Below are 56511 nucleotides of genomic sequence, written 5' to 3' on the forward strand. Positions count from 1 at the left end.
AATCTGGCGTTGATTTTTGGCACGCTGTTGAGTTCTCAAGGAACGGACGCTTCCTTCGTACTCACCCTCTCGGGCTTTCCTCCGGGCTTTCCCTTCGGTCTTTCGTTTTTCCAGCTTAGCAGATCCGATTTCCGTTTCTGCCACCCGACTGGAGCGGGGTGCTGGGGGCGGAATTCACTTTCGCGTTTCCCGTTCCCGGCGGGGTCAAACATTACCAGGCTTTCTCGGTCCCGCTGACCACGTCCTCCGCGAGCATGCAGAGGTGTAGACCACTGGGGTTAGGATCTGGCTTGATAGGTGCTGCCGACCCGCGACCCGAAGGCGCGTTGGGGTCAGGCAGGAGTACGACAGTACATCCCACCGTCAGTCGAGGCAAATCGTCGTGGGTGCTCCCTAGCTCCGCCCAACTGGTACGTCTCGGGCGGAACTGGGACTTCTCATGACTTACGCTTCAGAACAGTACGCCGTCCAGGACAGGTAGTGACGGCGCCACACAATCTCCGCCCCTGGGAGGCTTCCCATGACAACCGTGACGTCGCCGCTTGTTGGACGCGCCATCGGTCTCGCCGCAGTTCCCGACCCGGTCTTCTCCGGTGCGATGGTCGGTCCCGGTACCGCCATCGATCCCGTACGTGAGCCCTCGGAGGCCGTGTCCCCCATCGACGGGGTCGTCGTCTCCATGCACCCGCACGCCTTCGTCGTCGTCGACGACGAAGGACACGGTGTGCTGACCCACCTGGGCATCGACACCGTTCAGCTCAACGGCGAGGGCTTCGAGCTCCTCGTGAACAAGGGCGACACCGTGCAGCGCGGCCAGGCCGTCGTGCGGTGGAACCCCGCCGAGGTCGAGGCCGCCGGCAAGTCCCCCATCTGTCCCATCGTGGCCCTGGAGGCCACCGCGGACTCGCTCTCCGATGTCGTCGAGGACGGCGACGTGAAGGCCGGCGACGTTCTCTTCGGCTGGAACTAGCCGGTTCGTCCTGGTGACGACCGCGAGTTCGACATTCAACGCGGCGGCCGGGGCCGTCGCTCAATCGGAGACGGGTGAGATGGAGACAACGCTGCGAGGCGTCGGCGTCAGCCACGGTGTGGCGATCGGCGAGGTCCGGCACATGGGCACGGCGGTCCTGGAGCCGCCGGCCAAGCAGATTCCGGCCGAGGAGGCGGAGCGCGAACAGGGGCGCGCCCGTCAGGCCGTGGAAGCTGTGGCCGCGGACCTCAATGCCCGGGGCAACCTGGCCGGTGGCGAGGCCCAGGCGGTGCTGGAGGCCCAGGCGATGATCGCCCAGGACCCGGAGCTCATCGCCGACGTGGACCGCCGGATCGCGGTCGGCAGCACGGCCGAGCGAGGTATCTACGACGCGTTCTCGCACTACCGGGAGCTGCTGGCGGGTGCCGGTGAGTACATGGCAGGTCGGGTCGCCGACCTGGACGACGTGCGGAACCGGATCGTCGCACGGCTGCTGGGCGTGCCGATGCCGGGTGTGCCGGACAGCGACGAGCCGTACGTGCTGATCGCGCGGGACCTGGCTCCCGCCGACACGGCGCTGCTCGACCCGACGCTGGTGCTGGGGTTCGTGACGGAGGAGGGCGGGCCGACCAGCCACAGCGCGATTCTGGCGCGGGCGCTCGGTGTGCCGGCCATCGTGGCGATGCCCGGTGCGGGCGAGCTGGCCGAGGGCACGGTCATCGCGGTCGACGGTTCCACGGGTGAGCTGTTCGTGGACCCGAGCGAGGAGAAGAAGACCGAGCTGACGGAGGCCGCCGCGGCGCGGAAGGCCGCGCTGGCGACGTCCAGCGGGCCCGGTGCGACGTCGGACGGTCACAAGGTGCCGCTGCTGGCCAACGTCGGCGGTCCGGCGGACGTGCCGGCGGCGGTGGAGGCCGGTGCCGAGGGTGTCGGTCTGTTCCGCACGGAGTTCCTCTTCCTGGACGACAGCAAGAAGGCGCCGTCCGAGGAGAAGCAGATCGAGGCCTACCGCAAGGTGCTCGAGGCGTTCCCCGAGGGCCGTGTGGTCGTGCGGGTGCTCGACGCGGGTGCGGACAAGCCGCTGGACTTCCTGACGCCGGCGGACGAGCCGAACCCCGCGCTGGGTGTGCGGGGTCTGCGGTCGCTGCTCGACCATCCGGAGGTGCTGCGGACGCAGCTGACCGCGCTGGCGAAGGCGGTCGAGGGGCTGCCGGTGTACCTCGAGGTCATGGCGCCGATGGTGGCGGACCGTACGGACGCGAAGGCGTTCGCGGACGCGTGCCGTGAGGCGGGGCTGCGGGCGAAGTTCGGTGCGATGGTCGAGATTCCCTCGGCCGCGCTGCGGGCGCGTTCGATCCTGCAGGAGGTCGAGTTCCTGTCGCTGGGCACCAACGACCTGGCGCAGTACACCTTCGCCGCCGACCGTCAGGTGGGTGCGGTGTCCCGGCTCCAGGACCCGTGGCAGCCGGCGCTGCTCGACCTGGTGGCGCTGTCCGCCGAGGCGGCCAAGGCCGAGGGCAAGAGCTGTGGTGTCTGTGGCGAGGCTGCCTCGGATCCGCTGCTCGCCTGTGTGCTGACGGGTCTGGGGGTCACCTCCCTGTCCATGGGCGCGGCGTCGATCCCGTACGTGCGGGCGACGCTGGCGAAGTACACGCTGGCTCAGTGCGAGCGGGCCGCGGCCGCGGCGCGCGCGGCGGACACGGCGCACGACGCGCGGATCGCCGCGCAGGCGGTGCTGTCCGGGGAGTGATCCCGGCCGTACGGCGTTGATCGAAGGGGCTTTCCGTCACATGGGTGGCGGGGAGCCCCTTCGGCGTGTCGGGGGTCAGTGGTGGAGGGGGTGGCCGTCGTCGGGGTCGGGGGTGAGGGGGAAGCCGGCGCGGTAGTCGACGCCGGGTTCCGGGGAGAGGGGTTCGCCGGTGCGGGCGTCGGTGCAGTAGGCGGCGAAGACCTCGGCTTCGGTGAGCGGGGTGAGGGTGCCGTCGGTGAGGCGCCAGCCGTGGAGGCGGTCCCGGGTCCCGGGGGTGCTGGTGCGGAGGACGAGTCCCGCGGGCGCGGCGAGGGCGATGCCGGCGGCGAGGACGGCGGTGAACTCGGTGCCGGTGGAGTCCTCGGGCGGGGTGGTGCCGTCGGTGTGGAGGACGGCGAGGAGTTGGTCGTCGCCTGCGGGCACGCTGCAGACGAGGTGGTGGGTGCCGGGTCCGGCGGCTTCCAGGAGTCGTGCGAGGAGGCGGCCGGCCCGCTCGAAGGCGGCTCGGCCGATGTCCTCGCCGCAGGTGGCGCAGGGGCCGGTGGTGGCGAGGGCGGTGGTGGCGTACTGCCAGGTGGCGTGGCGGACGGCGGTGTCGACGAGTTCGGGGAGGAGGGTGGTGAGGGGTTGCCCTGTATAGGTGACGCGGGCGCCGGTCGCGGCGAGGTGGGCGGTGAAGCGGCTGCGGCTGGTGGGGTGGTCGGGGTCGAGGGCTGTCTCGGTGCACCAGGCCGCGTACTCCTCCGGGTCGAAGAGGGTGACGGTGGTGTGGCCGCCCTGGCCGGCGAGGGTCTTGAGGAGGGCCTCGATCTGCCGGAGGTAGGTGGTGTGGTCGTCGAAGGCGAAGGTGCGGTACCGGCGCATCGCCGTGAAGTCGTGCTCGTCGGCGAGGAGGCCGACGGTGCTGGGGACCTCGCGGCGCAGGGCGCGGCGGAGCTGTGCGGTGGTGGTGCCGGTCCGGGTCATGTCTCCCCCTGGTGACGGTTCGATCAGTGCTCACTCACCGTAACCTTCGACACTGACAGTGACGTTCTGGCGAGACGTCGGCCGACCAGGCGGTGCTGTGCGGCGCAGGTGGCGACGAGGGCGGCGCCGAGGAAGGGCCAGGCGAGGGGGCCCGCGGAGACGAGGCCGGTGACGACGAGCGGGCCGGCGAAACGCTGGGTGGACTGGGCGAGGCCGTGGACTCCGAGGTAGGCGCCTTGGGCGTCGTCCGGTGCGAGGGCGATGGAGATCTCCCAGGACGCGATGGTGTGGATCATCTCGGCGAAGGTGAGGACGACGGCCGCGGTGACGAGGGCCGTGACGGCGAGGGCGGGGCCGCCGAGCGGGGAGACGGCGATGGCGAGGGTGCCGACGGCGAAGAGGGCCGCGAGGGGGGTGAAGAGGCGGCGGGCCGCGTCGGTGGTGCCGCCGAAGCGGGAGAGCGGGACCTGGAAGGCCACGACGAGGGCGCTGTTGAGGACCATCAAGAGGGGTGCGAGGCCGACGGGGGCGTCGGTGGCGTGGACGATCCAGAGCGGGAGGGCGACCTGGAGGATCGAGTCGTGGAGGAAGAAGACGGACTCCCCCGCGGTGAAGGCGAGGAAGCCGCGGTCGCGCCAGGGGTTGGACGGCTTGGCCACGGGGGGTGCGTCGGTGGAGGCGGCGACGACGCGGGAGGGGGCCGGGGAGGGCGGCTCGGCGCAGCGGAGGGTGAGTACGGCCATCACGAGGTAGGAGGCGGCGTCCGCGACGAGCAGGAGGTGGAAGGCGGTGGTGGAGCCGACGGCGAGGGCGGCCGCGGCGCCGAGGCCGCCGAGGGTCCAGCCGATGTTGGAGGTGGTGCGGTTGATGGCCTGGTAGCGGACGCGGTCGGGGCCGGCGATCCGGGCGGCGTACAGCTTGGTGAGGACGTTGGCGGCGCGGTCGGGTACGGCTCCGACGGCGGAGAGCAGGACGAGGAGCAGGTAGTCGTCGGTGGTGAGGAGGGAGAGGAGGGCCGCGGCGCGCAGCAGCTGGGTGCAGATGATGACGCGGACGAGGGGGAAGCGGTCGGCGAGTCGGCCGCCGAGGGGTGCGCCGGCGATGCCGGCCGCGCCGGAGAGGGCGACGAGGAGGCCGACCTGGGCGAGGCCGAGGCCGGTGACGTAGGTGAAGTAGAGGGCCATGGCCGTGGACCAGAGTCCGGTGCCGCACTTGTCGATGAAGCCGATGACGAGCATGCGGCGTCCGTCGCGGCCGCCGGGGATGCGGTCCCTGAAGGGTGTGCGGGGCGGGTGGGTGGCTCGGCTCATGGGTCCCCCTTGCGCGTTCTTTTGTATTGATACATAATTGATTACGTGGCAGCACAATATGCGATCGAGGGCATGACAGCCAAGGGGATCGCCGCGTCCGTCGAACGGGGCGTGGCGGAAGGGGGGCTCGCTCCGGGGGACGCCCTGCCTCCCGTGCGGCGGCTCGCCGACAGCCTGGGGGTGAGTCCGGGGACGGTGGCGACGGCGTACAAGGAGCTGCGCCAACGGGGGCTGATCGTCACGCGCGGCCGGGGCGGGACGGTGGTGGCGGAGGTGCCCTCCGTGGCGTCCCGGCGGCCGCCGCGCGTGCCGCACGGGCTCGTGGACCTGGCCGGCGGCCACCCGGATCCCGCCTTCCTGCCGGTACTGCGGCCGCCGTCGGCCGTCACCCCCGTCTACGGGTCCCATCGCGCGGCGCCGCGCCTGCCCGCACTGGAAGCCCTGACCAGGGAATGGTTCGCGCGCGATGGAGTGCCCGCGGAGCACGTGACGTTCGCGCACGGCGCGCTCGACTGCATCGCGCGGCTCCTGTCCACGGAGCTGCGGCCAGGTGACGCGGTGGCCGTGGAGGATCCGGGCTTCCACCACCTGCTCGACCTGGTGCCCGCCCTCGGGCTGCGGATCGTGCCGGTGGCGGTGGACGAAGAGGGACTCGTACCGGACGCGCTGCGCACGGCGCTGCGGGCCGGGGTGCGGGCGGTGGTGTGCAGTCCGCGGGGCCAGTGCCCGACCGGAGCGTTCTTCACCCGGGCGCGGCGGGACGAACTGGTGGCGGTGCTGCGGGAGTTCCCCGAGGTCCTCGTCGTCGAGGACGACCACAACGCGGAGGTCGGCGGGGCCGCGGCGTACACACTCGCGGCGGCGGGGCTCGACCGGTGGGCGCAGGTGCGGACCGTTTCGAAGCATCTCGGGATCGACCTGCGGTGGGCCGGGGTCGCGTGCGACGCGGTCACGACCGCGCGGCACGACGGGCGGATGCTGATGACCTCCGGCTGGGTCAGCCACGTGCTCCAGGAGACCGTGGCCGACCTGTTCACCGACCCGGCGGTGCGTGAGCTCGTGGCGGCGGGCGAGGCGGCGTACGCGGAGCGGCGGACGGCGCTGATCGACGCCCTCGGCGCGTACGGGATCCGTGCCGTCGGGGCCAGCGGGCTGAACGTGTGGGTGCCCGTGCGGGACGAGTCGGCGGTGGTGAACGGGCTGCGTACACAGGGCTGGTGGGTGGCGGCCGGCGCGCGGTTCCGGATCTCGGCGCCGCCCGCCGTACGAATCACGACGGCGACGCTCGCACCGGCGGACGCGGTGCGGCTCGCGGCGGACTTCGGCGAGGTGCTCGGGGACGCGCAGGCGACGTACGGCGGTTGACTCACGGACGCTCCGGGGAGGCATCGGCCTTCCCTGGAGCGTCCGTCTTCGTCGGGGCTCGGCCCGGGTCAGCCGGGTCAGTGGGTCCGGTAGGCGCCGGCGCTGTTCAGGCAGCGGGGCGTCCGGGTCCGGTGGGCGGACGTCCACGGGATCGGTCGTGCGGGCGTTTCCGTGGTCGGGGCCATGTCGGGGCGGGGTGTGGCCCAGGTCACGGGAACCTGGGTGAACCGGCGGTCAGTGCCAGATGTGGAATCACCTATGAGAGATCGTTTCCGTGCCGGGGACCCCTCGGCGCTGGGAGAGGCGTACGACGAGCACGCACGCGTGTTGTACCACTACGCCTACCGGGTGTGCGGGGACCGGACGGCGGCGGAGGACGTCGTGTCCGCCGCGTTCCTGGAGGCTTGGCGTTGCCGGGGCAGGGTGCACGCCGACGGCGGAAGTCTGCGTCCTTGGCTGCTCGGCATCGCCACCAACATCATGCGCGGGGCCGCGCGGGAGGCACGGCGGCGGGACGCGGCACTGGCCAGACTTCCCGAGCGGGGCGTTCTGCCGGACTTCGCCGACGACGTGCTCGCGCGGATGGCCGACGGGGAGCAGGTGCGGGCCGCGCGAGCCGCGCTCGGCAGGCTCCGGCGGCGGGAGCGCGAGGTCTTCACCCTCGTGGTGTGGGCCGGCCTGGACTACGCCGCGGCCGGCGAGGCGCTCGGGGTTCCCGTCGGGACCGTGCGGTCCCGGCTCTCCCGGGCCCGTGAGCGGCTCCGGAAGCTCGCCGAAGCGGAACTGCGGGCGGCGGGAGCGGTCCGCGGCCGTCGTGGTGCGCTCGTCCGGAAAGCCGGCGGTCGTGGTGCGCTCGTCCGGAAGGCCGGCCGTCGCCGGCGCGACGGCCCGGACGGGTTCCGGGGCTCGTGACGCCGAGCCGGGCGGCGGATGCGGGGCCGCGTCTTCCTCCCTTGAATCCTTCGTCCCGTCCGGTGCCGGTGCCGGACGCTCGACCGTCCGATCGGCGTGCGCGCCTCGACCGAACACGGAGAACCAGGCATGACCGCCTCCATCTCACGCCCGCCGCAGGCCGATGCGGACGAACTGCTGCGCTCCGAGCTGGCGGAGCTGCTGCCCGCGCCGCCGGTGCCCGAGCTGACGGAGGACCGGGATCGGCACCTCAGGTACGCCGTGTTGCGGACCGCGCTGGAGGACGCGGAGGAGCGCCCGGTGCGGGTGACGCGTCCGCGGCAGGGGGTGCGGATCGGGTGGATCGCGGCGCCGGTGATCGCGTGTGCGGTCGTCGCGGGTGTCGTCGTGGCCGCGCCGCAGGAGACGCCGTCCGGGTCCCCGGGGCGGGCGGCCGTCGGTCGGTCTGCCTCCCCCGACGCGGTGCGGGTGCTGTCCGGGGCCGCGCTGGCCGCGGCGGCCGCTCCCGCGCCGGACGCGGGGGCCGGTGGTTACGTCTACGTCCGGAGCCTCGTCGCGTACGCGGGACGGGGTGCGGACGGCGGTCCCGGGGTGCTGCCGCCCGCGCACCGGCGTGAGGTGTGGCTTCCGGTCGACGGCGGGAGGCCGGGGATGCTCCGCGAGCCCGGTGTCGCCGACACGTGGCTGGGTGCCGAGCTGCCCGTGTACGAGATCGACCACCGCGGGGCCGCCCCCCGGAAGACCACCGTCGCGACGGCGCCGCCGTCAGTGACGAACCCGACGCACGCGTACGTGGCGGCGCTGCCCACGGATCCGGACGTGCTGCTGCGTCTGGTGGAGGACGGCACGCGCGCGGGTGGCGGCGACGCCGATCAGCGGGCGTTCACGGCGATCGGGACGCTGCTCGCCGAGACGTGGGCTCCGCCGAAGGTCACCGCGGCGCTGTACGAGGCGGCGGCGCGGATCCCCGGGGTGACCGTTCTGCCGTCGGCGACGGACGCGGCCGGTCGCGAGGGCGTCGCCGTGGCCCGTACCGCCCACGGCGAGCAGACCCAGTGGATCTTCGACCGGACGACGTCGGCGTTCCTCGGGGAGCGGACCGTGCTGACGGAGACCACGTCGGCGGGGCGTGCGGGGACGGTCCTCGGCGTCTCGGCGGTGCTGGTCAAGGCGGCCGCCGCGGCACCGGGAGAGGTGCCCGAGGGCTGACCCGGGAGGACCGGCCGTAGCGGTGGGGCCCGTCGATCCGGTCGGATCGACGGGCCCCAGGCCGTGGCGGGAGGTGTCAGCCCCGGCGGTTGGCCGCCAGGGACTCGTAGAAGTGGAGGAGTCCGAGGTCGTCGACGGAGCCGGCGTTGACGGCCTTGGCCAGGGGGGTGCCCTGGAGGAGGCGCTTGACGGGGACCTCGATGCGCTTGCCCGTGAGGGTGTGGGGGACGCCGGGGACCTCGATGATCTCGTCGGGGACGTGGCGCGGGGAGAGTTCGGTGCGGATCGTCCGCTTGATGCGGTCGATCAGCTCGTCGTCGAGGGTGGCGCCGTCCACGAGGTGCACGAAGAGCGGCATCCAGTAGCCGCCGTCCGGCTCCTCGAGGCCGATGACGAGGGACTCGCGGATCTCCGGGAGGCGCTCGACGGCCTCATAGATATCGGCGCTGCCCATGCGGACGCCCTGCCGGTTGAGGGTGGAGTCGGAGCGGCCGTGGATGACGACCGACCCGTGGTCGGTGATCGTGATCCAGTCGCCGTGGCGCCAGACGCCCGGGAACATCTCGAAGTAACTGTCGCGGTAGCGGCTGCCGTCGGGGTCGTTCCAGAAGTGGATCGGCATCGACGGCATGGGGTTGGTGACGACCAGTTCGCCGACCTCGCCGATGACGGGCTTGCCGGAGGGGTCCCAGGACTGCAGGTCGGTGCCGAGGCCGGCGGCCTGGAGTTCGCCGATGTGGACCGGGAGGGTGGGGACGGCGCCGGCGAAGCAGGAGCAGACGTCCGTGCCTCCGCTGACGGAGGCGATCCAGAGGTTGTCGCGGACCTCGTCGTGGAGCCAGCGGAAGCCGTCGGGGGGCAGCGGCGAGCCGGTGGTGGCGACGCACTTCACGGCCGAGAGGTCGAAGTCGCGGCCCGGGTGGACGTCCGCCTTGGCGCAGGCCATCACGTACGCGGCGGACGTGCCGTAGAGGGTGGCGCGGGTGCGCTCGGCGACGCGCCACTGGGCGGCGGTGTCGGGGTAGCCCGGGCTTCCGTCGTACAGGACGACGGTCGTCCCGGTGAGGAGGCCGGAGACGAGGAAGTTCCACATCATCCAGCCGGTGGAGGTGTACCAGAAGAACACGTCCTCGGGGCCGAGGTCGCAGTGCAGGCCCAGCTGCTTGACGTGCTCGACGAGGATGCCGCCCTGGGACTGGACGATCGCCTTCGGCAGGCCGGTCGTGCCGGAGGAGTACAGGACCCACAGCGGGTGCGCGAACGGCACCTGCTCGTAGACCGGCTCGACGTCGCCGGAGACGAGGTCGTCCCAGGCGAGGGTGCCCTCGGGGGCCGGAGTGCCCAGGAGCGGGATGTGGACGACGGCCCTGAGGCTGGGGAGCTCGGCCCTCAGCTCGGCGACGGTGTCGCGACGGTCGTGTTCCTTGCCGCCGTAACGGTAGCCGTCGACGGTGAAGAGGACGACCGGCTCGACCTGCTGGAAACGGTCGAGGACGCTGCGGGCGCCGAAGTCGGGGGCGCAGGAGGTCCACACGGCGCCGACGGCGGCGGTGGCGAGCAGGGCCACGACGGACTGCGGGACGTTGGGCAGGTAGCCGCTGACGCGGTCGCCGGGGCGTACGCCCAGGGCGCGCAGTTCGGCGGCGAGGGAGCCGACCTGGCGGCGGAGCTCGGCCCAGGTGGTCGGCGTGGGGTCGTGTGTCTCGTCCACGTGGAGCAGGGCCGTGTCGTGGGGGCGCTCGTCCGCGGCGCGCAGGGCGTGCTCGGCGTAGTTGAGGGTGGCTCCGGGGAACCAGTCGGCGCCGGGCATCGACCGGTCGCCGAGGACCCGCTCGTAGGGGGTGTCGAAGCGGATGTCGAACCATTCGACGACCGCCTGCCAGAACGCCTCGAGCTCCTCGACGGACCAGCGGTGGAGCGCCGGGTAACCGCCCTCGGCGGGTGCGCCGTGGTGTTCGGCCGCCCAGGACTGGAAGCGGGTGACGGCAGCCGAGGCGATGCGTTCGTCGTCCGGCTGCCAGAGCGGATCGGTCTGGGCTGATGTCATGGGGTGGCTCCCTGGCTGTACGCGGGGTCGGCGTGTGTCGGGCGCACGTGCTGGGGTGTGCGCGTGACGCGGCTGACAGGACGATGCCATGTGATCGTCTTTCGCACCAGGGCTGCCCGCCCATGGTCGGCCAGTTGAATATGTGCTCCCACCATGGGTGAACGGAAGTTGAACGGAGCTCGTATCGCCCCAGGTGGGTGGCAGGGTGATCGTCATGGACGGTCGTGGACTGGTGCGTTCGATCAAGGTGTTCGGTTCGGCGCAGGGATGGCGGACGGTACGGGCGGCGTGGCGGCGGCACCGCGCGGACGCGTGCGGGCTGCCGGCGCGGGGGGCGGAGCGGGCCCGGGTTCCGGGGCTCGCGGTGGAGGCGGAGCCGGGGCCGGGCGGGGGAACCGTCCGGTTCGCCCGGTCCTCGCTGCGGATCTGCGTGTCGGCGGGCGGCACGGTGTTCTGGGGATGGGACGGGGCCGGGCCGCTGCCCTCGTACGCCGTCGCGGCCGAGGCTCCCGAGCCGGACCCGCGGGCCTCGCTGGAGCCTGACACGGGTGGCGGGTGGCGGATCGTGTCGGAGCGGGTGACGGTCGCGGTGTCCCGGCACGGGGCGGTGGAGATCCGTACGCCCGGCGGGGTAATGCTGCGCCGGGACCTGCCGCCGCGCTGGTGGGAGCCGGTGGCCGGTGGGGAGGACGGCGGGAGTGCTTCCGGTGGGGCGGTGCCCGGCGGGCCGGGTTCCGCCGGGGCGGGGCGTCCGGGTGCGGATTCCGACGGGGCGGCTTCCGGCGGGGCGGCTTCCGGCGGGGCGGCTTCCGGCGGGGCGGCTTCCGGCGGGGCGGCTTCCGGCGGGGCTGCTTCCGGCGGGGCTGCTTCCGGCGGCGGCCGTGCGGGAGTGGGCCGCGCGGAGGCGCGCTGGGTGCAGCGCAGTGAGGTGCCGGCGGACGCGCGGTTCTTCGGTCTGGGCGGGCGGTCGGCGGGGCCGCGGCTGCGGGACGGCTCGTACCGGCTGTGGAACACGGACCCCCAGGGGCGTTTCGCGCCGGGGGACGATCCGCTGTACATCACCATGCCGGTGCAGTTCGTGGTCTCGGACGCGGGCACGCACCTGGCGTTCCACGACAACTCCTGGGAGGGCCGGGTCACCCTGGCGGAGGGCGAGGAGGGCGCGGGCTCGGGCCATGACCGGCCGGGCAGCGTCGAGGTGCGCATGGCCGGCGGGCCGCTGCGCTGCTGGGTGGTGGTCGGGACCCCCGCGCGCGTGCTGCACGGCTGGGCGGCGCTGACGGGCGCGCCCGCGCTGCCGCCGTCCTGGGCGCTCGGACCGCAGCACGCGCGCTGGGGGTTCGGCAGCGCGCGGGAGGTGCGGCGGGTGGTCGCCGGGTACCGGGAGCGGGGGCTTCCGCTGTCCGCCGTGCACCTGGACATCGACCACTACGACGGCCACCGCGTGTTCACCGTCGACCGGGAGCGGTTCCCCGATCTGCCGGGGCTCGCGGCGGAACTGCGGGAGCAGGGCGTACGGCTGGTGTCGATCGTGGACCCCGCGGTACGGGCCGAGCCGGGGAACGCGCTCTACGACGAGGGGCGGGCGGCCGGGGCGTTCGTCCGGGACGGGCGGGGCCGGGAGGTCCACGGGGAGGTGTGGCCGGGCGCGTGCGCCTATCCGGACTTCACCGATCCCGCGGTGCGGGAGTGGTGGGGCGGGTTGTACGAGGAGAGGCTGCGGCAGGGTTTCTCCGGGGTGTGGCACGACATGAACGAGCCCGTGTCCTTCGTCCCCTTCGGCGACCCCACACTGCCCCGTTCGGCGCGGCACGCGCTGGACGGGCGGGGCGGTGACCACCGGGAGGGGCACAACCTGTACGGGCTGACGATGGCGCGCGCCGGGTACGAGGGGCTGCGCCGGCTGCGGCCCGACGAGCGGCCGTTCCTCTTCTCGCGTTCCGGCTGGGCGGGCATGCAGCGGTACGGGGGCACCTGGTCCGGCGACGTGTCGACCGGGTGGCCCGGGCTGCGGGCGTCGCTGTCCCTGGTGCTGGGGCTCGGGTTGTGCGGGGTGCCGTACTCGGGGCCCGACGTGGGGGGCTTCGACGGGAGCCCGTCGCCGGAGCTGTTCCTGCGCTGGTACCAGCTGGGGGCGTGGCTGCCGCTGTTCCGCACGCACGCGGCGATCGACGCGGGACGGCGCGAGCCGTGGGAGTTCGGCCCGGAGGTCCTGGAGCACGCGCGCGTGGCGCTGGCCGAACGGGAGCGGCTGCGCCCGTACTTCGAGACGCTGTCCCGGCTCGCGCGGATGACGGGCGCGCCGTACGTACGGCCGCTGTGGTGGGGGACGCCGGAGGACCGGCTGCTGCGCGACTGCGAGGACGCGTTCCTGCTCGGCGACGCGCTGCTGGTGGCGCCGGTCCTGACCCCGGGCGCCGACCGGCGGGCGGTGCGGCTGCCGCGCGGGCGCTGGTACGACACCGCGACGGGGCAGGCGTACGAGGGGCCGGGGCAGGTCCTGCTGGACGCGCCGCTCTCCCGCGTGCCGGTGCTGGCCCGGGCGGGGGCGGTGCTCGCGGTCCGCGGCGACGACGGCGGGCTCGCCCTGGAGGTGTGGGCGCCCGCCGCGGGGCGGACCGGCGGCGGGCTCGTCGTGCGGGACACGGGGGACGGCTGGGAGCCGGCCGAGATCGAGCGGTACCAGTCGCGGCTCGTGGACGGCCGGGTGGTCGTGGAGCGGGTGACGGACGACGGGTTGGAGGAGACGAAGCTGCCGGTGCGCGTCAGGGGTGGCGAGGGGGCTTGGCCGCCGGCCGGAGGTGCGGCCGGGCGGGACTTTCCGGACGGGGGCCCTGGGTCCGGGCTTCAGTCGTAGGCGCCGGCGAACCACTTCCGTACCGCCTCCGTGTGGAGGGGGAAGGCGAGCTCCTCGGGTGTGTGGAGCACGTGGTGGCCGCTGGTCTCGTCGGTGGGGGTGGAGGGCGGCAGCGTGGCGGCGGGGCGGGGCGGGAAGAGGCCGAAGAGGAGGAGGTGGCCGGCCGGGGAGCTGAGGGCGTCGGCCAGGCGGACGTCGTCCGCGGAGGCCACGATGCCGGTCTCCTCGCGCAGTTCGCGGGCGACGGCGGCGCGCCAGTCCTCGGCGTGGTCGATGAAGCCGCCGGGGAGGGCGGTCCCGCCGCGCTGGGGCTCGATGGTGCGGGTGATGACGACGAGGCCGGTACCGGCTCGGTCGGTGACCGGGAGGAGGGCGACGGCGACGGGCAGCGGGTTGCGGTAGGCGGTGTGGCCGCAGGCCGGGCAGGTGCGGGGCCAGCCGGCGCCGGCGGGGTGGGCCGCGCCGCAGGAGGAGCAGTGGGAGTCCTTCACGGGGCGACCGTACGTGATCGCCCTTTCCCGGCGCTGCCGGAACTGGTAGACGGTGCACATGACAGGACTCGCTTCCGCATTCCGTACCCTCGCCGTCACGGCCGCGGCCGGCCTGCTCGCCGTCGCGGGCGCCGTCGCGGCCCCCGCTCCCCCGGCGTCCGCCGCGCCGGAGCCGAAGGCCCCACGGGAGTTCGTCGCGCTCGGCGCGGTGGACCGGACGATCATCCAGGAGATGCGCTACACGACGGCGCACAACTTCGTCGGCGAGCCGGTCGACGGCTACCGGCAGCCGTTGTGCATCCTGACCCGGCAGGCGGCCGAGGCGCTGCACCGCGCGCAGGTGCGGCTGCTGGCCCGGGGCTACTCGCTGAAGGTGTACGACTGCTACCGGCCGCAGCGCGCCGTGGACCACTTCGTGCGCTGGGCGAAGGACCTGTCGGACGAGCGGATGAAGGGGGAGTTCTATCCGCTGGTCGACAAGTCCCGGCTGTTCGCGGACGGTTACATCGCGGAGAAGTCGGGGCACAGCCGCGGTTCGACGGTGGACCTGACGATCGTGCGGCTGCCGGCGTCGCCCACGCGCGCGTACGTCCCCGGTGAGCGGCTGGTGGAGTGCTACGCGCCGCGGGAGGAGCGGTTTCCGGACAACTCCGTGGACATGGGGACCGGGTACGACTGCTTCGACACCCGGTCGCACACCGACGACCCGCGGATCCAGGGGGTGCAGCGGGCCAACCGGCAGCTCCTCAAGGGGGTGCTGGCCGAGCAGGGCTTCGTGAACCTGCCCGAGGAGTGGTGGCACTTCACGTTCAAGCCGGAGCCGTTCCCGTCGACGTTCTTCGACTTCCCGGTCGCGCGGCGGTCGGTGGCCGGGCACTGAGTCTTCCCCGCCGGGGCCGCCCGTGCCACACTCCTGACGATTCGTCAGATCCGTGGGTGTGAGCGGTGGCACGGGAGGCCTCGATGGCACGGACGCGCAGACCGGTGGTGGACGGCTGGTTCACCGACGACACCGTGCCGGAGGCGGAGTTCCGCCTGCTCGGCACCCGCTGCTCGGCCTGCGCGTCGGTCTTCTTCCCGCGTGAGGACGGCTGGTGCCGCAACCCGGGATGCCCTGGCGGTGGCGAGCTCGCCGAGGTGCCGCTCTCCCCGCGCGGCCGGGTCTGGTCGTACACCGACGGCCGCTACCGCCCGCCCGCGCCGTACGTCTCCGATCCGGAGGCGCCCTGGGAGCCGTACACCCTGGTCGCGGTCGAGCTGGCGGCGGAGGCGATGGTGGTGCTCGGGCAGGCAGCGCCCGGCGTGTCGACGGCCGATCTGGCCGTCGGCGCGGAGGTCGAGGTGGTGCCCGGGGTCCTGAACGAGGACGAGCGGCACGTGTGGACCACTTGGAACTGGCGGCCCGTGGCACCGGAGCGGCGGGAGGAGCGGTCGTGAACGACATCGCCGTGCTCGGGGCCGGGATGCACCCGTGGGGCAAGTGGGGGCGGAGCTTCGTCTCGTACGGAACGGCCGCCGCCCGCGCCGCGCTCGCGGACGCCGGGCTCGACTGGCGTGACGTCGGATCGGTGGTCGGCGCCGACACCGTGCGGTGCGGATACCCGGGTTACGTGGCCGGGGCGACCTTCGCCCAGGCCCTCGGGTGGCAGGGGGCGCGGGTCACCAGCGTGTACGCCGCCTGCGCCTCGGGCGCCCAGGCCATCGGGACGGCGCGGGCACAGATCCTGGCCGGACTGGCCGACGTGGTCCTGGTCGTCGGCGCGGACTCGACGCCCAAGGGCTTCTTCGCCCCCGCCGGCGGCGACCGCCCGGACGACCCGGACTGGCTGCGGTTCCGGATCCTCGGGGCCACCAACCCCGCGTACTTCGCGCTCTACGCGCGCCGCCGCATGGACCTGTACGGCGACACGGCCGAGGACTTCGCCCAGGTGAAGGTGAAGAACGCGGCGGCGGGCGCGCTCAACCCGCTCGCGCGGTACCGGAAGACGGTGACCGTCGAGGAGGTCGCGGCCTCCGCCGTCGTCGCCGACCCGCTCCGGCTCCTCGACATCTGCGCCACCTCGGACGGCGGCGCCGCGCTCGTGCTGTCCAGCATGGAGTTCGCGCGCCGTCACGGTCACCCCGACCCGGTACGGGTCCGCGCGGTGTCCACGGTCTCTCCCACGTACCCCAAGGCGGTGCTCGACCTCCCCGACATCGCGACCGACTCGGCGGTGGCCGTCTCCCCCGCCGCGCACACCTTCCGCGCGTCGATCGCCCGGGCCGCGTACGAGGAGGCGGCGATCGGGCCGGAGGACCTGTCCCTCGCCGAGGTGTACGACCTGTCCACCGCCCTGGAACTGGAGTGGTACGAGGACATCGGGCTCTGCGCGGCCGGCGAGGGCGCCAAGCTGCTCCGGGAGGGCGCCACCGCCCTCGGCGGGCGACTGCCCGTCAACACCAGCGGTGGCCTGGCCTCGTTCGGGGAGGCCGTGCCCGCCCAGGCGATCGCCCAGGTCTGCGAACTGACCTGGCAGCTGAGGGGCACGGCGGGCGACCGCCAGGTGCCCGGGGCGCGGGTCGGCATCACCGCGAACCAGGGCCTGTTCGGGCACGGTTCGGCAGTGGTGGCGGTGCGCTGAGATCCGGGGAGCGGCCTGTTGCGGCCGGTGGCCGCCGGTTCCGGCCGGTTGCCGCCGGTTCCGGCCGGTTGCCGCCGGTTCCGGCCGGTTGCCGCCGTGCCCCGGGGGCGGGGATCGGCGGGGCGGCCTCACCGGAGGAGGCCCCGGCGCGGGGCCTCCCGTCAGGTCGTCGCCGCGGCGTGGCTCCGGTCGGCCAGGACGAGGGCGTGCTCGACGACGGCCACGAGGACGTTCTTCACGGACTCGCGGTCACGCGCGTCGCACATCAGCAGTTCGACCTCGGGATCCAGGTCGAGTGCCCCGCGCACGCTCTCGGCGGGGAACCGCTGCGCTCCCTCGAAGCAGTTGACGGCCACCGTGAACGGGATGCCGCGCCGCTCGAAGTAGTCGATGGCCGCGAAGCTGTCCTCGAGGCGGCGGGTGTCCGCCAGCACCACCGCGCCGAGCGCGCCCTGGGCGAGCTCGTCCCACAGGAACCAGAAGCGGTCCTGGCCCGGCGTGCCGAAGAGGTACAGGACGAGGTCCTCGCGGAGGGTGATCCGGCCGAAGTCCATGGCGACCGTGGTGGTCGTCTTGGTCTCGACGCCGTGCAGGTCGTCGACGGGACGCCCCGCCTCGCTGAGGATCTCCTCGGTCCGCAACGGCCTGATCTCGCTGACCGCGCCGACCAGCGTCGTCTTGCCGACCCCGAAGCCACCCGCGACCAGGATCTTCAGGGTCACCGGCTCGACGAAGGACTTCTTGCGGCTAGAGCGCCCGAAGGCCATTGATCACCTCGCGAAGAATGCTCACGTCCGGCAGCTCGGCCGGCGGAACGGGGCGGGTCACATGGACGAGTTCGTCCTCGACGAGGTCGCCGACGAGCACCCGGACCACCCCGACGGGGAGGTCGAGACCCGCGGCGAGCTCGGCGATCGACTGGGGCTGCTCGGAGCAGCGTTCGACGATCTCCACGTGTTCCGGGGAGAGCGTCTGGTCCCGGCCGGGGTCGTCCGCGGCGGGCTCGGGTGCGACCACCGCGATCAGGTCGAGCCGGTGGCGGGTGGCGGCGCTCGTCCGGCCGCGGGTCATCGCGTACGGACGGACCACGGGGCCGGCGTCGTCGTCGAACCAGTGGTGGTGGCCGGGGGTACGGCCCGGCGTGGCTGCGTCACTCATGCCGTCCCACTCACCCTCCCGAGGGCAGACCGGTCCGGGGAGCCGTCGCGAGGTGGGCCCCGACCCGCTTCACCATCAGCGTCATCTCGTAGGCGACCTGGCCGACGTCGGAGTCGGCGTCCGCGAGGACCGCCAGGCAGCTGCCGTCGCCGGCGGCCGTGACGAAGAGGAAGGCGTCCTCCAGCTCGACGACCGTCTGGCGGACCTTGCCCGCCTCGAAGTGGCGGCCGACGCCCTTGGCGAGGCTGTGGAAGCCGGAGGCCACGGCGGCCAGGTGCTCGCCGTCCTCCCGGGTCAGATCCTGGGAGGCACCGGTGGGGAGACCGTCGCTGGAGAGCACCAGGGCCTTCCGGATCGACCCGACGCGCTGCACGAGCTCGTCGAGGAGCCAGTTGAGCTCGCCGTTTCCGTGTCCGTTTCCGGAGGTGGTGCTGGGTGCTGCGGCGTTCGGTGCGGTCATCGACCGTCCCCCTCGGGTGTCGTTCCTTGTGCTGTCGGGTCGTCCTGGCGTCGTCCGCGCTGCCAGCCCCGCTGCATGGCGGCCATGCGCGCGCGCACCTCCTCGGCATCGCGCTCGAAGGACTCGGGTCCCTCGTCACCGGCGGCCGTACGGGATGCGGCTCGTCGTCCCGTACCGCGGCCGGCCGGACGCTCGCCCTCGCGCAGCTGGGGCGCGAGGCTCGCCTGGCGTACGCGGCGGGGCAGGCCACCGAACGGATCGGGGCTCTCCGGGGGCACCGGACCATCCGGGGACGCGGGGCGCTCCGGCGGGAGGGAGCCCTCCGGCGGCACGGGGACGAGGGTGGGGCCGGTGGCGCGCGCGGGACCGGCCGGGGCGGCGCCGTGGGCGTGCTGCCCGGGAACGCCGGGCCGCTCGGTCGTCCGGCCCGTATCGGGGTGAGCCCGGCCGGGAAGCGGGTGCGCGCGGTCGGAGCCGTCGGCGCGGTCCGTTTCGTCGACGCGGCGGCCGTGGTCCACGACGAGGGTCGGGGTGCGGCGGCGCGGCAGGGGGACGGGGCCGAGGACGCCGCCGTCGGCGGGCGCGTCCTCCTCACCGCGGCGGGTGGTCTGGTCGGGGGCCTGCTGGTGCTGCTCGCCCGCCGGCGCGAGGCCGCCGCGGCGCCGGTCACGGGGCCGGAAGAGTCCGCCGCGCTCGCTCTCGGTGTCGAGGATGTCCGCGGCCCCCCCGAGGAGCGCGTCGAGGTCCTCGCTGCCGAGCGGCGCCTCCAGCTCGACGGGGCCGTTCAGCGGGCCGGGCGTCTCGGCCGCGTCGGGGACCCTGGCGAGGGCCGGCCGGCGCAGGGGCAGCGTGCCGCTGTCGGGGGACGCGGCCTCGGGCCGGTCCTTGCGTTCGAGGGCCTTGCGGTCCAGGCGGAACCCGGCGCCCTGCGTCTCCGGGGCGTCGGTGAGCAGCGCGGCCGGAATGAAGACGACCGCGGTGGTGCCGCCGTACGGGGAGGTCTGGAGCGAGACGCGGACGTTCTGGCGCTGGGCGAGCCGGCTCACCACGAAGAGGCCGAGGCGGTCGGTGTCGGAGAGCTCGAACTCGGGGGTCTCGGCGAGCCGCAGGTTGGCGTCGAGGAGCGCGTCCGGGTTCATGCCGAGGCCGCGGTCGTGGATCTCCAGGGTGAAGCCGTTCGCCACCCGTTCGCCGAGCACCTGCACGGCGGTGTGCGGGGGCGAGAACACCGTGGCGTTCTCCAGGAGTTCGGCGATGAGGTGGGTGAGGTCCGCGACGGCGGGGCCGCCCACGCCGAGGCGGGGCAGCCGGCGCACCTCGATCCGCTCGTAGTCCTCGACCTCGGCGACGGCGGCACGGACCACGTCCATGAGCTGGACGGGCTTGCGCCACTGACGGGAGGGGGCGGCGCCGGAGAGGATGACGAGGCCCTCGGCGTGCCGGCGCATGCGGGTGGTGAGGTGGTCGAGCCGGAAGAGGTCGGCCAGCTCGTCGGTGTCCTCGGTGCGGCGCTCCATCGTGTCGAGGAGGGTGAGCTGGCGGTGCAGCAGGACCTGGTTGCGGCGGGCGAGGTTGACGAAGACCTCGGAGACGCCGCGGCGCATGTCGGCCTGCTTGACGGCGGCCTCGACGGCGGCGCGCTGGAGGGTGTTGAGGGCCTGGCCGACCTGGCCGACCTCGTCGTCCCCGTACCGCAGGTGGGGCACCTCGGTGCCGACGTCGACCTGTTCGCCCGCGGCGAGGCGGCGCATCACGCTGGGCAGGCGTACGCCGGAGACCTCCTGGGCCTCCTTCTGGAGGCGTCGCAGGTCGCGGATGAGTTCGCGGCCGATGCGGACGGAGATGACGATCGAGGCGAGCAGGGCGAGGAAGCCGAGGACGCCGGCGACGCCGACCTTGAGGAGGACGCTGTAGGCGGCGGGCTGGACGCGGTCCTGGTAGCGGTCGCCCGCCGCGGTGTTCTCGCGGGCGAGGTCGTCGAGGACGGGACTGGCCTCGTCCTGCCAGTAGGCGGCGGTGACGGCGCGCGGGCTGTCGGTGGGGCCCTCGGTGATGATCGCGTTCTCGGCGGTGCGCAGCAGCTGGGTGTCGGGGCTGCGCCAGTACTTCTCGAAGCGCTCGCGCTCGGCGGCGGGCAGGAGTTCGAGGTTGACCTCGTAGAACTGCTTCCGGTTGGCGACGAGGTCGGATATCGCGCGGATCTCCTGCGCGGTGACGCGGTCGGCGACGAGCGCGGACAGCACGAGGGCGTCCTCGCGGGAGAGCAGTTCGCGGGCGCGGGTCACACCGACGAGGGCACGGCCCTGCTTGTCCATCTCGACGTTCTCGAGGGCGTGCAGGGTGATCAGGAAGCTGTAGCAGGGGTCGACGAGCCGGTTGTAGAAGTCGAGGGCCTGCATGCGGCCGATGTCGCGCTTCTCGACGGAGCGGCGCAGCGAGGCGAGGCCGTCGAGTGCTTCCAGGAGGGAGTTGAGGCGCTGGGCGGTGACGGGCCGCATCTCGTCGCGTACGCCGGGGTCGGCGGCGTTGGCGCGGATGCGGGCGATCTGACGGTCGGTGGCCCGGCGGGTCTCGCGGAGGGAGTCGAGGGCGTCGGAGCCGCGGGGGTCGGCGAGGTAGATCAGCGACTGGCGGCGTTCGAGCTGGATGACCCGTGCGGTGTCCTCGAGGGGGTAGCCGACCTTCTCGACGATGTAGCCGACGTCGAGGAGTTGGTCGGCCTCGCGGCCGGTGAGGACCGTGGCGAAACCCCACAGGCCGGTCAGGGAGATGAGCGGTACGAGGAGCAACGCCACGATCTTCCGGCGGATGGACTTCCCGCGAAAGCGCATGGCCTCCCCCTGCTCGGCCCCCGTGCGCCACGGAGGTCCTTCACGTTCGTGACGTCCGGCGTCAACACGCGGCGTCAACCTTCGGTTTCAAACAAACGGCGGCGCGAGCCTACTACTGCATCACGGCCATCTCGAAGGCGCGTCCACGCGATTTTCAGCCTGTCGAGTGAGTGTTGATCATGACTTGTCCTGGTATTCGGGGAGTTGAGATCGACCACTGTGGCGTAGGACACCTGATGGCGTGCCATTTCCCCCACGGGCACGGATGGCTGGAACTGTTCGTTCCGGCCTGACTCCGGTGGCGTTCACCCAGGGGTGGGCGAAACCTTTTCCCTGTGACGTGCGTCAATAGGTACGGGGAGGGTTCTGTCCGCGTAAAGGCGCTCACAACGGGCAGCCAACCCTGAGGTCTTTCAGCGGTGGGGAGTGACGGAACAATGGAACACGAGGCGCGGTCCGCGCGTCAGTTGTGGGTGGAGGACACGAAGGGCCGGCAGCGGATGCCCGATCCGGTCCGGAACGCCGCCGTACGGGCCGTGATGATCACCTCGGTGACGCTCGTCCAGGCGGTGGTGGCGTTCTACTGCACGATCGCCGGAGCCTGGCTGGCCTTTCCGATGACCATCAGCACGGTGGCGTCCACGGTCGTGGCCACGTGGAGTGTCCTCGACGTCTGGATCACCCGTCAGGTGTGGCGCCAGCGCAACGGCGTGGTGTCGGAGCCGAGCAGCACGGCACGCCGGCCGCTCCGCGAGCGGCGCGGAGAGAACCGGCCGGATGCGGCCCCGCTCTCCGAGGCGGCCTGACCGTACGGACGACGACGGAGCGGCCCGGTCCCCTGAGGGGGCCGGGCCGCTCCGTCGTTTCACGTCGGTCGTCTCACGTCAGGACGGGGCCGGCAGCCGGGCCGCTCCGTCGTTTCACCTCAGGACGGGGTCGGCGGCGGGGTCGGGTCGTCGGACTGGTGGCGGCGGAACATACGGGTGGCCGTGATCTCGCCGTGAATGGTCTCGCCCTCCGAGCCGGGCTGCGGCAGACCCGGACGCAGGTGCTCCTCCACGCTGATGTACTTGAGGCCGGCCCGGAGGTCGGCGTCGTTGCGCAGTCGGATCACCAGCGGGAACTCGGCCAGCGCCGTCGTGTCGAACAGGCCCGTCGTGTAGAGGAGCTGGACGCCGAGCGCGTCCGACACGGCCCGCTGGAGTTCGAGCAGGTACGTGGCGTTGGCACGACCGATCGGGTTGTCCAGGAACAGCGTGCCCGCGTGCCGGTGCTTGTCGCGGCCCCGGTCGTTGGAGCGGAGCGCCGCCATCGTGCAGTACAGGGCGATGGCCGCGGTGAGCAGCTGGCCGCCGGAGAAGACGTCGCCCATCTGTCCGACGGGCACCCGCTCGGCGCGCAGCACCGCGTCCGGCTTGAGGATCTCGACGGAGACGCCCTTGGGTTCGAGGGCCGCCTGCACGCCCCTGAGCAGCAGGGACATGCCGTCGCGGCGCAGGTCCGAGTTCTTCTTGACGGCGGCGCGGGTGGCCTCGTCGACGACCTCGCCGAGCCGCTCGGCGAGGGTGGCCTGGTCGGGCTCCTCGAAGCGGATCCGCAGGAACTCCTGGCCGGACCACTCGCCGAGGCCCTCGGGGAGCCGGGAGAGCCGCTGGGCGGAGCGGAGGGTGGCGAGCGAGGACTCCACGAGGCCGCGGAGCCGGTCCACGATCGAGTCGCGGTTGCGCTCCAGCTGCTCCAGCTCGTCGGTGAGGACCCGGAGTCGCGGCGCGAACGCCTCGGCCCACTTGGCGGCGTGCTCGGGCAGCGCGGACGCCGGCAGTTCGCGGATCTGCTGGCGGGCCGGGGTGCGGACCTGCTCGTAGCGGGTGGAGTTGGCGTGCCGGACGAGGATGTCGCTCGCCTCGCGCACGGCCGCGTCGGCGGCCGACAGCTCGGCGGTGAGGCCGCGCAGCGAACGGCGCGCCTCGGCCGCCACCGTACGGGCCTCCTCCAGGCTGCCGCGGTACGGCTCGGGCGCGTCCTGCTCCTCGTCCGCGTGGTCGCGGAGCAGGTCCCGCAGGAGGGCGGCGGTCTCGTCGAAGCCGCCCGCGGCGTCCTCGGCGGCCCGGTGGTCGCGGAGGAGTCCGCTGTGGGCGGCGCGTGCCGCCTCCAGGGCGTCGGTGCGGGAGGCGAGTTCGGTGGTCGCGGTACGGAGCAGGGCCTGCGCGCGTTCGGCGTCGGCGGGGACCAGCTCCTCGGGCAGCTCGGTGTGCGCCTCGCCGTCCTCCGGGGCCAGGCGCTCGGCCTCGCCGCGGAGCCGGCCGAGCTTCTCGCTCGCCTCCGACGCGCGCGTCTCCAGCATCTGGACCAGGGACTCGGCACGCGCGGCCGCGGCCTGCCGGGACGGTCCGTCGGCGCCGTCGGTCGACTCCAGGAGCTGTTCGGCGCGGGTGCGGACCTTGTTGGTGAGCCGGTCGAGCTCGGCGAGGGCGGCGGACTCGTCGCTCTCGGCGCGGGCCTGCTCGGCGCGCAGGTCGGCGCCGACGCCGACCTTCTCGTACAGCTGGGACGCGGCCCGGTAGGCCTCGCGCAGGGTGGGGAGCGCGGTGCGGGGCGCGGCCGGCTCCTCCTCGGGGAGGGTGTCGGGGGCGCCCGCGATCTCGGCCCGCTCGGCGCGCAGGGCGCGGGCCGTGCGGTGGGCGTCGTCGGCGGCGCGCTGGGTCGCGCGACGGTCCTCGTCGGCGGCCCGGGCGCGCTCCAGGCACGTCTGGGCGCGGGCCTCGGACTCGGCCGCGTCGTCGGCGAGTTCACGGAGCTTGGCCTGCCAGGCGGAGCGCTCCCGCAGGCGGAAGGCGAGGCCCGCGAGGGCGTCGGCGACGCGGCGGGCGCGCTGGGCGGCCTCCTGGCGCTCGTCCCTGACCTGGGCCGCTTCGGCGGCGGTCTCGTCGGCCTCCGCACGTGCGGTGCGGGCTTCGTCGAGGGTCGCGGCCGCGGCCTCGGCGGTCTCGCGGGCGGTCGTGGCGACGGCCGCGAGTTCGGCGAGCATCCCGGGCGGGCAGTCGGCGCGCCAGGCGCCGATGCGCGCGGCGAGGGAGCGGTCGCCTGCGAGACGGGCGGCGAGGGCGCGGATGTCCTCGTCGCGGGCGGCCGCGCGGGCGCGCAGGGCGTGGCGCTCCTCGTCGGCGGCGTGCTCGTCGTGCATGGCCGGGTTCGGCGGGACGAGGAAGACACCGGTGTCCTCGGCCGACTCCTGCGCCGGTACGGGGGCGAGGAGGGCCGCGGCGGTGCCGACGGCCACGGCGGAGCGAGGCAGCAGGGCCGCGGTGCCGAGGACCTCGCGGGCGCGTCCGTACGAGACCGGGTCGGTGATCACCACGCCGTCGACGAGCTCGGGGCGGGCGGCGAGGACGCGGGCGTGGTCGGCGGGGTCCACTGCCTGGGCGAGGTAGCGCCAGCCGGGCAGGGCGGGGATGCCGTGCTCGCCGAGGTACTCGACGGTGGCGAGGACGTCGGGCCCGGGCGGCAGCAGCCCGCCGTCGCCGAGCGCGCCGAGGATGCGGGAGTCGTCGGCCGCGGCGGTGCGCAGGTCGAAGAGCTGCCGCTCGGCGGAGGAGACGGCCTGGTCGAGCATGGTGCGGAGCTCGTCGGCGTACCGGTCGAACTCGGTGACGGTGAGCGGGCCCTGGGGCGCGGTCGCGGGGCCGGTGTCCTCCTCGGGCGCGTCGTCGGCCCCGGCGGGGGTCGCGGCGCGCTGGCCCGGGAGCGGGGAGCCGGTGGCCGGGAGGCTGAGGAGTTCGGCGAGGCGCTCCTCGGCGGCGAGGGACTCGGCGGCGCGGCGCTCGGCGTCGTAGGCGTTGCCCGCCGCCTCGGCGGCGTCGGCGGCGCGGGCGGCGGCGAGTTCGGCCCGGGATTCGGCGCCGGCGGCCTCGCGGGCGCGGTCGGCGGCCGTACGGGCGGCCTCGCGGGCGGTGTCCCAGGCGGCGACCGTGGTCTTCTCCGCATCGCTCGCGGCGAGCGCGGCGCGGGCGGGGTCGGCGTCGGGCGCGGAGTCGTCGAGCCAGCCGGCCCGTACGGCCTCGGCGGTCTCCTGCTCGACCTCGGCGAGGCGCTGGCGCAGGTGCCCGGCCTCGCTGCGGGCCCGCTGGGCCTCGGTGGCGGCGGCGGTGGCGTCACGGTGTGCGGTCTCGCCGACGTCCTGGAGGGCGGTGGAGCGCTCCTCCTCCTCCGCGGCTCGGCGCTCGCCCTCCTCGGCGGCGGCGGCCAGGGCCCGTACGAGATCGGCGGCGGCCAGGGCCCGCGCCGCGAGGGCCGGGGCGGCGTCCCGCTCGGCCTCGCGGATGGCGGCGGCCACGCGCGCGGAGCGGTCCGATGCGGCCCGGTGGCGGAGCACCGCCTCCGCCGCCTGCCAGGCGGAGTGCAGGGTGCGGGCGTCGGTGAGCTCGCGGCGCTGGGAGGTCGCGCCCTTCTCGGCCGCGGTCAGGGCCAGGGAGGCGTGGCGGTAGGCCAGTTCGGCGGCGATGAGGGAGCTGCGGCCGCGGGCGGTCTCGGCCTCGTCGACGGCGTGGGCGGCGGAGGTGACCCGCTGGGCCAGCTCGGCCCCGCGGCCCCGCTCCTCGGCGGCGCGGGCGGAGAGCCGGCGGGCGAGGGTACGGGTGCGCCGCTCGGCGCCCGCGTGGACGTCGCGCGCGTGGGAGCGGGTGGCGGCGGCTTCGACGATCCGGCCGAGGAGGTCCACGGAGCCCGCCGTGAAGTCGCGCTCGGCGGTCAGCTCGGCGCGGCGGCCCAGCTTGTTGCCGAAGCCGCCGACGAGGTCCGCGAGGCCGTCGGTGTCCCGGGTGTCGGTGACGGCCCGCAGCAGCAGGTCGGTGAAGTCGGAGTCCTTCTTCACGGCGAAGAGGCCGGCGGCCTCGCCCTCGTCGGCGTTCATCTCGCGCTGGTAGCGGAAGAGTTCGGGGTCGAGGCCGAGATCGCCGAGGTGCTCGTTCCAGCGGTCGTGGATCTCCTCCCAGACCACCTCCAGGTGCGGGTACGCCTTGCCGGCCTCGGTGAGGGCGTCGCGGAAGCCCTTCATGGTGCGGCGGCGGCCGGTCGCCCCGGAGGCGCCCTCGACGGGCGGCCGGACCGAGGTCGCCTCGGCGACGGGGAGGTTGTCCAGGCTGAGTCCGGGGCCGGGACGGAACGAGTACCAGGCCTCGGCGAACTTCCGCGGGTCGTTGGAGACCTGGCGGCCGCGCCATTCGCTGGCCTTGCCGACGACGACGAGTTCACCGGTGAGGGTGTGCTGCCACTCCAGGGCGACGTGTCCGCAGTCGTCGGCGAGGAGGAACTTGCGCAGCACGCCGGAGCTGGCACCGCCCAGGGTGTTGCGGTGGCCGGGGAGCATGACCGAGAAGATCAGCTTGAGGAGGACGGACTTGCCTCCGCCGTTCTCCAGGAACAGCACGCCCGCGGGGGCCGGGCGGCGCGGCGGGCCGACCGGCTCCTCCTCGAAGAACTCCGCCTGGGTGGGGGCGGGGTGGGGCACGGGCGCGCCGACTCCGCGCAGGTCCAGGACGGTGTCGGCGTAGCGCGCACCGGCGGGGCCGATGGAGTAGAGGCGGACCCGGGACAGCTCGTACATGGCGAGGGACTCTCGTGCTCTCGTGCTCGTCGTGCTCAGGAAGGTCGGTTGCGCGGGGCGTTACGCGTGGAAGGGCAGGCCTGCGTCGGCGGCGAGCTCCAGGTCGTCGCCCTCGGGCGGCGGGAGGAGGGTCGCCGAGCCGTCGCTGACGGGGACGACGCCGAGTTCGAGGAGCTCGGCCATGGCGGCGGAGCCGGCCATGTCGCGGACCTGGAGCTGGTAGCGGGCGGTGGTGCGGTAGGAACCGCCGCCCTCGTCGCCGGTGCGCTGGAGGAAGCCGGAGTCGGTGAGGAACGCGGCCGCCTTGCCGACGATGCCGGTGGTGGATCCGGCGAGTCTGCGGGCGTCCTTGGTGGCGCCGGTGGCACTGCGGCGGGCGTATATCCGCCAGGCGGCCTCCAGGCCGGGGGCGTCGGACGCCGGGTCGGTGTTCTCGCCCTGTTCCTCGGCGCGCTGCTCCAGGCGCAGACAGGCCTGGCGGACGAAGGCGTCGACGCCGTTGACGGTGAGGCGGCCGATGTACGCGTCGTCGGCGAGGTCCTCCGGGCGGGGGAAGGCCATCGCGGCGACGGCGAGGTGGGCCAGGCCGTGCAGGAACCGGTCGGCGGAGTCCGTGGAGGCGCGGCGCGCGTAGTCGCCCATGCGGACGGCGAAGACGGAGTCCTCGCCGGCGGTGACGGCCATCCCCGCGCGCGGGGAGACCTCCAGGACGACGAGGCCCAGGCCGGTGGCGACGGCGTCGGCGAGCCGGGCGAAAGCGGGGTCCTCGCGGTAGCGGCGGAGCAGCTCGGTGTACTCGGCGTCGCGGGCCGGGAGCAGCTTCGGCTGGAGCCCGAAGGAGACGAGCCGGGCCGCGTCGGCGGCGTCCGCGGGCGTGACGGCGGACGCGGTGGCACCGGCGGAGGAGGGTGCCTGGGGCTGCGCGGGCTCCTGCTCGCTCCACGCGTCGGTGTACTCGGCGTGGGTTTCGCTCACGGCTGGGGCTCCTCGGTACGGCTCTCGGTCGGTACGGCTCCGGTGCCGGGTCGCGGCACGGGCAGCGGGACGGGGGTGACGGCCGCGGGGGTCGCGGCGGCCGGGCGGTCGACGGGCGCCGGCGGCTCGTCCGTGAGCCGCACGGCCCGTACGGACGGCATCTCCCGGCGCCGCGCCGGAGCCCGGGACGGCATCGACACGGTCCCGAACCGCGGCCGGGTGCCACGCGACGGCTGGGCCGCGTCGGGCTGGGCGGGCTCCGGGTTCGTGTTCGGGTCCGGGTCCGGGTCCGGGTCCGGTGCACGGTCGGCGGTCGGCTCCGGGGCGGGTTCCGGCGTGGAGGCGTGCTGCGGCACGGCGGGGTCGGCCTGTTCCGTCCGGGCGGTCGGTACGAAGGCGGGCGCGGGGGCCTGCTCGGCGGCGGCCGGGGCGGGTGCGGCGGCGGGCTCGGGGGCCTGCTCGGCGGCCTGACCGGGCGTCGGCTCGGCGGCGGGCTCCTGGGCCTGCTCGGCGGCCTGCGTGGGCAGGGAGGCGGGGTCGGAGGGCTGCGGGGCGAGGGTCACGAGGCCTCCGTGCGGTCGGCGGCCATGCCCGCCGCGTCGAGCAGGGCCGTACCGACGATGAGGTCGGCGCCGCCGAACTCGGGGTCGTCGAGGGGGGTGCCGTCGTCGACGGCGAAGAGGAGCCGTTCCTCGCCCTGCCGGTAGGCCGTGCCGACCGGAGGGCTGGCCGCGTGGACGGCGAGGAGGGCGACGAGGTACGGCAGGTCGGGGTCGAGGCGCCGGGCGTCGGCGAGCAGACCGGAGAGCCGGCGCGGGGCGTCGTGCTCCAGGTCGAGCAGGCGCTGGGCGCTCGCGAGCTGCTCCTCGCTGAAGCGGGAGTCGTCGGGGGTGGCGATGAGATCGGGCTCGGGCATCTCCGCGCCGAGGTGCTCGCGCTCCACGGGCGGGGTCAGCAGCAGGTCGACGAGATCGCCGAGGCGGACGGAGGCGGGGGTGCGCAGTCCGGTGCCGTGGGCGAAGAAGGCGTCGGTGACCCGGGTGGCCTGCTCGACGGGGAGCGGCAGCACGGGGGCGACGAGCTGCCCGTACAGGTCGAGTCCGGTGTACATGACCGGGGCGGCGAAGGCCTGCCGGTCCTGTTCGGCGCGGAAGAGGGGCCCGGCTTCCAGGAGGCGCGACTGGAGCTGGGTGTGGCGCCGGATGCAGTCCTTCACTATGTCGACGAGCTCGGCGGCGCGCCGCTTGTGCTCGGCGGTCTTCGCGTCGGAGGTGGCCTCGGCCTCGTCTCGGGCCCTGCGGATGTTGGTGAGGATCGCGTTCTCGTGGCGGTAGCGGTCGGCCACGTGGTCGAGCGCCTCGGCGATCATGTCGGGGACGGTGTTGAGCCAGTCCACCGCGCGGACGTTGCGCCGGGTGGCCTCCAGGGTCTTGCGGAGGACCTCGGCGTACTGCACGGTCCGGTAGCGCGCCTGCTCGGCGGCGAGCTGGGCGTCGGCAAGGCGGCCCCTGTTGATGAGGACCTCCAGCTTCACCTCGGCGGCGATCTGGGCGCTGGTGACGTCGGTGTCGAGGGCGCCGACGAGCACGTTGACCGCTTCGTCGGTGGTGCGGAGGTAGACGCCGCCGCCGTACCCCGGGACCTCCTCGATGAGTTTGAAGTCGTAGTCCCTGCGGACGTAGACCCCGTCGGTGCCGAAGGTGCCGTAGACGGCGCGGAAGCCGCGGTCGACGCTGCCGACGTTGATGAGGTTCTCCAGGACCCAGCGGGCCACGCGCTCGTGTTCGGCGGCGGGGCGGGTGGGTGCCTGGGCCGCGACGCGGGGCAGCAGGCGGGCGACGATCTGCTCGTGGTCGGCGCCGGTGTCGAAGTCCATGTTGAGCGTGATCAGGTCGATCGCGGCGAGAGCCACCTCGGCCATCGCGTACACCGTGTACTCGCCCGCCAGGTTGGCCTTGCGCGCGTCGAGGTCGTGCAGCGGGGCGGTGCACGCGAGCGCGCGGAGGCGCCGCGCGAGCCCTTCGTCGGCGGCCGGACCCTGCGCGGGCCGCGGCCCCGCGCTGAGCTGGGGCGGAGCGAGGTCCGTCGAGGCAGGCGAAGTCACGGTGGACAGATTAGGTCCTCGAACTGACAACGGTCGAAACGGCGCAGATGCGACCGGGCTCCCGGAGGCCGTCCGACCGGGTCGCGGAAGGCCTGTCGATCACGTCCCGCCAGGCCTGCCGGGGGCCCGGGGGTCAGTCGGTCGGGCCCGTCCGGGCGTCGACGGCGCGGGCGTACGCGGCGGTGACGCGGGTGCGGGAGTCGTCGAGGTAGCGGGCGAGGAGCCGTTCGGCGGTGGTCCGCTCGCCGGCCCGCAGGGCGTCCAGGATCTCCCGGTTCCGCACGAGGTAGGGCTCGTGCAGGGCGCGCGGGTCGTCGACGACGTGGAAGGCGAGGCGGAGTTCGGCGAGGACGCTCCGCATCAGCTCGTCGGTGCGGGCGCTGCCGGCGAGGGCGACGAGTTCCCGGTGGAAGTGGATGTTGGCGGTGGAGACGCCCTGCCAGTCGTCGGCGCGGGCCGCCGCCTCGCCCTCGGCGACGGTGGCGACGAGGCCGTCGAGGGAGAACGGCGGCTGGCCGAGGCCCCGCACGACGGCGCACTCGACGAGCCCGCGGGTGCGGTAGATGTCGTCCACGTCGTCGACGGCGAGGACCCGGACGAAGACGCCCCGGTTGAGTTCGTGGACGAGCAGCCGCTCGTGGGTGAGGAGCCGGAAGGCCTCCCGGAGTGTGTTGCGGGACACACCGAGGGCGCCGGCGATGCCGTCCTCGGAGAGCCGCGTGCCGGGTGGGAAGTAGCCCTCCGCGATGCGGGTCCGCAGGATGTCCGCGACCCGCTCCGCCGTGCTCGTGCGCCCGAGCAGCGCGCGGTCGTCCGTCAGTCCCCCGGCTCCGACCGCCTCGCTCACGTCCACGCCGCCCCGTCCCTTCCTCGTCTGCGCGGCCGAGTCAACCCCAGAAACGGGAGGGCGACAACATCCCTCTTGTTGGATTGTTGAACGATCCTCTACGTTGACCGCTACCTGACCTCCTCCCGAAGGGACGCGGGACATGACCTCGGTCTCGATCGACCTCAACGCCGACCTCGGCGAGGGCTTCGGCCGCTGGACGCTGACCGACGACGAAGAGCTCCTGTCCGTCGTCACCAGCGCCAACGTGGCCTGTGGCTTCCACGCCGGGGACGCGGCCACCATGCGGCGGGTGTGCGAGCTGGCGGCCGCGCGCGGGGTACGGATCGGGGCCCAGGTGTCGTACCGCGACCTGGCCGGCTTCGGGCGGCGCTCGATGGACGTCCCGGCGGCCGAGCTGGCCGCCGAGGTGGCGTACCAGATCGGCGCCCTGGAGGTGTTCGCGCGGGCCGCGGGCTCGCGGGTCGCGTACGTGAAGCCGCACGGCGCCCTCTACAACCGGGTGGTCGGGGACGAGGAGCAGGCCGCGGCGGTCGTCGAGGGCGTGCTGCTCGCGGACCGGACGCTGCCCCTCCTGGGCCTGCCGGGGTCACGGCTGCACGAGGCCGCGTCGGAGGCCGGGCTGCCGGTCGTCCCCGAGGCGTTCGGCGACCGGGCCTACCGGGCGGACGGCTCCCTGCTGCCACGGGGACAGGAGGGGGCCGTCGTCACCGACCCGGCCGAGGTCGTGGAGCGGTCGGTGTCCATGGCCCGGCTCGGGGTCGTCACGGCGCACTGCGGCAGCCCGGTGGCCGTCCGGGCCCGGTCGCTGTGCCTGCACGGGGACACCCCTGGCGCGGTCGGCCTCGCCCGGCGGGTCCGGGAACGTCTGGAGGCCTCCGGCGTGCGGGTGGAGGCCTTCGCGTGAGCACCGTGGGCCCCCGGGTGCTCCGGGTGGGCGAGCGGGCGCTCCTGGTGGAGTTGGGCGGCGGCGCGGAGACGGAGGCCTTCCACGCCGAGCTGCTGCGCCGGCGGGCGGCCGGAGCGCTGCCCGCCGTGCGCGAGATCGTTCCGGCCGCGCGGTCCGTGCTCCTCGACGGGGTGGCGGACCCGGACCGGCTTGCGGCCGAGCTGCCCGGCTGGGAGGTGGGGCCGCTCCACGCGCGCGCGGGCGGGACCGTGGAGGTGCCGGTCCGCTACGACGGGCCCGACCTGGCGGAGGTCGCCGCGCTGTGGGGGGTGTCCGTCGACGAGGCGGTGCGGATCCACACGGGGACGGACTTCCGGGTCGCCTTCTGCGGGTTCGCGCCCGGCTTCGGCTACCTGACCGGCCTCGACGAGCGGTACGGGGTGCCTCGGCGGGCGACTCCGCGTACCGCCGTCCCGGCCGGCTCGGTCGCGCTGGCGGGGCCGTACACCGGCGTCTATCCGCGTTCCTCGCCCGGCGGCTGGCAGCTGATCGGCACCACGGACGCCGTGCTCTGGGACGTCGCCCGGGAGCCCGCGGCGCTCCTCGCCCCCGGCACCCGGGTCCGGTTCACGGCGGTGGACGTCACGGCCGTGGCCACCGCGCGCGTGGCGACGGAAGGCGTGCGATGACCGACCGTGCCGTCGCCGTGGTCCGGGCCGGGGCCCTGACCACCGTGCAGGACCTCGGCCGCACCGGACACGCGCATCTCGGCGTGCCCCGGTCGGGCGCGCTCGACCCGGCGGCCGTACGGCTCGTCAACCGCCTCGTCGGCAACGCGGAGGAGGCGGCGGTCCTGGAGACCACCGTCGACGGCTGCGCGCTGCGGCCCCGTTGCGCGGTGACCGTCGCGGTGGGCGGGGCGCCGTGCCCGGTGCGGGTGGACGGGCGTCCGGCGGCGTGGGGATCCGCGTTCCGGGTGGCGGCCGGCGCCGTCGTGGAGATCGGCGCGGCCGTACGGGGGCTGCGCTCGTACGTGGCGTTCGGCGGCGGGATCGACGTCGAGCCGGTGCTCGGCAGCCGCTCCACGGACCTGCTGTCCGGGCTCGGCCCGGAGCCGACGGCGGAGGGAACGGTGCTGCCGCTGGGAGCGGACACGGCCGTACCTGGGTGGGTCGACGCTCCCCCGTGGCCGGGCCCGCCCGACGAGCTGGTGCTGCGGGTCCGGCTCGGGCCGCGCGACGACTGGTTCACGGCCCAGGCACTCCGCGCCTTCGCCACGCGCGCGTACCGGGTGTCCCCGGCGAGCAACCGCATCGGGCTGCGGCTCGACGGCCCGGCCCTGGAACGGGCCGTGCCCGGGGAGCTGGCGAGCGAGGGGATGGTCCTCGGCGCGGTCCAGGTCCCGCCGGACGGGCTCCCGGTGCTCTTCCTCGCGGACCATCCGACGACCGGGGGCTACCCGGTGGTCGGGGTGGTCCGGGAGGCCGATCTGGGCGCGGCGGCGCAGGCGGTGCCGGGGACGGCGGTGCGGTTCGTTCCGGTGCGGTGACGGACGCACGGGGCTCACGTCGGGCGGCCGTAGCCTCCTCCGCCGGGGGTGCGGATGACCAGGACGTCGTCGGGGCCGACCTCGGTGGTGGCGGCTCCGGCGAGGTGCTCGACCGTTCCGTCCGCGCGTTCCACCAGGTTCTCGCCCAGGGCGCCGGGTCCTCCCCCGGCCATCCCGTACGGCGGGACCCTGCGGTGGCCGGTGAGGAGGGCCACCGTCATCGGCTCCAGGAAGCGGATGCGCCGCTCGACGCCGTGGCCGCCGTGCCAGCGGCCGCGCCCGCCGCCGTCCTCCCGTACGGCGAAGGCGTCGACCCTGACGGGGTGGCGCCATTCGAGGACCTCGGGGTCGGTGAGCCGGGAGTTGGTCATGTGGGTCTGCACGGCGTCGGCGCCGTCGAAGCCGTCCCCGGCGCCCGAGCCGCTCGCGACCGTCTCGTAGTACTGCGTGCGCGCGTTGCCGAAGGTGACGTTGTTCATGGTGCCGGAGCCCTCTGCCTGGATGCCGAGGGCGGCGTACAGGGCGCCCGTGACGGCCTGGGACGTCTCGACGTTCCCGGCGACGGTGGCCGCCGGGTGGACGGGCGCGAGCATCGAGCCGGGCGGGACGCGGATCTCCAGGGGTTCCAGGCAGCCGCTGTTGAGCGGGATGTCCTCGTCGACGAGGGTGCGGAAGACGTACAGGACGGCGGCCATGACGACGGCGGTGGGGGCGTTGGCGTTCCCGGGCAGCTGGGGCGAGGTGCCGGTGAAGTCGAGGACGGCGGAACGCCGTTCGCGGTCGACGCGGACGGCGACCTGGATGACCGCGCCGCCGTCGGTCTCGTAGCGGTACGCGCCGTCGTGGAGGCGGGCGACGATGCGGCGCACGGACTCCTCGGCGTTGGCACGGACGTGCCGCATGTAGGCCTCGACCACGTCGAGCCCGAACTCGGCGACCGTTCGGCGTAGTTCCCCGACCCCCTTCTCGTTGGCGGCGATCTGGGCGCGGAGGTCGGCGAGGTTGGTGTCGGGGTCGCGGGAGGGGTGCCGGGCGCCGGTGAGCAGGGCGCGGGTCTCGGCCTCGCGCAGCCGGCCGTCCCGGACGAGCAGCCAGTTGTCGAAGAGGACGCCCTCCTCGTCGACGGTCCGGCTGAAGGCGGGCATGGAGCCTGGTGTGATGCCGCCGATCTCGGCGTGGTGGCCGCGGGAGGCGACCAGGAAGCGGAGTTCGTCGCCCGTGTCGCCGAACACCGGTGTCACGACGGTGACGTCGGGCAGGTGCGTGCCGCCGTGGTACGGGTCGTTGACGGCGTACACGTCGCCGGGGCGCAGGTCGCCGCCGCGCCGCCGCAGGACCTCCTTGATGGACTCGCCCATGGAACCGAGGTGGACGGGGATGTGGGGCGCGTTGGCGATGAGGTTGCCCTCGGCGTCGAAGAGGGCGCAGGAGAAGTCGAGGCGTTCCTTGATGTTGACCGACTGGGCGGTGTTCTCCAGGCGGACGCCCATCTGCTCGGCGATGGCCATGAAGAGGTTGTCGAAGACCTCCAGGAGGACGGGGTCGACGTCCGTTCCGGCGGCCACGCGCGCGGGGCGGGCGGCGACGCGGTGCAGCAGGAGGTGGCCGCCTTCGGTCGCGGTGGCCCGCCAGCCGGTGTCGACGACGGTCGTGGCGTCGGCCTCGGCGAGCAGCGCGGGTCCGTCCACGCCGTCGCCCGCCCGCAGGTCCTCGCGCCGGTGCAGCGGGGCGTCGTGGACGGTGCCGCCGCTGTGCATCCGTACCGTGGTGCGGGGTTCGAGGGGGCCGGTCCGGTCCGTCGTGCCGACGACCACGGGGCCGTGCGGACCGGCCGTGCCGACGGCCTCCACGGAGACGGCTTCCACGACGAGCGGCCGGTCCACGGTGAAGGCGTACCGCGCCCGGTGAAGAGCTGTGAACGCGGTTTTCATCGACTCGGCGGAGGCGAGGTCGACCTGGAGGCCCGCGTCCGTGCCGGCGTACCGCAGGAGCACGCGCGCGCGGGTGTCGATCGCCTCGTCGGGCAGTCCGTCGGTACGGAGCTCCTCCCGGGTCCGGTCCGCGAGTTCGTCGCAGAGCGCCGTCACGCGCGCGTGGGTCCCGGGGGCGTCGAGCTCGGCCTCGACGGACCGCTCCCGCATGGCGGTGGCGTCGGCCAGCCCGATCCCGTACGCGGAGAGCACGCCGGCGAGCGGGGGGACGATGACCGTGTCGATGCCCAGGGCGTCGGCGACGGCGCAGGCGTGCTGGCCGCCGGCGCCGCCGAAGCTGGTGAGGGCGTACCGGGTGACGTCGTGGCCCCGCTGGACGGAGATCTTCTTGACCGCGTTGGCCATGTTGAGGACGGCGATGTCCAGGAAGCCCGCGGCGACCTCCTCGGGAGTGCGGCCGTCGCCGATCTCCGCCGCGAGGGCCGTGAACCGTCGCCGTACGGCCTCGGCGTCCAGGGGGAGGTCGCCGGTGTCGCCGAACACGGCGGGGAAGTGGGCCGGTTGGACACGGCCGAGCATGACGTTGGCGTCGGTGACGGTGAGCGGTCCGCCGCGGCGGTAGCAGGCGGGGCCGGGGACGGCACCGGCCGAGTCGGGTCCGACCCTGAAGCGGCGGCCGTCGTAGTGGAGGACCGAGCCGCCGCCGGCCGCCACGGTGTGGATGCTCATCATCGGGGCTCGCATCCGCACCCCGGCGACCTGGGTGCCGAGTTCGCGTTCGAAGGACCCGGCGTAGTGCGACACGTCGGTGGAGGTTCCGCCCATGTCGAAGCCGATGACCCGGTCGTATCCCGCCGCGGCCGAGGTGCGGACCATGCCGACGACACCGCCGGCGGGGCCGGACAGGACGGCGTCCTTGCCGCGGAAGTGGGCCGCCTCGCGCAGGCCGCCGTTGGACTGCATGAACATGAGCCGGATGCCCGCGAGTTCGCGGGCGACCTCGTCGACGTACCGGCGCAGGATCGGGGAGAGGTAGGCGTCGACGACGGTGGTGTCGCCGCGCGGGATCAGCTTGATGAGCGGGCTGACCTCGTGCGAACAGCTGACCTGGGTGAATCCGGCGGCGCGGGCCGCGGCCGCGACGCGGATCTCGTGCTCGGGGTGGCGGTAGCCGTGCAGGAGGACCACGGCGGCGGCGCGGAAGCCCTCGCGGTGTGCGGCGGCGAGGGCCTCGGCGACGGCCGGCTCGTCCAGGGCGCGTACGAGCCGGCCGTGTGCGTCGACCCGCTCGGGGACCTCGATCACGCGCGCGTGGACCGGCTCGGGGAGCACGATGCGGCGGTCGAAGATCCGGGGCCGGTTCTGGTAGGCGATGCGGAGGGCGTCGCGGAAACCCTCGGTGACGAGGAGGACGGTCGGCTCGCCGCGCCGCTCCAGGAGGGCGTTGGTGGCCACCGTGGTGCCCATCTTGACGACGGCGATCCGGTCGGCCGGTACGGGTTCGCCGGGTGCGAGGCCGAGCAGGAGCCGGATGCCGGCGACGGCGGCGTCCTGGTGCCGCGCGGGGTCGTGGGAGAGCAGCTTGCGGGTGACGAGCCGGCCGTCGGGCCGTCTCCCGACGATGTCGGTGAAGGTGCCGCCCCGGTCGATCCAGAACTCCCAGCGCCCGTTCATCTCCCCATTGTGGCCGCGAGGGCGGCGGCGAGGGCGGCGTCCGCGCGCGCGTCGAGCGGCGCGCCGCCCGTGCCGTCGGCCCAGTGGCGCAGTTCGGCGCCGGCGAGCAGGACGAGCTGCGGCAGCAGGTCGCGGCTGCGGCGCAGCACCCAGCCCGTGCCCGCGGTGGCCAGCCACAGCAGCGCCTCGGCCCGGGTCGGGGGCGGCTCGGCCGGCTCGCGCGCGGGAGGTGCGCCGTGGGCGAGCCCCCGGGCGGCGAGCAGCTGGTGGAAGCCCGCTGCGACTGCGCGGTGTCCGCGCTCGCCGGGGTGCAGCCGGTCGGCGCTCCACAGGCGGCGGTCGTCCGTCCAGGCGCGGTCGGCGAGGTGGAGGTGGACGGCTCCGTACCGGGTGGAGAGCGCGTGCGTGACGGCGTTCACGGAGCGCTGCCGGCGGGCCAGCGGGCGCGCCAGGGGCGGCGGCAGGCCGAGCATCCGGCCCGGGTCGGGCAGACACGCGGTCAGGAGTACGGCTCCGAGCGCGTCCAGGTCGGCGCACACCCGGTCGAGGCGGCGGGCCAGGAGCGCGATGTCGAAGCCCCGGCGCAAGGTGTCGTTGACGCCGACCACGACCGAGGCGAGGTGCGGCCGGAAGGCCAGGGCCCGGGGGGCCTGCTCGTCGGCGACGTCGGCGCTGAGCGCCCCGCTGACGGCGAGGTTCAGGAGCTCCGTCCCCCGTCCCTCGGCAGCGAGCCCTCCCGCGGCGAGCCCTTCGGCGGCAAGCCCTTCGGCGAGCAGCGCCGCCCATCCCCGCCACGCCCCGTCCACCCGGTCCCCGACCCCTTCGCTGAGCGAATCGCCGAGCACCGCGAACCTGAGCCGCCCGACGGGGGCGGCGCCGTGGCCGGGGCTGGTCCGCGCTTCGGGGACGGGGGTGGGCCGCGGGGCGGGGACGGGGGCAGGCCGCACGGCGAGGGCAGGGGCGGGCCCCACGGCAGCTTCGGGCGCGGGGGCGGGCCCCGCAGCGGGGGCCGGCCCGCAGGCGGGCCGCGCGCCGGGGTCCGTCCACGTGCCGGGATCGAGCACCACGCCGGGACCGGGCCTCGCCCCGCCCTCCCCCGCGCTCCCGCTCGCGGCGGTGCGGGTCATCGGCGGGTCTCCTCGGATCGCCGGGGCCCGGGTGCCGGGAGGGCGTCGTGGGCGCGGAGGAAGGCGGCGACCGAGCGGTCCCAGGAGAAGCCCTCGGCACGCGCGCGTGCGGCCCGGCGGCGTTCGGGTTCCGGGGCGGCGAGGAGGCCGCGGACGGCGGTGGCGAAGGCGGCCGGGGTGTCGGCGGCGGCCGCGCCGGCGGTGCCGACGACCTCGGGCAGTGCGGATGAGGCGCTGACGACGACGGGGGTCCCGCAGGCGAGTGCTTCGAGAGCGGAGAGGCCGAACGTTTCCGCGGGCCCCGGCGCCAGGCACACGTCGGCGGCCGCCTGGAGGTCCGCCAGGGTCTCCCGGTCGGCGACGTGCCCCAGGAACCGCACCGGGAGGCGCCGCTCGCGCGCCCGCCGCTCCAGGACGCCGCGCAGCGGCCCGTCGCCCGCGACCACGAGCGCCGCCGCGACACCCGCGCCCCGCAGCTCCTCCAGGGCGTCCAGGGCCATGCCGGGCCGCTTCTCGACGGAGAGCCGCGAGCAGAGCAGGAGCACCACGCGCTCCCCCTCCGCGTACCGGGCGCGCAGCACCGTGCTGCGCCGGCCGGGCCGGCAGCGTTCCAGGTCGACGCCGAGCGGAGCGCGTACGACGTTGCGGGCGCCGATCCGGACGAACTCGCGCTCCGCCCACTCCGTCGTGCAGACGATCCGCGCGAAGGCCCACGCCGTGCGGCGGTTGAGCCGGTCCGCCGCACGGGCCGCGAGGACGGGCGGCACGCCCCAGGTGCGCAGCACGCCGTCCGCCGTCTCGTGGGAGACCATGACCGCCGGTACGCGGGCGCGTCGCGCCCATTCCCCCGTCCAGCGCAGGGTGGTGCGGTCCGAGACCTCGATCCGGTCGGGGGCGAGGTCGTCGAGGAGCCGGCGCACCCGGCGGCGGTCGGCGAGGACCCGGTAGCCGCCGGTGCCGGGCAGGACGGGCCCGGGCAGGGTGACGATCCGGCCCTGTTCGGTGTGGTGGTCGCTCGCGACGTCGCCGGGGACGACGAGGACCGGCTCGTGCCCGGCTTCCAGGTATCCGCGGCCGAGCCGGTCGAGGGCGGTGCGAAGGCCGCCGGACGTGGGGGTCACGAAGTTCGCGAGCCGCACGATCCGGAGCCCGCCGCCCCGCGCGTCACCGGCGCCCCGGACACCGGTGTCGGTGTCGGCAGCACCGGCACCGGCTACAGCACCAGCACCAGCACCGGCCGCACGGGCACCCTCCTCCGTACGCACACCGTTCACGCCGCCACCGCCGTCCGCTCGCGCAGGACCTCCCGGTAGTGCCCGATCAGCTCGTCGCCGAGGGCCGCCCAGGTGCGGCCCTCGACGGCGGCCCGGCCGCTCAGGCCGTAGGCGGCGCGTCTCTCCGGCGCGGCGGCGAGCGAGGCGACGGCGCTCCGCAGCGCCTCGGGGTCGCCCGGTGGGACGAGGAGTCCCGTCCGCCCCTGGGCGACCAGGTCGAGGGGCCCGCCGGCGGCCGGGGCGATGACCGGGACGCCGCTCGCCATGGCCTCCTGGACGGTCTGGCAGAAGGTCTCGAACGGGCCGGTGTGGGCGAACACGTCGAGCGAGGCGAAGATCCTGGCGAGGTCGGAGCCGGTGCGACGGCCGAGGAACCGGGCACGGGGGAGCGACGAGCGGAGCGCGGGCCCGCTCGGCCCGTCGCCGACGATCACGACCCGGACGCCGGGCAGCGCGCACACGCCGCCGAGCAGGTCCACCCGCTTCTCGGGGGCGAGGCGGCCCACGTACCCGACGAGGAGCTCCCCGTCGGGGGCGAGTTCGCGGCGCAGGGCGGCGTCGCGCAGCTCGGGCCGGAAGCGGTCGGTGTCCACCCCGCGCCCCCAGAGGCGGACGCGGCCGACGCCGTGGTCCTCCAGGTCGCGCGCGGCGGCGGACGACGGGGCGAGGGTGCGGTCCGCGGCGCCGTGCACGGCGCGAAGGCGCCGCCAGGCGGCGCCTTGGCCGGTCCCGACGTACGTGCGCGCGTAGCCCGCGAGGTCGGTCTGGTAGACGGCGACGGCGGGGATGCCGAGCCGGGCGGCTGCGGTCATCCCGCGCGCCCCGAGGACGAACGGTCCCGCGAGGTGGACGATGTCGGCGCGGTGCGCGGCGATGGCCGCGGCGACCCGGCGGCTGGGCAGGGCGACGCGTACCTGCGGATAGCCGGGCAGGGGGAGGGAGGGCACCCGGACGACGGCGCAGGGCGCGTCGGCGTCCGCCGCGGGGTCGGCGACGGCGGGGGCGATGACGAGCGGGGCGTGGCCCCGCCGGACGAGGTGGCGCGCGGTCTGCAGGGCGCAGTGCGCCACACCGTTGACGTCGGGAGGGAAGGATTCGGTGACGATGACGACACGCATACGGGTGTTGTCGTCGCACTTGGCGTGTACCCGCCGACGTCGATCTGGACGGCGGGGGAACGTCCCGTGAGCGTTCTCCGCCGTCCCCGGCGCCGGGGACGGCGCCGGCCCCTGGGGCGGGGCCGCGATCGGCGGGTTCTCCGCCGTGGGCCGCGCCGCCCCGGGGGCCGGGTGGCGGTGGCTCGGGTGCGCGAGGTCGGGCCGGGAGGGGGTGGTCGGACCTGTCGCCTGCCGGAGCCGGGGTCAGACCTGGAGGTCCGGTCCTATCCGGTTGCGCACCGCGGTCTGCACCTCGGCCTCTTCGGCCGGGTCGGCCGCGAGGCGGCGCAATCGCTCGGCGACGCGCACGTCACCGGTCTCGGCGTGCAGGGCCGCGACCTCGCGGGTGGTCTCCTCGCAGTCCCAGAGGCATTCGACGGCGAAGCCGGTCGCGAAGGTGGGGTCGGTGGCGGCGAGGGCGCGGGCCGTGCGGCCGCGCAGCTGGGAGGAGGCGGTCTCGCGGTAGACGTGGCGCAGCACGGGGGCCGCGCAGGCGATCCCGAGGCGGCCGGCTCCGTCGACGAGGACGGCGAGCTCGGGGGCGTCGGGTCCCGCGGTGCGAATGGTGCCGCGCAGGGCGCCGAGGACGAGCGTGGCGTCCTGGGCGGTGCCGCGGCAGGCGAGGACCTCGGCGGCGGCGGCTCCGAGGGCGTCGGTGCGCCGGACCCACGCGCGGGCGCGGGCGACGGCGTCCTCGCCGCACATGCGCCGGTAGGCGGCGACGGCGGCTTCGGCGACGTCGGTGGAGTCTCCGTCGGCGGCGGCCTCTACGAGGTCGAGGACGGCGGGGTCCTGTGACGCGGCGAGGTGGTGCAGGGCGGCGCCCCGCGCTCCCCTGGCGCCGTGGCGGGCGGCGGCGAGGAGTTCGGGCCGGTCCTCGGGTCCCGCGACGGCGGCGAGGCAGCGGGCGGCGGGTCCGTCGAGGACGGCACCGCGCTCGTATCCCTCCTGCGCCCAGTCGAGGACGGCTCGGACGCTCCAGCCGGGGCGGGGTCCGGCCGGGCTCATCTGGCGCTGCCAGCGGTCGAAGGAGCCCTGTTCGCGGGCGGCCCTGACCCGGGCGCCGACGGCCTCGCGCGGGTCCTCGGCCCACAGGCGCCAGGGGCGCGGCTCGTAGGCGTCGCGCACGGTGGCCGCCAGGTCGGCGTCGCCGTCCGGGCCGGCCGGGAAGCGGGCCAGGACGGGCAGGGCGAGCGCGCGGAGTCCGGCGTCGTCGTCGCGGAGTGCCAGCTCGTCCAGGGCCCAGGCCCAGTTGGTGCCGGCCGCGGCGTAGCGCCGGAGCAGGAGCAGGGCGTCCTGGCGTCCGTAGGAGGCGAGGTGTCCGAGGACGGCGAGCGCGAGCCCGGTCCGGGACTCGTCGGTGTCGAGGTGGTCCTCGGCGCCGAAGAGGTGCGCCTGGATCTCGTCGAGGCCTCCGTGGAGGTCCAGGTAGAGACGGGCGTAGTACAGGGAGCGGTTCTCGACCTGCCAGTCGTGGCGGGGGTCGTCGAGAACGCAGTGGTTGAGGGCCGCGAGGGCCTCGGCGCGTGGCGCGGCAAGGGCGTGCAGGGTGCCGTCGCCGCGGCCCCGCTGCAGCAGGCCGAGCAGGGTGCCGCTCGGCGCTATGACTGGATCGAACATGGGAAGACGCCTCACATCAAGCTGTCGACACGACCGGGGGATACCGGGATGACCCGGGTCAGGCGGTACATCTCTGTACGCCTAGGCCGTGTGGCGACATGTAGGGCCGCTCGTCGTCCTGCGCTTGCCAGTGACCATCTTCCTCTGCCTCTCGTCCGTGGCCCGATTTGCCGGGCCCGACGTCATGATGACCCACCCATTTCGCCGCCGCGACCACATTTACGATGCCGCTCTCACCTGGGGTTCAGTGCCCGTTCACCGGGATCGGAAGAGCTCCAGGAGTTCGACCTTGCCGAACATGCGGGCCGTGTCGACGGCGGACGGAGTCCCGGCTTCCGGATTTGCGCCGCCGGCGAGGAGCGCGCGGATCACCGCGTCCTCGCCCTTGAAGACCGCACCGGCCAGCGGGGTCTGGCCGCGGTCGTTGGCGCGGTCGGCGTCGGCGCCGCGCTCCAGGAGGGTGGAGACCGCGGCGGCGTGGCCGTGGTAGGCGGCGAGCATGACGAGGGAGTCGCCCTTGTCGTTGGTGAGGTCGGCGGGGACACCCGCGTCCACGTAGGCGGCCAGGGCGTCGGCGTCACCCGTGCGCGCGAGGCCGAAGACCTTGGACGCCAGCTCGATGACCTCGGGGTCCGGAGTCTCGCTCATCGGGTGGGACCGCCTCTCCTGCTGTGTTGACGCTGCCGCGTGGACCACTGTCCGGCCCCGCGCACGGCAAGCGCCGCCGTACGAGTGAATCGACAGGGTACTGCCCGTTCGGTGACATGACCGCGCCCGTCCACGGCAAAGATCACCGCAGTCCACCCCGGGCCGGAGCGCCCGGGACACCCTCTAGCGCACCCCGGGCATTTCGCCACCCGGGGAAGCGCCCGACCTCGGCCGGTCAAGTGAAATCACCCGTTTTTCACCCGCATGCACCTTTAGTCACATAGATACTTGCTGTGAACTTGGAAGGACTCATGGTGACTGTCCCCTCAACCAGGAGAACACCCAATGATCCTGTCCATCTCAGGCGTGGTCCTGCTCGGCATCATCTGCTTCCTGTTCTTCAAGAAGGACGGGATGAAGGCCTCGCACGCCCTCGTCAGCGCGCTGTTCGGCTTCTACCTCGCGGGCACCGCCATCGCCCCGAGCATCACGGCGGGCGGGCAGAGCCTCGCCGGCCTCCTGGGCGGGATCAAGTTCTGACGCCCTTCCGTCCCTTCCACCACTTCAGGAGTACTTCGTGGCCCGGCGACCACTCCCCCGCATTCTGAGCAGCGGCAGCGCACAGATCGCTCGCAGTCGAGAGATCGCGCGCACGGCCGCCGACAGCGCCACCGACGTGCTCCATCCACTGATCACGGTCACCCGTGGTCTGCGGAAGCTGGCCGCGACCGCGCGCGCCAAGTGGGCCGCGACCCCCAAGGAACGGCGTGGTCCCACGCTGCTCCTGGTCGCGGCCTGCGTCCTGGTCCTCGCCCTCATGCCGTACGGGCCGCTCCTCGCCCTCGTCACGCTCATGGGCGCGGCCGCGTGGAAAGGACGGGAACGCCCGGTCGTCAAGACCGGGCCCGACGACGCCGAGATCGCCCGCCTGAAGGGCCTGTACGAGGCCCTCGTGCCGTACTTCTCCGTCCCCGACGACCCCGCCCCGCTCTTCGCCCACGGCGGCGATTGGAGCGGCGCCTTCGCGGAGTACGCCTTCGACGAGGACGGCCGGATCACCCGGCTGCGGATCGCGTACCCGCCCTACTTCACCGACGGCGAGCCGGCCGCGCGCGCCCGCATCGAGCAGCTGCTGCACGCCAAGTCGGGGCGCGGCCGCGAGTACCGCTTCGAATGGGACGAGGAGGGCAACCTGCTCGTCATGAGCGTGCTGCCCGCCCTCACCACCGCCATCGCCGCCCAGCGCTTCGTGACCGTGCCCGGCGAGACCGTGCTCGGCTTCACCGACGCCGACGCCGTGCAGCGGACCGTGCCCGTGGTCGCCGCCGACGGGACGGAGGACGCGCCGGCCGTGGTCTGGCGCACCGGCCCCCGCTCGACCGAGCCTCACCTGCTCGTGGTCGGCCAGCCCGGCAGCGGCACCACCTCCCTGCTCCGCTCGATCGCGCTCCAGGCCCTCCCCCACGGCGACGTGCTGATCGTCGAGGGCGCCGGCACCGGCGAGTACGCCTGTCTCACCGACCGCGACGGCGTCCTCGCCGTCGAGTGCGGTCTCGCCGGCTCCCTGGCCAGTCTGGAATGGGCCGCGCACGAGACCGAGCGGCGGCTGATCGCCGCCAACCGGGCCCGGCAGGCGGGCCTGCCGGCACCGGAGGACACCCGGCGGCCGCTGTGGATCCTGCTCGACCGACCGAGCGTCCTGGGCCACCTGGCCGCCGCCGACGGCCGCCCCGACCCCCAGGAGCTGCTCCAGGTGCCGCTCCGGCACGGGCGCGCGGCGCAGGTCACGGTGGTGGTGGCCGAGCAGTTCGACAGCACGGACACGCTGGGCGAGGCGGTACGGACCCACACCAGGGCCCGGATCGTGCTCGGCCCCGCCGTGCCGGAGCAGATCACCGCCGTCCTCGGCGCGGGCCCCCACACCACGCCCACGCCCGAGGTGCCGCCCGGCCGGGGCTACGTGCGCCTCGGCGCGGGACCGGTCCTGCGCCTCCAGGTGCCGGCCACGCCCGACCCGTACGACGACGAGACGAGCGAGGCGCACCGCAAGGCGGTTCTCGACCTGCTCCCGGAGCGCCGTACGGCCGCCGTCGTCGAGACCGCCCCCGACCCGGCACCGACCCCCCGTGTCGAGGTCGATCCCACCCCCGCGCCGAGGGTCCAGCCGGATCCCGGCCCGGCCCCGCTGCACGCCCCCGTCCCCGCGGAGGGCTGAGCGGCCCGCACGACGACGGAGAGGCCGGTACGGACCCCCAGGTCCGTACCGGCCTCTCCGCGTGACGCGGGAGTCAGGCGCGCGTCACGCCACGAAGGACCGGGGCGATTCGGCTCCGCCGACCGCTCCCGACTCGACCAGGCGGGCCGCGGCGGCGAGCCGGGCGGCGGCCTCGTCCGCGACCGGTCCGCCGACGGTGAACGGCAGGCGGACGAAGCCCTCGAAGGCCCCGTCGACGCCGAACCTCGGTCCCGAGGGGACGCGGACGCCGACCCGCTCGCCGGCCTCGGCGAGCCGGGAGCCGGAGAGGCCTCCGGTGCGGACCCACAGGGTCAGTCCGCCGCGCGGCACGGCGAACTCCCATCCCGGGAGCTCCCGGGAGACCGCGGCGACGAGGGCGTCCCTGTTCTCCCGCGCCTGGTCGCGGCGGAGGGTCACGGCCTCCTCCCAGCCACCGGTCCGCATGAGCCAGTTCACGCCCAGCTGTTCCAGTACGGGGGTGCCGAGGTCCGCGTACGCGCGCGCGGCGACCAGGGAGCGGATCACGTCGGGCGCGGCCCGGACCCAGCCGATCCGCATGCCCGCCCAGAAGGCCTTGCTGGCGGAGCCGACGGTCAGCACCGTGGAGCCGGCGGGGTCGAAGGCACAGACCGGCCGGGGCATCTCCAGGTCGTCGTCGAGGTGGAGCTCGGCCATGGTCTCGTCGACGACGAGCACCGTGCCGGCCGAGCGGGCCGCCTCCACCAGCTGCCGCCGCTGGTCCTCGTCGGCCAGCGCGCCGGTCGGGTTGTGGAAGTCGGCGACGACGTACGCGAGGCGGGGCGCGGCGTCCCGCAGCACCTGGCGCCAGCGGCCCAGGTCCCAGCTGCCCAGGCCCTCGGACATGGCGACCGGCACGAGCCGGGCGCCGGCCTCCCGCATCAGCTGGAGGATGTTGGCGTACGACGGCGACTCCACGGCGATGCGCTCGCCGCGCCCCGCGAAGAGGTGGCAGATGGCGTCCATGGCGCCCATGGCGCCGGTCGTGACCATGATCTGCTCGGGCATGGTGGGGATGCCGCGGGCGGTGTAGCGGTCGGCGAGCATCTGCCGCAGCGCGGGCAGCCCGGCCGGGTAGTCCCCGTGCGTGTGGGCGTACGGCGGCAGTTCCTCCAGGGCTCCCTGGACGCCGCGGGTGAGCCAGGGCTCGGGCGCCGGAAGAGCCGCGCAGCCCAGGTCGATCATCGAGCCGAGTGCCTCCGGGGGCAGCGGTTCGAGGCCGCGCGCGGGCAGCGGGTTCCCGGCGGGCACGGCGGTCCAGCTGCCGGCCCCGCGACGCGACTCCAGGAAGCCCTCGGTGCGCAGGGCCTCGTAGGCCGCCGCCACCGTGGTCCGGCTGACGTTGAGGGAGAGGGCGAGCTCCCGCTCCGCGGGCAGGCGGGCGGCGACCGGCACACGCCCCTCCAGGACGAGCAGACGGATGCCGTCGGCCAGGGCGCGGTAGGCGGGCGGCTTACGCACGCCCGGCCCGGCGGGCCGCGGCTGCTGCGCCTGGAGCTGCCGGGCGAGCTGGGCAGGGCCCACGGCCGAAGTCCACTGAGCCATCGAAATCAGTCCACCTTCATCGAATTGGCCATGGTTGGCACCCGATCCCCAGCCACAGAGTGTCATGAGTCAGTCCACTACCACCACCCTGGGGGGGCAGTCCCTTGTCCATCGCCTCCGGCCTCCACGGCCGGCACCTCGCCCGTCGGCTCGTCCAGCTGTACGTCGGACTGACGCTGTACGGGGTCAGCTCGGCGCTGCTCGTGCGCAGCGGGCTCGGCCTCGAACCCTGGGGCGTGCTCCACCAGGGCCTCGCCGAGAAGTCCGGACTGACCATCGGTGTGGTGACGATCGCCATCGGGGCGTTGGTGCTGCTGCTGTGGATCCCGATCCGGCAGAGGCCGGGGCTCGGCACCGTCTCCAACGTGTTCGTGATCGGCCTGGCGATGGACGGCGCCCTGGCGCTGCTCCCGGAGGTCCACGGCCTGACCGGGCGGATCCCGCTGCTCCTGCTCGGCATCCTGCTCAACGGCGTGGCCACCGGTCTGTACATCGCGGCCCGGTTCGGCCCGGGTCCGCGCGACGGCCTGATGACCGGTCTGCACCGGCTGACCGGGCGGTCGATCCGCCTGGTGCGGACCGCGATCGAGATCGCCGTGGTCGCCACCGGCTTCCTGCTCGGCGGCTCGGTCGGCGTCGGCACGGTGCTGTACGCGCTCGCCATCGGTCCGCTCGCCCAGTTCTTCCTGCGCCGGTTCGCCGTACCCGAGGCGGTGACGAGTCACACACCGGTCGCCCCCGCGACACCGGAACACGCCATACTGCGCCCGTGACTCGCGTACGCCACCCCTATCTCGACCATCCCTTCCCCCTCGCGTTCGCCCACCGCGGCGGCACGGCGAACGGCCTGGAGAACACCGCGGCCGCCTTCCGCCGGGCCGACGCGGCGGGCTACCGCTACTTCGAGACCGATGTGCACACCACGTCCGACGGGGCGCTCGTCGCCTTCCACGACGCGACCCTCGATCGCGTGACGGACGCCTCGGGCCGGATCGGCGACCTGCCGTGGGCTGCGGTGAAGGAGGCCCGCGTGGCCGGCACGGAGCCCCTGCCGCTCTTCGCGGACCTCCTGGAGGAGTTCCCCGAGGCGCGCTGGAACGTGGACCTCAAGGCCGAGTCGGCCCTGGAGCCGCTGGTGGACCTGATCCGCAGGACCGGCGCCTGGGACCGGGTGTGCGTGGGCTCCTTCACCGAGTCCCGGGTGGCCCGGGCGCAGCGCCTGGCCGGCCCCCGGCTGGCCACCTCGTACGGGATGCGCGGGGTGGTCGGGCTGCGGCTGCGCTCCTGGGGCATCCCGGCGGCGCTGCGGGCCGGGGCGGTGGCGGCGCAGGTCCCGGAGCGGCAGGCCGGGATCCCGGTGGTCGACCGCCGGTTCGTGCGGGAGGCGCACGCGCGCGGGCTCCAGGTCCACGTGTGGACCGTGAACGATCCCTCCCGGATGAACTCTCTCCTCGACCTGGGGGTCGATGGCATCATGACCGATCATCTGGAGACGCTGCGCGACGTGCTCACCGAACGGGGAGCGTGGATCTGAGCGGCGTCCCGGCCACGGGGACGAACGAGGGGGCACGGCCGTGACCGCTGACACCACCGAGTCGGAGGAGTACGCCACCGACCCCGCCGAGCGGCGACGCGAGCAGCGGGGCTGGTACTTCTACGACTTCGCGTGCTCGGTGTACTCGACGAGCGTGCTGACCGTTTTCCTCGGTCCGTACCTGACGTCGGTGGCGCGGGCCGCGGCCGACGCCGAGGGGTACGTGCATCCGCTGGGCATCCCGGTCCGGGCCGGCTCGCTGTTCGCGTACACGGTGTCCGCCTCGCTCGTGGTCGCCATCCTGGTGATGCCCCTGGCGGGCGCGGCGGCGGACCGTACGGGCCGGAAGAAGCCGCTGCTCGCGGCGGCGGCGTACCTGGGCGCGACGGCCACGGCGGGGATGTTCTTCCTGGACGGCGACCGGTACCTGTTCGGCGCCTTCCTGCTCATCGTGGCCAACGCCTCGCTGTCGGTCTCGATGGTGCTCTACAACGCCTATCTGCCGCAGATCGCCGAGCCGGACGAACGGGATGCGGTCTCGTCCCGCGGCTGGGCCTTCGGCTACACGTCCGGCGCGCTGGTCCTGATCCTGAACCTGGTCCTGTACACGGGGCACGAGTCGTTCGGCCTGACCGAGGGCGAGGCGGTCCGGATCTGTCTGGCCTCGGCCGGTGTGTGGTGGGGCGCCTTCACCATCGTGCCGCTCCGGCGGCTCCGCGACCGGCGGATCGGCCCGGAGCGTCACGGCGCGGCCGGCGAGGGCGTGGTCGGGAGCGGCTGGCGCCAGCTCCGGGCGACCCTGAAGGACATGCGCCGGCATCCGCTGACGCTCTCGTTCCTGCTCGCCTACCTGATCTACAACGACGGCGTCCAGACGGTGATCTCGCAGGCCTCCGTGTTCGGTTCGGAGGAGCTGGGCCTCGACCAGACGACGCTCATCACGGCGGTCCTGCTCGTCCAGGTGCTCGCGGTGGCGGGCGCGCTCGGCATGGGGCGACTCGCCCGGTCGTACGGCGCCAAGCGGACGATTCTGGGTTCGCTGGCGGTCTGGACGCTGATCCTCGCGGCCGGCTACCTGCTGCCCGCCGACGCGCCGGTGTTCTTCTACTGCCTGGCGGCGGCGATCGGCCTGGTCCTGGGCGGCAGCCAGGCCCTGTCCCGCTCGCTCTTCTCCCATCTGGTGCCGCGCGGCAAGGAGGCGGAGTACTTCTCGGCGTACGAGATGAGCGACCGGGGGCTCAGTTGGCTAGGGCCGCTGGTGTTCGGTCTCGCGTATCAGCTGACCGGAAGCTACCGGGATGCCATCATCTCCCTGGTGATCTTCTTCGTGGTCGGCTTCGCGCTCCTCGCCCGGGTCCCGGTGCGGCGTGCGGTGGAGGCGGCGGGGAACCCGATACCGGACCGTATTTAGACGTGGCATCGAAAGGGCGGTAGTGTACGCGTTTGGCCTGCCAGGCGGACCGTTACTGCGTGCTGCTTTGGTGAAGACACCGGGTCACATCTGCCGTCAGATGTGACAAAACGGGCACTGGTGGGTACAACAAGGGGCGGCACGACGGGCGACGCATGACCCGGCACGGGAATCTTTACCGCCGACCGGACGTTGACCGGATAACGACGACAGCGACACCTGTCCTGTGGGCGACAAGCCCGGGAGGCACGATTCATGAGTGAGCGAGCTCTTCGCGGCACGCGCCTCGTGGTGACGAGCTACGAGACCGACCGCGGCATCGATCTGGCCCCGCGCCAGGCCGTGGAGTACGCATGCGAGAAGGGCCATCGTTTTGAGATGCCCTTCTCGGTGGAAGCGGAAATTCCGCCGGAGTGGGAGTGCAAGGTCTGCGGAATCCAGGCACTCCTGGTGGACGGGGACGGACCTGAGGAGAAGAAGGGCAAGCCTGCGCGTACGCACTGGGACATGCTCATGGAGCGGCGCACGCGCGAGGAGCTCGAGGAGGTCCTCGCCGAAAGGCTGGCCGTCCTTCGCTCCGGTGCGATGAACATCGCCGTTCATCCGCGCGACAGCCGCAAGTCCGCCTAGCGGGCGACCGGTAGAACAACGCCGCGGGGCCCGGTACACGATCCGTGTACCGGGCCCCGCGGCGTTTCCCGCCGCCGGCCGATCCGCGCCGACGGGTCAGGGCATCGCCGACGGGTCAGGGCATCAGGGGCGGGCGGGGGTCGTCGGCCCCGCGGCGGCCCTGGGGCGCGTCCTCGCGGATGACCTCGCCCTGCACGACCTTTCCGTCGGGCCGGTGGATGCGCGCCTGCTGGAAGGCGTCCTGGAGGCTGCCGGAAGGAGCGGCGCTCATCCGGCGCTCGACGGCCTTCTCTGCGGTACGGCCCAGGAGCGAGCGGACCTGCGGGATCAGCAGGAGCAGACCGGCCGCGTCGGAGATCAGGCCGGGGATCATCAGGAGCAGGCCGCCCAGCATCAGGAAGCCGTTGCGGTCCTCCGCGGCGGCGCGGTCCGGGGCCGGGGGCACCGCCCCGCTCTGCGCCGCGGCCTGGGCCTGCTGGAAGGTCGAGCTGAGGTTGCGGAAGGCACGGCGGCCCGCCCGCTTCATGACGGCGGCACCGAGGACGGCGCCGCCGACGAGCAGGGCGAGGACGGTCAGCCCGCCCGCCGCGTTCGCCACCACCGTGAGCAGCCAGATCTCCAGGACCAGCCAGGCGGCGACGCCGAGCGGGAGGAACGTACGCGCGCGTGAGCGCTTGGGGGCGAGGGGAGGCGTTGCGCCGGTCGTCATGGTCCCCAGTGTGCCTGGCGGCCCGCCGGAACGTCGTAAAGGAGAGATCAGCGCACACCGAGCGTGAAGAGGCCCCGAGGAGGGTCAGGAGGGCGTGCGGCCGAACAGCCCGCCGACCTTCTCCGCGCGCGCGGCCAGGCCCCAGCCCGTGACCCGCCACAGCGCCTCGACGACGATGTTGCGGCTCATCTTGGAGTCGCCGATCTCCCGCTCCACGAAGGTGATCGGGACCTCGACGACGTGGAAGCCGGCGGCGACCGCGCGGCGGGCCAGGTCGACCTGGAAGCAGTAACCGGCCGAGGCCACGTCGTCCAGACCGAGGCCCTCCAGGGTCTCCTTGCGGAAGGCCCGGTAGCCGCCGGTGACGTCGCGGATCGGCACGTCGAGCATCACGCGCGAGTAGAGGCTGCCGCCGCGGGAGATGAACTGGCGGGACTTCGGCCAGTTCACGATCCGGCCGCCGGGCACCCAGCGGGAGCCGAGCACCAGGTCCGCGCCCTTGAGGGCGGTGAGCAGTCGGGGCAGTTCCTCGGGCTGGTGGGAGCCGTCGGCGTCCATCTCCACCAGGACGCCGTAGCCGTGCTCGATGCCCCAGCGGAAGCCCGCGAGGTAGGCGGCGCCGAGCCCCTCCTTGCCCTTGCGGTGCAGGACGTGGACGTGGTCGTCCTCGTTCGCGATCTCGTCCGCGAACTTGCCCGTGCCGTCGGGACTGTTGTCGTCGGCCACGAGGACGTGCGCCTCGGGTACGGCCGCCCGGACCCTCGCGACGATCGGCCTGATGTTCTCCGCCTCGTTGTAGGTCGGGATGATCACCAAGGCCTTGCCGAGCGGGCCGTAACGCCTCTGGCCACCGTCGTTCACTACTGCCCCTTCGGATACAAACGCAGAACCCCAACCATAGCGAGGTCCCCGGAATGCTCCGCCGCGGCGGCCGTGGGGGCACGGGGCGTGCGGTGCGGGGCCCGTCGTCCTTCGGTCCGACCTGGGATCCGCTGGCTGCGGGTCGACCGAGAGCCGTTGTCTACTGAACGTCCGGGCCCCACCCGGGTCGCACCTTCCGCCGGAGAAACCTTCCCTCGCGGCCGAGGCGCGGGCGGCGTTCGGCTACTGCTGAGGCGGATTCGACCGGTCGGACGTCCTGTGGTGGACGCGGAGAACCTACCCGCCGGTGACGGGCGACTGTCAACACCCGCTTGACCTGCGGATATTCCCCATAAGGCCAGGCCAGAAGGGAAGATCCGCAGGTCGGGGACAAGCGTGCGGAGTGATGACGCGGGGTCTGAAATATCCCCATATCACTCGTTCGGTCGTACGAACACCGTCTGCCCGTACACGACCGTGCGCAGGCAGACGGGGAGTTCGGCACCGGGCGACAGATCGGGCAGGCCGGGTGTTCCGGAACGCGGGTCGGTGGACCAGCGGGCCACCCGGTCGTCGGGCGCCTGGACGAGGAGCTCCCCCGTGCGCCAGATCGCGTAGTCGGCGGGTGCGCCGGGAACGAGCGTCCCCGCGTCGTCCCGGCCCACCGCCCGCCAGCCGCCCCGGGTGTGGGCGGTGAAGGCGGCCCGGACGGAGATCCGGTGCTCCGGGGTGCGGTGGAAGGCGGCGGCCCGGACCGTGCCCCACGGGTCGAGCGGGGTGACCGGGCTGTCGGAGCCGAAGGCGAGCGGCACACCGGCGCGCAGCAGCGCCGCGTACGGGTTCAGCGTGCGGGCGCGCTCGACGCCGAGACGGTCGGCGTACATGCCGTCGTCGCCGCCCCAGAGGGCGTCGAAGGCCGGCTGCACGGAGGCCGTGAGGCCCAGCTCGGCGAAGGCCGCGATCGTCTCGGGAGTGAGCATCTCGACGTGTTCGACGCGGTGCCGGGCGGCCCTGATCCGGGCCAGGCCCAGCTTCTCGGCGGCGGCCCTGACGCCCTCGACGACCGTGGTCACGGCGGCGTCCCCGATGGCGTGGAACCCGGCCTGGAGCCCGGCCTCGGTGCAGGCCACGACATGGAGGGCGACGGCGGTCGCGTCCAGATGGGCGGCGCCCGTGTGGGCGGCGTCGGCGTGATCGGCGTACGGCTCGTGGAGGCAGGCCGTGTGCGAACCCAGGGAGCCGTCCGCGAACAGGTCGCCCGCCGCGCCCAGGGCGCCCAGGGCGCGCGCCCGCTCGACGTCGAGATCGGCCCAGTAGCCGACGACGCGGGGCCCGGCCTCGTCGCGGGCCAGGTCGAGGAGGCCGGTGAAGTCGTCCTCGGAGGAGATCTGCGGGCCGCCGCACTCGTGCAGGGTGCCGATGCCGAGGGAGGCCGCGCGGCTCCGGGCGGCGCGCTGGGCCTCCGCCCGCTGGAGCGGGGAGACGGCTCCGAAGGCGGCGGCGCGCACGGCGTGGTGCGCGTCGCCGGTGAGCGGCCGCTGCCCGTCGTGGAAACCGTCCAGGTCGCGGACGCCGGGGACCAGGTCGAGGAGGGCGGTGGTGACGACGGCCGAGTGGACGTCGATCCGGGTGAGGTAGAGCGGGCGGCCGCCGGTGAGTTCGTCGAGCTCGGACCGGGTGAGCGGCCGGCGCTCGGGCCAGCGCGAGGCGTCCCAGCCGTGACCGATGAGGATGCGGTCCGCCGGGCGGGCGGCGGCATGGGCGCGGATCAGTTCCGCCGCCTCGGCGAGCGAGGCGGCGGAGGACAGGTCGAGCCCGGTGAGGGCGAACCCGGTGGCGGTGGTGTGCACGTGCGCGTCGACGAACGCCGGGGTGACGAGCGCGCCCTCCAGGTCGACCACCTCGTCCACGCCGGAGGCGAAGGCGTCGGCCGCGCCCTCCGAGCCCACCCAGGCGACGTGCCCGCGCTCCACCACCATGGCGGTGGCGAAGGGGTCGGCGGGGCTGTGGACTTCTCCACCGCGCAGCAGCACGGTGCGGTGTTCGATGGCAGACGCGGTCTCACTCATGCGACCAGGCTAGGACCTGACCGGACCCGGTTTGTCCGGCAGGTCCCCCGGCGGGCCGGGACGGCCGGTCAGATGCGCGGCGGCCTGGCCTCGTACGGGGTGGACAGGACGACGGTCGTGCGACTGGAGACGCCGGCCTGGGAGCGGATCCGGCTGAGCAGGTGCTCCAGCTCCAGCGGCGTGGCGACCCGCACCTTGAGGATGTAGTTCTCGTCACCCGCGACGCTGTGGCAGGCCTCGATCTCGGGGATGTCCGCAAGCCGGTCGGGGGTGTCGTCGGGGGCGCTGGGGTCGAAGGGTTTGACCGAGATGAAAGCGGTGAGGGGAAGACCCACGGCCTCCGGGTCGACGACGGCGGCATAGCCGCGGATGACACCGCGCTGCTCCAGGCGTCGGACGCGCTGATGCACCGCCGACGTGGACAGGCCCGTGGCCTTGCCCAGGTCGGTGTAGCTCATGCGCCCGTCCTTGACGAGCAACTCGACGATCTGACGATCCAGCTCCTCCATGCGGTGACCCTATGGCCCCGGAGGGAGCGGGGCACAGCCGGGGGCAACCCGTATGAGGTGCTTTGGGCGTTCGCGGGGCACCTGCGACAGGCATGTGACGAACGCCACATGTTTGTCACCTGCCTGAGGTGTCCGCTCACGGTTATGCGGAGTTCCGTATGGGAAGTGCTTGCTGTGGTCGAGGCCGCACAGATCCGGCCGACCCACCCGAGGGGGAGATTCTCCATGCAGGAGCCTGTTGATTCGGTCGACACGTCCGACGAGCTCGACGCGTACGACACCTTTGAGATGTTCCGGGTCGTCTGCCCGGAGTGCGTGCAGCCCATCGCGCTGCTCGCGGACGAGGACGTGCTGCCGGAGCACGCGCTCTGCCCCACGCCGTGGAACCCCTTCGTCCTGACGGTCTGCCCGGGCACGGGTCTCTCGGCTTCCGCGGCGCGTCCCGCCGACGACACCCTGGAGGCGCAGGAGCAGGACACCGCACTGCTCCTGACGCTCCCCCAGGGCCTCGACTGGCGGACCCAGCCCTTCTCGCACGTCGGCGGTCCGGGCTCGCGTCCGATCCGGGTGCCGCAGATGCGGCGCGCGGCCTGAGGCCGTCGTCTACCAGTAGCTTCCCCGCACCATCGCCGCGAGCGTGGCGTGGTGCAGGATCAGTCCGTCCGGATCCGCGGGGACCTCGACCTCGCCGAAGTGGGCCTGCCGGTACGCGATCCTGAGCATCACGATCGCGTGCCGCAGCGCCGCGTACAGGGTGTGGAACTCCATGTCCCTCGGGGTGTGTCCGGTCAGTTCCGCGTAGCGCCGCTCCACCGCTTCGCGCTTCAGGAAGCCGGGCAGCCCGGGCTGGCCGAAGCCGACGGTGAGGTCCTGGAAGAAGCGGTGCAGGTAGACCGCCCAGCCGAGGTCGACCTCGCGCGGGACGCAGGCGGCCATCTCCCAGTCGAGGACGGCCGCGGGCGTGAACCCGTCGTAGACGATGTTCCCGATCCGCGCGTCGCCCCAGCCGAGGACGGCGTCGCCCTCGTCGGCGGGCCAGTGCGCCTCGAGCCAGTCGAAGGCCGACTCGATGAGCGGCGACGGGGCCAGTCCGTCCACCACCCAGGCGTAGTAGGCGCGCTGGGCGTCGACATGGCGGCGCAGCGGGCTCCCGACGCCGTCCGGCAGCAGGAACTCGGCCTCCTTCGCCGGGAACTGGTCGTGCAGTCGGGCCAGCACGGAGACGGATTCGGCTTCGAGCAGGGCGCGTTCGGCGTCGGTGGCGGCGTGCAGCCAGTTCCCCTCGTACGTGTAGGGCATGACGTCCGGTGGCACCCGGCCCTCGGCGCGGGCCATCACGAAGAAGGGTGCGCCGAGCGGCTCCGGGTCTTCCTCCAGCCAGAGCACGCGCGGCACGGGGACGTCCGTGTGCTCGCCGACCAGGCGCATGACCCGGTGCTGACGGGCCATGTCGTACACGGGGAAGACGGTGTACGCGGCGGGGTCGGCGGCCAGCCGCAGGGCGCACCCGCGCACGGGCGCGTCCGGGTGGTCGAGGTCGAAGAGCAGGGTCTCGCTGGACATGCCGTTGGAACCGGGAACGGCGAGGCCTGAGACCGTCGCCCCGGGCAGACGCCGGTCCAGCCAGGCGGTGAGCCGGCGGCCGAGCTCCTCGGGGTCGCGGGTGCTGGTGCGGGGGCGTGGCGTGGTCAAGCGACCCTCCTCAGCGTGCTGTTGACGTGTGGTCGGCGAAGCCGCTGGGGTCGTGGCGGCCGAAGGAGCCGTGCTCGAAGATGCCGTAACCGGTGTGGCCGTCGAGGGTGAAGCGAGCCGCGTGGTCGGTGACGCCGTAGGCGGCCACCGGATGGGCCGCGGGATCCGAGAGGTCATAGACGCGCCGGTCGGTCCAGCCCCGGCCCTGCCAGCTGCCGTGCTGCCAGTCGGTCGCGGGCGGGTATCCGGCGCCGACGGCGAGCGGGGAGGAGGCGAGGATCTCCACGCCGATCTCCAGGGGCTTTCCTGCCGGGTCGGCGAGGTGGACGACGGCCCCTTCGGGGTGCCGGGTACCGGGGCGGTAGGTGATGTCGGTGCGGGGCCAGCCGAGCTGGGTGTCGCGGCGGCCGTTGCGTACGAGCAGGGCCTCGTTGAGCGTGCGGTAGCCGTCGGCGTCCTCCTGCGCGATGACCATGACGAACCGGTCCTCGAAGCGCATCGGGATCCAGAGCCAGTGGAACCCCTCGGGACGGAACTCGGCGGCGCGGCCGGGCTCCTCGCCGGGGAGGGGGCGCACCCCCCAACTGCGGTCACGGGTTCCTGTCCACTCCCCCGCCGTGACCGTGAACTCCTGCCCGCCGGCCCTGATCGTGCCCGCGCAGTGTCCGGCCTGGACGAAGCGGCGGCCTTCGAGGGTGAGCCGGCCGCCGTGGCGCTGGGTGTGGTGGGGCTCCCACACGGCGGGGAAGTCGCCGGTCCAGGTGAGGTCGAAGGCGAGCCCTTCCGGGTCGTCCGGGTCGGCCTCGCACCGCAGGGAGAGCCGCTTGAGCGGTTCGTCGACGGTGATGGTCAACGGGCCGACGGAGAGGTTCATCCGGTCGTCGCCGAGGGCGTCGGAGGCACGGACCGCGTGCAGCAGGTCTCCGGTGCGCAGGGTGGCGTACGCGTCCACG

The 56511-nt window shown here is 74.1% G+C and carries 46 protein-coding genes (1 of these 46 only partly in view); 20 read left to right on the forward strand and 26 right to left on the reverse strand.

The window, feature by feature from the left end; all coding sequences use genetic code 11:
* Window positions 1-520: 520 nt before the first annotated feature.
* Entirely contained in the window at window positions 521-970 is a 450-nt protein-coding gene (locus OO54_RS28085; protein WP_033207818.1) for a PTS sugar transporter subunit IIA, read from the forward strand.
* A 79-nt stretch (window positions 971-1049) separates the two neighbouring features.
* Window positions 1050-2720, forward strand: a complete 1671-nt coding sequence (gene ptsP, locus OO54_RS28090; protein WP_033207819.1) for a phosphoenolpyruvate--protein phosphotransferase — start codon at window positions 1050-1052, stop codon at window positions 2718-2720.
* Window positions 2721-2795: 75 nt separating this feature from the next.
* Here the strand turns inward: ptsP and OO54_RS28095 are convergent, their stop codons facing one another.
* Both OO54_RS28095 and OO54_RS28100 read right to left on the reverse strand, forming a co-directional pair.
* Entirely contained in the window at window positions 2796-3686 is an 891-nt protein-coding gene (locus OO54_RS28095) for a hypothetical protein (RefSeq protein WP_033207820.1), read from the reverse strand.
* Between the two features lie 23 nt (window positions 3687-3709).
* The gene (locus OO54_RS28100) at window positions 3710-4996 is read right to left on the reverse strand and encodes an MFS transporter (RefSeq protein WP_280818542.1); all 1287 of its coding nucleotides are present in this window, start codon (window positions 4994-4996) and stop codon (window positions 3710-3712) included.
* Window positions 4997-5041: 45 nt separating this feature from the next.
* On the opposite strand from OO54_RS28100, the gene OO54_RS28105 reads away from it, so the two are divergent.
* The 3 genes from OO54_RS28105 (at window position 5042) to OO54_RS28115 (ending at window position 8482) form a co-directional block, all read left to right on the forward strand.
* A complete protein-coding gene (locus OO54_RS28105; RefSeq protein WP_033207821.1) occupies window positions 5042-6361 on the forward strand; it encodes an aminotransferase class I/II-fold pyridoxal phosphate-dependent enzyme in 1320 nt (439 codons plus the stop codon).
* Window positions 6362-6619: 258 nt separating this feature from the next.
* The gene (locus OO54_RS28110; protein WP_234439324.1) at window positions 6620-7273 is read left to right on the forward strand and encodes an RNA polymerase sigma factor; all 654 of its coding nucleotides are present in this window, start codon (window positions 6620-6622) and stop codon (window positions 7271-7273) included.
* A gap of 129 nt (window positions 7274-7402) precedes the next feature.
* Window positions 7403-8482, forward strand: a complete 1080-nt coding sequence (locus OO54_RS28115; protein ID WP_033207823.1) for a CU044_5270 family protein — start codon at window positions 7403-7405, stop codon at window positions 8480-8482.
* 76 nt (window positions 8483-8558) lie between these two features.
* On the opposite strand, the gene OO54_RS28120 is transcribed toward OO54_RS28115, so the two are convergent.
* On the reverse strand, window positions 8559-10529 hold the full coding sequence (locus tag OO54_RS28120; RefSeq protein WP_033207824.1) for an acetoacetate--CoA ligase: 1971 nt from the start codon (window positions 10527-10529) through the stop codon (window positions 8559-8561).
* A 214-nt stretch (window positions 10530-10743) separates the two neighbouring features.
* Here OO54_RS28120 and OO54_RS28125 point away from each other — a divergent pair, with 214 nt between their 5' ends.
* Window positions 10744-13386, forward strand: a complete 2643-nt coding sequence (locus OO54_RS28125) for a glycoside hydrolase family 31 protein (RefSeq protein ID WP_245236734.1) — start codon at window positions 10744-10746, stop codon at window positions 13384-13386.
* On the opposite strand, the gene OO54_RS28130 is transcribed toward OO54_RS28125, so the two are convergent.
* Window positions 13377-13937 (reverse strand): NUDIX domain-containing protein, encoded by a 561-nt coding sequence (locus tag OO54_RS28130; protein WP_051787244.1) that lies wholly within the window; start codon window positions 13935-13937, stop codon window positions 13377-13379. The genes OO54_RS28125 and OO54_RS28130 overlap by 10 nt on opposite strands.
* On the opposite strand from OO54_RS28130, the gene OO54_RS28135 reads away from it, so the two are divergent.
* The 3 genes from OO54_RS28135 (at window position 13936) to OO54_RS28145 (ending at window position 16498) form a co-directional block, all read left to right on the forward strand.
* Window positions 13936-14757 carry a M15 family metallopeptidase gene (locus OO54_RS28135; RefSeq protein WP_033207893.1) on the forward strand — a complete coding sequence of 274 codons (822 nt, stop codon included), beginning with the start codon at window positions 13936-13938 and terminating at the stop codon, window positions 14755-14757. The two genes, OO54_RS28130 and OO54_RS28135, sit on opposite strands and share 2 nt — an antisense overlap.
* A gap of 83 nt (window positions 14758-14840) precedes the next feature.
* A complete protein-coding gene (locus OO54_RS28140) occupies window positions 14841-15314 on the forward strand; it encodes a Zn-ribbon domain-containing OB-fold protein (RefSeq protein ID WP_033207826.1) in 474 nt (157 codons plus the stop codon).
* 26 nt (window positions 15315-15340) lie between these two features.
* On the forward strand, window positions 15341-16498 hold the full coding sequence (locus OO54_RS28145; RefSeq protein WP_033207895.1) for a lipid-transfer protein: 1158 nt from the start codon (window positions 15341-15343) through the stop codon (window positions 16496-16498).
* A 161-nt stretch (window positions 16499-16659) separates the two neighbouring features.
* On the opposite strand, the gene OO54_RS28150 is transcribed toward OO54_RS28145, so the two are convergent.
* The 4 genes from OO54_RS28150 to OO54_RS28165 are packed head-to-tail and all read right to left on the reverse strand — an operon-like array spanning window position 16660 to window position 20947.
* The gene (locus OO54_RS28150) at window positions 16660-17265 is read right to left on the reverse strand and encodes a GTP-binding protein (protein WP_017242154.1); all 606 of its coding nucleotides are present in this window, start codon (window positions 17263-17265) and stop codon (window positions 16660-16662) included.
* Window positions 17246-17656: a DUF742 domain-containing protein gene (locus OO54_RS28155; RefSeq protein ID WP_017242155.1), complete on the reverse strand. Its 411-nt coding sequence runs from the start codon at window positions 17654-17656 to the stop codon at window positions 17246-17248. The genes OO54_RS28150 and OO54_RS28155 overlap by 20 nt, the downstream gene beginning before the upstream one ends.
* A gap of 10 nt (window positions 17657-17666) precedes the next feature.
* Window positions 17667-18116 carry a roadblock/LC7 domain-containing protein gene (locus OO54_RS28160; protein WP_033207828.1) on the reverse strand — a complete coding sequence of 150 codons (450 nt, stop codon included), beginning with the start codon at window positions 18114-18116 and terminating at the stop codon, window positions 17667-17669.
* Window positions 18113-20947: a sensor histidine kinase gene (locus OO54_RS28165; protein WP_033207829.1), complete on the reverse strand. Its 2835-nt coding sequence runs from the start codon at window positions 20945-20947 to the stop codon at window positions 18113-18115. Before OO54_RS28165 ends, OO54_RS28160 begins: the two co-directional genes overlap by 4 nt.
* A 437-nt stretch (window positions 20948-21384) precedes the next feature.
* Between OO54_RS28165 and OO54_RS28170 the strand changes: the two genes are divergently transcribed.
* Complete coding sequence (locus OO54_RS28170; RefSeq protein ID WP_033207898.1) at window positions 21385-21753, forward strand: hypothetical protein; 369 nt, start codon at window positions 21385-21387, stop codon at window positions 21751-21753.
* A 119-nt stretch (window positions 21754-21872) separates the two neighbouring features.
* Here the strand turns inward: OO54_RS28170 and OO54_RS28175 are convergent, their stop codons facing one another.
* The 5 genes from OO54_RS28175 to OO54_RS28195 form a co-directional block, all read right to left on the reverse strand.
* Window positions 21873-26549: a hypothetical protein gene (locus tag OO54_RS28175; protein ID WP_033207831.1), complete on the reverse strand. Its 4677-nt coding sequence runs from the start codon at window positions 26547-26549 to the stop codon at window positions 21873-21875.
* Window positions 26550-26609: 60 nt separating this feature from the next.
* Window positions 26610-27524 carry a hypothetical protein gene (locus OO54_RS28180; protein WP_033207833.1) on the reverse strand — a complete coding sequence of 305 codons (915 nt, stop codon included), beginning with the start codon at window positions 27522-27524 and terminating at the stop codon, window positions 26610-26612.
* On the reverse strand, window positions 27521-28087 hold the full coding sequence (locus OO54_RS28185) for a hypothetical protein (RefSeq protein WP_033207834.1): 567 nt from the start codon (window positions 28085-28087) through the stop codon (window positions 27521-27523). Before OO54_RS28185 ends, OO54_RS28180 begins: the two co-directional genes overlap by 4 nt.
* The gene (locus tag OO54_RS28190; RefSeq protein ID WP_033207836.1) at window positions 28084-29628 is read right to left on the reverse strand and encodes a membrane protein; all 1545 of its coding nucleotides are present in this window, start codon (window positions 29626-29628) and stop codon (window positions 28084-28086) included. Before OO54_RS28190 ends, OO54_RS28185 begins: the two co-directional genes overlap by 4 nt.
* A gap of 133 nt (window positions 29629-29761) precedes the next feature.
* Window positions 29762-30481: a GntR family transcriptional regulator gene (locus OO54_RS28195; RefSeq protein ID WP_033207838.1), complete on the reverse strand. Its 720-nt coding sequence runs from the start codon at window positions 30479-30481 to the stop codon at window positions 29762-29764.
* A 136-nt stretch (window positions 30482-30617) separates the two neighbouring features.
* On the opposite strand from OO54_RS28195, the gene OO54_RS28200 reads away from it, so the two are divergent.
* Genes OO54_RS28200 through OO54_RS28210 form a run of 3 tightly spaced genes read left to right on the forward strand, consistent with a single transcriptional unit; the run spans window position 30618 to window position 32913 of the window.
* Complete coding sequence (locus tag OO54_RS28200) at window positions 30618-31382, forward strand: LamB/YcsF family protein (RefSeq protein ID WP_033207840.1); 765 nt, start codon at window positions 30618-30620, stop codon at window positions 31380-31382.
* Window positions 31379-32053: a 5-oxoprolinase subunit B family protein gene (locus tag OO54_RS28205; protein WP_033207841.1), complete on the forward strand. Its 675-nt coding sequence runs from the start codon at window positions 31379-31381 to the stop codon at window positions 32051-32053. The genes OO54_RS28200 and OO54_RS28205 overlap by 4 nt, the downstream gene beginning before the upstream one ends.
* A complete protein-coding gene (locus OO54_RS28210) occupies window positions 32050-32913 on the forward strand; it encodes a 5-oxoprolinase subunit C family protein (protein ID WP_033207843.1) in 864 nt (287 codons plus the stop codon). The genes OO54_RS28205 and OO54_RS28210 overlap by 4 nt, the downstream gene beginning before the upstream one ends.
* Window positions 32914-32927: 14 nt before the next feature.
* Here OO54_RS28210 and OO54_RS28215 read toward each other — a convergent pair whose 3' ends face one another.
* The 6 genes from OO54_RS28215 to OO54_RS28240 form a co-directional block, all read right to left on the reverse strand.
* Window positions 32928-36518, reverse strand: a complete 3591-nt coding sequence (locus OO54_RS28215) for a hydantoinase B/oxoprolinase family protein (protein ID WP_033207844.1) — start codon at window positions 36516-36518, stop codon at window positions 32928-32930.
* Entirely contained in the window at window positions 36515-37645 is a 1131-nt protein-coding gene (locus OO54_RS28220; RefSeq protein WP_200146578.1) for an SGNH/GDSL hydrolase family protein, read from the reverse strand. The genes OO54_RS28215 and OO54_RS28220 overlap by 4 nt, the downstream gene beginning before the upstream one ends.
* Complete coding sequence (locus OO54_RS28225; RefSeq protein WP_425348024.1) at window positions 37642-38784, reverse strand: glycosyltransferase; 1143 nt, start codon at window positions 38782-38784, stop codon at window positions 37642-37644. Before OO54_RS28225 ends, OO54_RS28220 begins: the two co-directional genes overlap by 4 nt.
* Window positions 38785-38915: 131 nt before the next feature.
* Window positions 38916-40037 carry a glycosyltransferase family 4 protein gene (locus OO54_RS28230; RefSeq protein ID WP_033207846.1) on the reverse strand — a complete coding sequence of 374 codons (1122 nt, stop codon included), beginning with the start codon at window positions 40035-40037 and terminating at the stop codon, window positions 38916-38918.
* 243 nt (window positions 40038-40280) lie between these two features.
* Window positions 40281-41696, reverse strand: a complete 1416-nt coding sequence (locus tag OO54_RS28235; protein ID WP_033207849.1) for a hypothetical protein — start codon at window positions 41694-41696, stop codon at window positions 40281-40283.
* 255 nt (window positions 41697-41951) lie between these two features.
* Window positions 41952-42344, reverse strand: coding sequence for an ankyrin repeat domain-containing protein (locus OO54_RS28240; RefSeq protein ID WP_033207851.1), 393 nt, complete (start codon window positions 42342-42344; stop codon window positions 41952-41954).
* Between the two features lie 345 nt (window positions 42345-42689).
* On the opposite strand from OO54_RS28240, the gene OO54_RS28245 reads away from it, so the two are divergent.
* Window positions 42690-42884, forward strand: a complete 195-nt coding sequence (locus OO54_RS28245; protein WP_015032212.1) for a hypothetical protein — start codon at window positions 42690-42692, stop codon at window positions 42882-42884.
* A 37-nt stretch (window positions 42885-42921) separates the two neighbouring features.
* Window positions 42922-44559, forward strand: coding sequence for a membrane protein (locus tag OO54_RS28250; RefSeq protein WP_033207853.1), 1638 nt, complete (start codon window positions 42922-42924; stop codon window positions 44557-44559).
* 84 nt (window positions 44560-44643) lie between these two features.
* On the opposite strand, the gene OO54_RS28255 is transcribed toward OO54_RS28250, so the two are convergent.
* On the reverse strand, window positions 44644-46143 hold the full coding sequence (locus OO54_RS28255) for an SCO1417 family PLP biosynthesis transcription factor (RefSeq protein WP_033207854.1): 1500 nt from the start codon (window positions 46141-46143) through the stop codon (window positions 44644-44646).
* Between the two features lie 104 nt (window positions 46144-46247).
* Here OO54_RS28255 and yczE point away from each other — a divergent pair, with 104 nt between their 5' ends.
* The 4 genes from yczE to OO54_RS28275 all read left to right on the forward strand — a co-directional run bounded on the left by yczE (window position 46248) and on the right by OO54_RS28275 (window position 49718).
* Complete coding sequence (yczE, locus tag OO54_RS28260) at window positions 46248-46916, forward strand: membrane protein YczE (RefSeq protein ID WP_033207856.1); 669 nt, start codon at window positions 46248-46250, stop codon at window positions 46914-46916.
* Complete coding sequence (locus OO54_RS28265) at window positions 46913-47677, forward strand: glycerophosphodiester phosphodiesterase family protein (RefSeq protein WP_033207858.1); 765 nt, start codon at window positions 46913-46915, stop codon at window positions 47675-47677. The genes yczE and OO54_RS28265 overlap by 4 nt, the downstream gene beginning before the upstream one ends.
* Window positions 47678-47717: 40 nt before the next feature.
* Window positions 47718-49088: an MFS transporter gene (locus OO54_RS28270; protein ID WP_017242174.1), complete on the forward strand. Its 1371-nt coding sequence runs from the start codon at window positions 47718-47720 to the stop codon at window positions 49086-49088.
* A gap of 255 nt (window positions 49089-49343) precedes the next feature.
* A complete protein-coding gene (locus tag OO54_RS28275) occupies window positions 49344-49718 on the forward strand; it encodes an RNA polymerase-binding protein RbpA (RefSeq protein ID WP_015032218.1) in 375 nt (124 codons plus the stop codon).
* Window positions 49719-49833: 115 nt separating this feature from the next.
* Here the strand turns inward: OO54_RS28275 and fxsA are convergent, their stop codons facing one another.
* The 4 genes from fxsA to OO54_RS28295 form a co-directional block, all read right to left on the reverse strand.
* Window positions 49834-50427 carry an FxsA family membrane protein gene (gene fxsA, locus OO54_RS28280; protein ID WP_033207861.1) on the reverse strand — a complete coding sequence of 198 codons (594 nt, stop codon included), beginning with the start codon at window positions 50425-50427 and terminating at the stop codon, window positions 49834-49836.
* Between the two features lie 84 nt (window positions 50428-50511).
* Window positions 50512-51288, reverse strand: a complete 777-nt coding sequence (locus OO54_RS28285) for a polyprenol monophosphomannose synthase (protein ID WP_033207863.1) — start codon at window positions 51286-51288, stop codon at window positions 50512-50514.
* A gap of 434 nt (window positions 51289-51722) precedes the next feature.
* Window positions 51723-53357, reverse strand: a complete 1635-nt coding sequence (locus OO54_RS28290) for an amidohydrolase (protein WP_033207865.1) — start codon at window positions 53355-53357, stop codon at window positions 51723-51725.
* A 68-nt stretch (window positions 53358-53425) separates the two neighbouring features.
* A complete protein-coding gene (locus OO54_RS28295) occupies window positions 53426-53866 on the reverse strand; it encodes an Lrp/AsnC family transcriptional regulator (protein ID WP_017242178.1) in 441 nt (146 codons plus the stop codon).
* Between the two features lie 225 nt (window positions 53867-54091).
* Between OO54_RS28295 and OO54_RS28300 the strand changes: the two genes are divergently transcribed.
* Window positions 54092-54460: a hypothetical protein gene (locus OO54_RS28300; protein WP_033207906.1), complete on the forward strand. Its 369-nt coding sequence runs from the start codon at window positions 54092-54094 to the stop codon at window positions 54458-54460.
* Between the two features lie 9 nt (window positions 54461-54469).
* On the opposite strand, the gene OO54_RS28305 is transcribed toward OO54_RS28300, so the two are convergent.
* On the reverse strand, window positions 54470-55558 hold the full coding sequence (locus OO54_RS28305) for a phosphotransferase family protein (RefSeq protein WP_033207867.1): 1089 nt from the start codon (window positions 55556-55558) through the stop codon (window positions 54470-54472).
* A 10-nt stretch (window positions 55559-55568) separates the two neighbouring features.
* Window positions 55569-56511: the 3' portion of an Rv3169 family protein gene (locus tag OO54_RS28310; RefSeq protein WP_033207870.1), read on the reverse strand. The gene runs 194 nt beyond the window's last position; only the last 943 of its 1137 coding nucleotides appear in the window; the start codon falls outside the window, past its right edge; its stop codon occupies window positions 55569-55571.

Source organism: Streptomyces wedmorensis (assembly GCF_000716445.1).
Classification (GTDB): domain Bacteria; phylum Actinomycetota; class Actinomycetes; order Streptomycetales; family Streptomycetaceae; genus Streptomyces; species Streptomyces wedmorensis.

Excerpts from the sequence above, each read along its gene's own strand:
- OO54_RS28085 (WP_033207818.1), top strand. The coding sequence starts at position 521 with ATGACAACCGTGACGTCGCCGCTTGTTGGACGCGCCATCGGTCTCGCC.
- ptsP (WP_033207819.1), top strand. The coding sequence starts at position 1,050 with ATGGAGACAACGCTGCGAGGCGTCGGCGTCAGCCACGGTGTGGCGATC.
- OO54_RS28095 (WP_033207820.1), bottom strand. The coding sequence starts at position 3,686 with ATGACCCGGACCGGCACCACCACCGCACAGCTCCGCCGCGCCCTGCGC.
- OO54_RS28100 (WP_280818542.1), bottom strand. The coding sequence starts at position 4,996 with ATGAGCCGAGCCACCCACCCGCCCCGCACACCCTTCAGGGACCGCATC.
- OO54_RS28110 (WP_234439324.1), top strand. The coding sequence starts at position 6,620 with ATGAGAGATCGTTTCCGTGCCGGGGACCCCTCGGCGCTGGGAGAGGCG.
- OO54_RS28115 (WP_033207823.1), top strand. The coding sequence starts at position 7,403 with ATGACCGCCTCCATCTCACGCCCGCCGCAGGCCGATGCGGACGAACTG.
- OO54_RS28120 (WP_033207824.1), bottom strand. The coding sequence starts at position 10,529 with ATGACATCAGCCCAGACCGATCCGCTCTGGCAGCCGGACGACGAACGC.
- OO54_RS28125 (WP_245236734.1), top strand. The coding sequence starts at position 10,744 with ATGGACGGTCGTGGACTGGTGCGTTCGATCAAGGTGTTCGGTTCGGCG.
- OO54_RS28135 (WP_033207893.1), top strand. The coding sequence starts at position 13,936 with ATGACAGGACTCGCTTCCGCATTCCGTACCCTCGCCGTCACGGCCGCG.
- OO54_RS28130 (WP_051787244.1), bottom strand. The coding sequence starts at position 13,937 with ATGTGCACCGTCTACCAGTTCCGGCAGCGCCGGGAAAGGGCGATCACG.
- OO54_RS28140 (WP_033207826.1), top strand. The coding sequence starts at position 14,841 with ATGGCACGGACGCGCAGACCGGTGGTGGACGGCTGGTTCACCGACGAC.
- OO54_RS28145 (WP_033207895.1), top strand. The coding sequence starts at position 15,341 with ATGCACCCGTGGGGCAAGTGGGGGCGGAGCTTCGTCTCGTACGGAACG.
- OO54_RS28150 (WP_017242154.1), bottom strand. The coding sequence starts at position 17,265 with ATGGCCTTCGGGCGCTCTAGCCGCAAGAAGTCCTTCGTCGAGCCGGTG.
- OO54_RS28155 (WP_017242155.1), bottom strand. The coding sequence starts at position 17,656 with ATGAGTGACGCAGCCACGCCGGGCCGTACCCCCGGCCACCACCACTGG.
- OO54_RS28160 (WP_033207828.1), bottom strand. The coding sequence starts at position 18,116 with ATGACCGCACCGAACGCCGCAGCACCCAGCACCACCTCCGGAAACGGA.
- OO54_RS28165 (WP_033207829.1), bottom strand. The coding sequence starts at position 20,947 with ATGCGCTTTCGCGGGAAGTCCATCCGCCGGAAGATCGTGGCGTTGCTC.
- OO54_RS28170 (WP_033207898.1), top strand. The coding sequence starts at position 21,385 with ATGGAACACGAGGCGCGGTCCGCGCGTCAGTTGTGGGTGGAGGACACG.
- OO54_RS28175 (WP_033207831.1), bottom strand. The coding sequence starts at position 26,549 with ATGTACGAGCTGTCCCGGGTCCGCCTCTACTCCATCGGCCCCGCCGGT.
- OO54_RS28200 (WP_033207840.1), top strand. The coding sequence starts at position 30,618 with ATGACCTCGGTCTCGATCGACCTCAACGCCGACCTCGGCGAGGGCTTC.
- OO54_RS28210 (WP_033207843.1), top strand. The coding sequence starts at position 32,050 with ATGACCGACCGTGCCGTCGCCGTGGTCCGGGCCGGGGCCCTGACCACC.
- OO54_RS28215 (WP_033207844.1), bottom strand. The coding sequence starts at position 36,518 with ATGAACGGGCGCTGGGAGTTCTGGATCGACCGGGGCGGCACCTTCACC.
- OO54_RS28220 (WP_200146578.1), bottom strand. The coding sequence starts at position 37,645 with ATGACCCGCACCGCCGCGAGCGGGAGCGCGGGGGAGGGCGGGGCGAGG.
- OO54_RS28230 (WP_033207846.1), bottom strand. The coding sequence starts at position 40,037 with ATGCGTGTCGTCATCGTCACCGAATCCTTCCCTCCCGACGTCAACGGT.
- OO54_RS28235 (WP_033207849.1), bottom strand. The coding sequence starts at position 41,696 with ATGTTCGATCCAGTCATAGCGCCGAGCGGCACCCTGCTCGGCCTGCTG.
- OO54_RS28240 (WP_033207851.1), bottom strand. The coding sequence starts at position 42,344 with ATGAGCGAGACTCCGGACCCCGAGGTCATCGAGCTGGCGTCCAAGGTC.
- OO54_RS28245 (WP_015032212.1), top strand. The coding sequence starts at position 42,690 with ATGATCCTGTCCATCTCAGGCGTGGTCCTGCTCGGCATCATCTGCTTC.
- OO54_RS28255 (WP_033207854.1), bottom strand. The coding sequence starts at position 46,143 with ATGGCTCAGTGGACTTCGGCCGTGGGCCCTGCCCAGCTCGCCCGGCAG.
- OO54_RS28275 (WP_015032218.1), top strand. The coding sequence starts at position 49,344 with ATGAGTGAGCGAGCTCTTCGCGGCACGCGCCTCGTGGTGACGAGCTAC.
- fxsA (WP_033207861.1), bottom strand. The coding sequence starts at position 50,427 with ATGACGACCGGCGCAACGCCTCCCCTCGCCCCCAAGCGCTCACGCGCG.
- OO54_RS28290 (WP_033207865.1), bottom strand. The coding sequence starts at position 53,357 with ATGAGTGAGACCGCGTCTGCCATCGAACACCGCACCGTGCTGCTGCGC.
- OO54_RS28295 (WP_017242178.1), bottom strand. The coding sequence starts at position 53,866 with ATGGAGGAGCTGGATCGTCAGATCGTCGAGTTGCTCGTCAAGGACGGG.
- OO54_RS28300 (WP_033207906.1), top strand. The coding sequence starts at position 54,092 with ATGCAGGAGCCTGTTGATTCGGTCGACACGTCCGACGAGCTCGACGCG.